Origin of the sequence: Catellatospora aurea, assembly GCF_042663325.1 — a bacterium.
GTDB classification, from domain to species: domain Bacteria; phylum Actinomycetota; class Actinomycetes; order Mycobacteriales; family Micromonosporaceae; genus Catellatospora; species Catellatospora aurea.
Genome location: NZ_JBHTAC010000056.1, coordinates 1 through 54,157, shown reverse-complemented (window position 1 = coordinate 54,157; position 54,157 = coordinate 1). Strand labels below are relative to the sequence as shown.

Sequence of the window (54,157 nt, the reverse complement as noted above, 5' to 3'; positions counted from 1 at the left end):
GGCCGTGAGCCCGGTGGGGCTCACGGCCGCTCCCCGCGTGCGGGTCGTGATGACCGCGATCGCCCGCATGTAGGCTTCCTGCAATTGTTCGGCTGGACCGGAAGAGGCGTCCATTGGCATACGACGACGGTGTCGACCTTCGCCCTTTCGAGGTGATCTCGGTAGACATGTATGTTCGGTGCGCCGACGTGAGGGCTCTCCGTGCGGGGTTCGCCGCCTGGGTGTCGTCGGTCACCGGGCTGGCTGTCGAACTCTTCGGCGGCGCGTTCGCGCATGAGTGGATGCTCGGGCGCACCGTGGCGGGCGGCGCACGTGACGCTTCCGCGGAGAATGCAAGTCCGGCGGCGGCCGTCGACATGCTCGACGAGAATGCCGAGTCGGTGTTCGCGTACCTCTGGCTCGACGAGCGCGACCCCGCGCTGCGCGACGTCCGCATCACGCTCCAGCGGTTCGCGGACGACGGCGGGCAGGCGCTTCTACAGGTGACGATCGGCTACTTCACCCAGCAGGTCGACGCGGCGCGGCTCGGTCAGGCGCTGGTCGAGCTGCTGCACGACAACGTGACGGCCGCGACCACGTATGGGCAGGTGGCGACGCTGCATCCGCAGTATCCGCCGCGGACCCGCCTGGACGTGCTGCTGCGCAGGGACGCCGCGGACTCGGCGGGTGAGGCCACCCGGCTTCTGCGGGGGTACGAGTGGGTGACACTGTGCCCTTCTGCGCTGATCGGCCGGCTGGGCGGCGTCGACGCCGTCCGGGAGTCCGGTGCCTTCGCCGCGGTCAGAATGGCCGGCCCGGCGCTGCTCCTGCAGGCTACGCACTCTCCGGTGGACTATGACGAGGGCGCGGCCCGGCGCGTGTGGCAGATGCTGCGGCCCGTGCTGCCGCCGGGCAGGCCCAAGCCGCTGCCGCTGCTGCCCTTCGCATCGATGGTGTTGGAAGACGCCCGCTCGTAGCCGGTTGGCGATCGCGGCAGAACTTGACACTGAGCGGCGTTGCCCTGGCGGGGCAAACCGTCGATCTTGAGCGAACATGCTGACCACGGAGACGGGTCAAGAGCTGCGCGGCAAAGAGCGATCGGATGGCACAGAGCCCTGGGGGCCAAGGGGTTGTCCGTGCGAATCCGGCCAGCCCGACGGTGCGCAATGCGACGTGCGGCCTTGCGCCATCCACGCTGTCGACCTGTAAAGAAGATCACATGTCGACGCGATCGCCGCTGTTTTGGCTGTCGCCAACGGGGTCACTCAGAGTGATCTGCCGAAGCCGGAAAGCATCCGTCATCGACTGAGTTGAGTGCAGGATCGCCGGGCGTCATGGTGGAGCGCCGCAGGGGTACCACGCGGCTCGCCCGTTCGGGTTAGTGTGCGGCTCCAAACGTTGCGGGGGGGGTGGGTCATGCGGGGTTCGTCCGTGTCCAGAAGTCGACCGACTCGCCGCACGCCCGGCGAGGCCTTGGAGTGCGTACGCGTTTCCGCGGTTGCTGAACCCTTCGCAACCTCCACGGTCCTGCAGTTCTGACAACTCTTTCGTAGTCGGTGGTGGCGATGATGTCTGCACGTCGTGCAGTGAGAACCCGCATGGCCCGGTCGTGGGCCGGGCGGCGGCTGTTGGTCGGGCTGGTCGCGGTGTTGGCGGTCGGCCTGGTGCAGGTGCCGGAGTCGGCCGCGGCACCGCCTGGCAGGCCGGACATCCCGGCGCAGCCGGCGCCGGCCAAGGGCACCGGGTGGAAGTCCGAGGCGCCGAAGGCCGATCCGTCGGCGGGCAAGACGATGAGGCGTGCCGACCAGGCCACCTGGCCCGCCGCCGGTGCGATTGAGGTGGCGGCGGACGGCAAGACGGTGGCCCTGAGCAGTATGCCGGTCACCGTGACTCCCGCCCCGACCGGCGCTCTGGCGCGCATTCGGCAGGCGGCTGACACAGTCGACCGGGTCAAGCTGCAGGTGCTCGACCGCGGCGCCTCCGTCAGGGCCGGGGTGAACGGGCCGATGTTCACCCTGCATCGCACCGACGGCGCCACCACCGCCGGCACCGTCAAGGTGCAGATCGGATACCAGGGTTTCGCCCACGCCCGCGGTGGTGACTTCGGCGCTCGGCTGCGTCTGGTCGCCTTGTCCGGGTGCGCGGCGAGCACGCCCGATCAGCCGCACTGCCAGGCGCAGCGGGTGCTGCGGACGGTCAACGACACGAAGACCCAGACGGTCAGCGCGGAATTCGACGTCAGCGGCGGCGACGCGGCGCCGGTGGTGTTCGCGATGACGGGCGGACAGTCGTCCGCGCAGGGTGACTTCAAGGCAACCGAGTTGGCCCCGTCGTCCACCTGGCAGACGCAGCTCTCCTCGGGCGGGTTCACGTGGAATTATCCGATCCGCACGCCTGCCACGCCGAGCGGCCTCGGGCCGCAGATCGCTCTCGCCTACTCGTCGCAGGCAGTGGACGGGCGCACCGCCGGTACGAACAATCAAAGCTCTTGGATCGGTGAGGGTTTCAGCTACCGGCCCGGGTTCATCGAACGGCGGTACAAGCCGTGCAAGGACGACGGGCATGACACCTCGGCGGATCAGTGCTGGGCGTTCCCGAACGGCACGATGGTCCTTGCGGGGCGGTCCGGTTCCCTGGTGAAGCTCGACGCGGGTGGCAACACCTGGAAGCTGTCCAATGACGATGGATCGAGGATCGAGCGGTTCACCGGCGCCGCCAACGGTGACAACGACGGTGAGTACTGGAAGGTGACCACCACCGACGGCACCCAGTACTTCTTCGGCAAGAACCGGCTGCCCGGCTGGAGTACGGGCAAGGAGGAGACCGAGTCGGCGTGGACGGTTCCGGTCTACGGCGATGACGCCAATGAGCCGTGCAACAAGTCCTCCGGTTTCGACGACTCGCACTGTGACCAGGCGTGGCGGTGGAACCTCGACTACGTCATCGACCCGCGTGGCAACGTCATCTCCTACTTCTACGACCGCGAGACCAACTACTTCGCCCGTGGCGGAAAGACCGATGTCGACGGCATTCCGTACCACCGCGGCGGTCACCTGGCCCGGATCGACTACGGTCAGCGCCACAACCAGGTCTACACCACCGACGCCCCGGCCAGGGTCGTGTTCTCCACCGTCGAGCGGTGCATCCCCGGCGACGGGGTCGACTGCGACCCGCAGGACCTCAGCGAAGAGACGGCGGCGTCGTGGCCCGACGTGCCCGAGGACCTGATCTGCCAGGCCGGCACCCACTGTGAGTTCACTCAGGCGGCACCGACGTTCTTCACCCGCAAGCGCCTCACCAAGATCGAAACGCAGGTGCGCGGCGCGACCAGTTGGCTCCCGGTCGAGTCGTGGGCCTTGGAGCACGATTTCAAGGCCAACGACGACGCATCTCGCACGCTGTGGTTGAAGAAGATCACCCACATCGGGCACTGGGGCGGCACCGACGTCACTCTGCCGGCCATCGAGCTCGATGGGGTGCAGTTGCCGAACCGGATCGTCAAGGACGGCGACAACATCGGACCGCTGATCCGCTACCGCCTGGCCACGGTCAAGACCGACAGCGGAGCGCAGATCACGATCAACTACAAGACGCCGGACTGCACCAAGAACAACCTGCCCACGCCTGGTGAGTCCACCATGCGATGCTTCCCGGTCATCTGGAACCAGCTGGGCGGCGAGGAAGAGGACAAGGTCACCGACTGGTTCCACAAGTACGTCGTGGACAACGTCGTCGAAGACGACCTGGTGACCAGTAACGACGACATGGTCACCGCGTACGAATACGTCGGCGCCCCGGCCTGGCGCAAGAAGGAGCCGGACGGCATCACCAAGACCGAGGACCTGACCTGGTCGGAGTGGCGCGGATACCAGCAGGTCACCGTCCGGACCGGCAACGGCCAGGCGATGCCCGGCCGCGTCGACAACTTCTTCCTGCGCGGCATGTCCGGCGCCAAGCAGCCGGACGGCACGAGACCGGCGGTCAACCGCACCGACTCCACCGGCACCAGCTACACCGACCACGACCAGTGGTCCGGGCACCTGCTGGAAACGATCGTCTACAACGGCGCGGATGTCGTGTCGAAGGCGATCAACCAGCCGTGGCGGCACGTCACCCACACTCAGACGGAGACGTGGGGTAGCAACACGGCCGCGTTAGTGCGCACTGACGTGGCGCGTAACCTGACGGCCCTTCCGGACAGCCCGTCCGGCACCCCGGTATGGCGCGAGACCAAATCCGTCACCGGCTACGACACGACGTGGGGCCGGGTAACCCAGGTCGACGACCTCGGCGAGGTCGGCGCCGGCAAGGACGGCGACGACAGATGCACCCGCACCGCGTATGTCGACAACACCGATCCTGCCAAGTACATGTACGCCTATGTGTCACGGACCTGGACCGTGTCGGTCAACTGCGGGGTGGCCAACCCGAATCTGGCCACCAAGCTGATCGCCGACACGCGCAAGAGCTACGACCTGCTGGCCTGGAACAGCGCGCCGACCGAGGGAACCGCTACCCGCAGTGAATCCCTCGACAGGTTCGACGGCACCGCCGTCCGCTATGTGATCGACTCCGAGACCACCGCCGTCGACGACTTCGGTCGCGCTCTGACCGTCAAAGACGCGCGCGCCATCGCTGAGTCACGGCCGTACGCGACCTCCACCGAGTACACCGACACCTACGGGCTCACCACGCAGGTCAAGGTGACCAACGCTCTCGGTCACCTCGCCACGACCGTTGTCGACCCTGCCTATGCCGTGCCGACCGCAGTCATCGACGCGAACCTCAAGCGCACCGACCTGGTCTACGACGCGTTCGGTCGCCTCACCGGCGTGTGGCTCGCCGACCGCGACAAAGCGCAGGGCGCCACCCCGAGCATCAAGTACACGTACGCGCTGCGTAACACCAAGACCACCGCGGTCACCACAGAAGAGATCAACAACGACGGCACCTACCGGGCCACCCACGAACTGTTCGACGGAATGATGCGCCCGCGTCAGACGCAGACCCCAGGCCCCGGTGGCTGGCTGCTGACCGACACGTTCCACAACGGCAGCGGGAAGGCCTACAAGATCAACGGCTCGTACCTCGCGTCGGGAGTCGCCGGGGACGCTCCGATCATCACGCCCGAAGGGGCGGTGAACGGTCAGAGCACCCTCACTTACGACCAGGCCGGACGAGCTGTCACGGAGACGTTCTCCGTCGCCGGCGACGCCCGCTGGGTGACCACGGCCACCCACGAAGGCGACCGGGTGCACATCGACCCGCCGGACGGGGGTGTGCCGACCACACGGGTCACCGACGCCCGGGGGCGGACCATCGAGCTGCACCAGTACGAAGGCAGCAGCCCCACCGGACCGGCCGATGTCACCCACTACACCTATACCCCGACCGGATCCCTGGACACGATCACCGACCCGGCGGGCAACATCTGGGACTACGACTACAACCAGCGCAACCACCAGACGCTCGCCAAGGACCCCGACGTCGGTGACACCCAGTACACCTACAACACGTCCGGGGATCTGACGTCGATCACCGACGCCCGCAACATCAAGATCTCGAACAAGTACGACGCTCTGGGCCGCAAGACCGAGACCTGGCAGGGTGACGTCGGCACGGGCACGAAACGAGCGGCGTGGGTCTACGACAACACCGGCAACAAGGGCCAGCTGCACTACAGCCAGCGCATCGTCGGTGGGCAGAGCTACTACACGATCAACCTGACCCGCGACAGCCAGTACCGGCCCACCAAGGTCCGCTACAGCTTCCCGTCGGGTGGCGTCGGCACGCAGCTCGGCTTGAACTACGAGTTCACCACCGGCTACAACACCGACGGCACGATTCAGTCGGTGGGCTTCCCGGCCGCCGGCGGCCTGGCGGCGGAAGCGGTCGCCGTCAGCTACGACAACCTGCTGCGCCCGACCGCGGTCACCGGCAGCTCGACCTACGTGACCGCCGCGGGCACCCGCTACGGCAACCTCGGTGAGCTGCTCGGCGTCGAGTTGTACACCGGAACCGGCACGAAGACCTGGCTCAGCTACGAGTACGAGCGTGGCACCAACCGGCTCACCCGATCCCGGCTGGACCGGCAGAACATCGCGTTCGTCGACCGAGACGCCCACTACGATTACGACGACGCCGGCAATGTCATGTCGATCGCGGACACCCCTTCGGGTGGTCAGACCGACATCCAGTGCTTCGGCTACGACCACCTGCGGCGGCTCACCGAGGCATGGGCGCACGACAACACCTCGGCCACGTGCCAGCAAGGTGTCTCGGCAACCGGCGTCAGCGGGCCCGCGCCCTACCACCACTCCTGGACGTTCGAGAAGACCGGCCTCCGTGACATCGAGACCGTCCACTCGACAACCGGCGGCCAGGACACCGTCCGTGACTACAGCAACCCGGCCGACGGCCAGGGCCAGAACCAACCCCACACCCTCACCCGGGTCGACGAAGCTGGCCCGAACGGCAACAAGACCTACACCTACCGGTACGACGAGGCCGGCAACACCATCTGCCGACCGAACGGCAGCACCAGCAACACGTGCACGCCGGGCAGTTCCGTCGCACATCAGAGCCTGACCTGGGATCCCGAAGGGCACCTGGACACCAGCACGCCCGACGGAGGGCAGGCCACCAGCTACATCTACGACGCCGACGGCAACCGCATCGTCCGTAAGCAACCGGGCGGCCTCACGACCCTGTACCTGCCCGGCATGGAACTGGCGCTGTCCGGCACCGCCGTCAGCGGCACGCGGTACTACACGTTCGCGGGTCAGACCGTCGCGACCAGGACCACCGGCGGGGTGTACTTCCACGCCGCGGACCACCACGGCACCGCCGGGAGCACCGTCAACGCAGCCACAGGTGCGATCACCTGGCGACGCACCACCCCCTACGGCACCGGGCGCGGCACTCCGCCTGCCACCTGGCCGAATCAGAAGGGCTTCATCGGCGGCACGCAGGATCCCACCACCGGCCTCACCCACCTGGGCGCCCGTGAATACGACGCCACCACCGGCCGATTCATCAGTGTCGACCCGATCATGGATCTGGGCGACCCGCAGCAGTGGAACGGCTACAGCTACAGCAACAACAACCCGACCACGTTCAGCGACCCGAGCGGGCTCACCTACTGCCTCGAACCGGGCGACTGCGTCAGCTACGCCGGAGTGATCGCGCTGCTGCAGACCGGCACTTGCCCCTGGACGGGGTGCGAGCCGGAGAACCCGAACCTCGTCGGTGAGATCATCATGGACTCCCTGCCGGGCTTCTCGCAGTTCAACGATGCCGTCGACGCCTACGAATGTGCTCAGAACCCGACGTGGGGCTGTGCGATCGCCAGTGTCGCCGGATTCATCCCGTGGGCAGGGCTGGCGGCCAAGAAGTGCGTCAAGAAGTGCGACGAGATCATCGATGGGATCACCGGGAACGGGAAGAAGAACCCGGATACCCCGAACACTCCCAACAAGCCGGACACCCCAGGAGGGACGCCGAAACCGGAGACGCCCAAGACCCCGGACGGCGGGGGGCCACCCTGCAAGAAGTGTAAGTGCAACAGCTTCGATCCGAACACCGAAGTGCTGCTCGCCGACGGCACCACCAAGAAGATCAAGGACGTCAACGTCGGGGACAAGGTGATCGCCACCGACCCGCTGACCGGCGTCACCGAGGCGAGAGAGGTGACTCAACTCCACCTCAACCAGGATCGGCAGCTGACCCTCGTCACGGTCGTCGACGGCACCGGTGCCCGGTACGTCATCGACACCACCTGGGAACACCCGTTCTGGTCGACGACCCGACGCGACTGGGTGCCGGCCGCAGAACTGCGGGCAGACGAGGACCTGCACGGCTACCTCGGAGGGTCCATCCGGGTCGTCGAGGTGAGGAACTACCTCGGCACCAAGGCGATGCACAACCTCACCGTCGCCGGCCTTCACACCTACTACGTACTCGCTGGTAAGACCGCAGTGCTGGTCCACAACGACGGCGAGTGGATCGATCCGAACGACATCAACTTCTCGCAGCGGACGATCTCATCCAACAACTACGCTGAGGCGATGAGCGCCGGAACGTGGGACTGGGCTCGTTCTCCGCTCAGGGTGATGGAAGTGGACGGCCAGCTGGTGAGTTATGACAATCGCAGACTGGACGCCGCGCGTGAGGCAGGCGCACAGGTGCTGGTCGAACGGGTCAATCCGTCCGATCCGCACCCTGACTCGACGACCGGCAAGACTTGGGCGCAGAAGTTCGCGGAGCGATTCAGGGACCCAAGGAACGTGCGGGCTGGTGGCGTGGTGCCGAGTCAGGGCCTGCCGGATCGCCCCGAGGCCTGCTGATGGGAGAGACAGTGTCGAACTTGATCGTTGATCTCTGGTTGGCGGGAACGCTGCCGATCCGCAACGCCCTCTACCGAGCCGACGGCGTCTCGATCACCGCTCGCATCGATCCGGGCGCGCCCGGCGGACTCACCCTGGGGGAGCCCTTCTCGCTGGAGACCGCCATGCGGGCCGATCCGGAGTACGTCACCAGTGTCGACATCACGGCCGAGCATGATCTCGGTGCAGGCGGAGGCTACCTCGTCTGCGGAGAAGGCTCGTACGGATCGGAAGGCTTCTTCGGTCGGCTCGACGCAGGCAAAGGCCTCGTCTGGGTCGTCTATCTCGAAAACAGCAATCCGTTCGTGAACATATCCGCTGAACCAGGTTCCGCGGTCTTCACCTCGACCTCCGGCGTCGTGATCACCGTGAACCTCGAAACCCCCGAGTTCGGCATCGGTAGGTAAGTCCCTTCGTGAGTCGTCTCCGGGCCGAGTGGGTGACGACTCAGACATGAAGCCCGGCTTGGAGAAGCGCGCGACAACGCGCTCTCCAAGCCGGGCGATTCCGACCGTCTGCGGACAGCCGCTGCCTCCGGCGGCGAGAGCGCGTCCGGTGACCCGAACCCGGCGGCGGTCGCGCTGCGGGTCGGCAACGACCCGGACTCGACCCACCAGTACCGCACGTTCCTGCGGTTCACCGTCAGCGAGGCCAAGGGCCGGCAGATCCTGTCGGCGAAGATCGCCGGGCGGGTCGATCACACCTGGAAGTGCGGCGACAACCGGTCGAACTACTTCTACCGCACCGACGGCATCTCGGCCACGCCGCGCCAGGCGTGGCCCGGTCCGGCGCTGCGGGTCAAGCTCGGCAGCAACAGCGTGCACGCCAACGAGGCCGACTGCGGCGAGCCCAACATGCCGTTCGAGGTCAGCAGCGGCACCCTGATCGGCGACCTGCAGGCGTTCGCCGACGGCGGCCAGGACTACTACTACGTCGGCGTGGCCGCGGCCGAGGACCTGCAGGGCACCAACGACCGGCACACCGAGCGCTACATGCGCTCCTTCCTCAACGACTTCAAGCTGCACGTCACCTACAACACCCGGCCCAGCAAGCCCGACAGCCTGACCGTGGACGGCAAGGCGTGCGCGACCGGTGCGAACCGGCCCTACGTCAAGACGCCGACGCCGACGCTGCGCGCCCGCGTCAGCGACAACGACCGCGACACCATGCAGGTCTGGTACGCCTACGCGAAGTGGAACGCCGCGTCGTTCACCGACGTAGGCGGCGGCTACCAGGACGGCGTGCCCAACGGCGGCACGCCGCTGCAGCACCACCTGTCGGCCGCCGACGCTGCGGCGCTGGCCGAACTCGCCGCACCCGACCGCACGTGACCGGCGGCGCTCAGCCGGTGATGCTGAACGCGTCGCCGTAAACCTTCCACCGCAGCGGCAGGGCGAGGTCGAAGTTGCCGGCCTTGAGGAACACCCGCTGCGCGGTGTCCACCCGGCTGGTGTCCTCGTGCGCGGACTCGGTCCGCATCGCGGCGACCCGGGCGTCGAGGAACGCGTTCAGGTACGCGGTCTCGTCGCCGCCCTGCGCCGGAGGCCGGGCACGTTTGAGCGCGGCGGCGCGGATGCCGCCGAAGCTGACCGGGTCGTTGCCCGGCCCGTGCATCACGATCGCGTCGTAGTAGATGAACTGCCCGAGCGCCCGCAGCCCGTCGGACTTGGCCCGCGCGACGGCCGGGTCGAAGTACATCGCATCGCGCACCTCGTTCTGCGCCTGCTGGAACACCTTGTCGCCGGCTGCGGCCGCCCACGCTGCGGGGAAACCCGGGTCGAGCCCGGCGTGCGACGGCGAACCGTTGACGCGGCGCAGCGCGCCAAGGTAGCCGGCCAGCGCGTTCGACGGCTTGCGCCGGCTGTACAGCTCGACAAGCTCCAGCATGTCGCCCGTGCCGGAGCAGAAACCGATGATGCCGCCGGTGTAGCCGCGGCCGTCGCCGATGTCCTCGAGGTAGCGGTACTGGGCCCGCCAGTTCAGCGACGAGTTCTCGGCACTGGACACCAGCTGCATCGCGACGTCCTTGAGCTTCGGGTCGTCGAGCCCGGCCCGGGCGACGGGCCGCCTGGAAGCCGCGGGCCGCGGGCTCGGCGTGCCCGACGGCCGTTGCGACGCGACAGCCGTGACGCTCGCCGAAGGCGTCTGCGTGGCCGGTGACGACGCCACGGTCGCCGTCGCGGCAAGCCCCGCCGGGGCGGTCGGCTGCTCCGCGTCCGGAATCACGAGCACGGCCAGCACGGCGATTCCCGCTACCGCGCCTGCCGCCGTGGCGACCGTCCAGACCCCGCGGGTGTTTCGCCTCATCGGGATCCCTCCGTCGACCGTCACCGGCGTGCCCGACAGAACGTAGTCCCTGCGCGGCGCACGCGCCACGGACACCACGCAGCCAGCGCCGAGCCGTGCGCCAAGCAGCCGCAGCAAGTCTGCGGGCACCGCCGCGCACGCCGGGCACCGCCACGAGGACCGCCCGCCGCAAGAACAAGGCCGACCACGGCAAGCGGCCCGCCCGACCACGGCCGACCCGCTCCGGCGTCAAGAAAACGTCGTATTCGCGTCCGCCGTCATCAGGAACGCGTCAAGGCACCTTCCGGGCCGGCCGGGCATGGCGCAGCGTCGTAGACATGGACATCCGTTACACCCGGCGGCACATCCTCGGCCGCGCAGCAGCCCCGGACGCGGCCCCGGCCGACCGGGCCGCCGCCCGCGCGATCCTCATCCTGCAACTCGCCGTGCTCGCCTGCACGGCACTGCTTGTCGCGCTGGCCGCCGACTGACCGCCCGTACCGGGCACATCTTCCCTGGAGGAACCATGCCCCACCCGACCAGGCCGGCCGCGCAGGAGCCCACGCCGTTCGGCATCAACCTCGGCGTCGGTGCGGCGGCCATGTCCGCGGCGACGATCGCGGCCGCTGTACTCGCCGACGACCCGACCGCCCGGATGATCATCGTCGCGGCCGTGATCGGCGTGTACGCCGCCACGGTCGCCGACACCCGCGCCAGCCTCGCCACCACCCTGATCGGCTTCGGCCTGTTCAACGGATTCCTGGTCAACGGCTACGGCGAGCTGTCCTTCCACGGCACGCAGACCCTGTGGAACCTGTCGGTGTTCGGGGTCGCGCTTGGCCTGGGACTGGGCCAACGGTGGCTGCGCCAGGTCCGTGACACGGCCGACGAGGCAGGAGCCGACGACCCGCCGCGCCGGCCCACGACCCACCCGCAGCACGCCCCGCGACCTTTCGCGACGTCGTACGCCAAGGACGCCTGATGGCCGAGCCCGCGTCCACGTGGCACGGCACCGCCGACGGCGCCCGCACCGCCGGCCTGCTGCTCATCGGGGCCCTGGCACTGGCCGCCACGGCCATGGTGCTCGTCGGCGCGGTGGTGCCCCGCGTCGGCGTGCCGACCAGCGCCTACGCGATCACCGTCGCGGTGCTGGCCCTGTACGCTGCGGCAACGCTCGCCTTGCGGACGTTGACCAGCTGGCGGGTCCTGGTCCGCATCGACGCGCACGCGGTGCGGGTGCGCAGCTGGCCTCTGCCGCTGTACACCCGCACGGTGCCCCGTGCCGCCGTCGACGCGGTCTCGACCGTCGACGCGGGCCCGGCGCCGGGCGATCCGCTGTGGTGGCTGCTGCCACCGCAGGAGACCCGACACGTCGTGCGCCGCGGGCCGGGTCTGCGCCTGCTGCTCGGCACCGGCCGCACCCTCACCGTGAGCGTCGACGGCCCGGAGCAGGCCGTGGCCGCGTTCGGCGAGCCGGGTACGGCTGCCGCACAGCGGTGAGGCAGGCCGCCTGGCCATGCTCCACCACGGACAGACAGCTCAGCCTGGTTCAGGGACGCGGCATCTGGCGGGCACGGCCGACCGGCGCTGTCGGCAGCCCGGCTGCGCGGTAGGGTCCGCAGGCCGCCGACACACGGAGGAACCGTGCTGCACCTTCGCCTGATCATCCCGCCCCACCTGTCCGACGCCGTCGTGCAGGCGCTGTCCGCCAACGGCGCGGTCGCGCACCTGGCAGTGCTGCCGGGTGCGGCCCGGCGGCCCGCCGGGGACGTGGTCCTGTGCGACGTCGCCCGGGAGGGCGCCAACGCGGTGCTGGAGCAGCTGCGCGAGCTGGGCGTCGACCACGAGGGCGCGATCACGATCGACGATGCGTCCGTGACCCTGTCCGACGCCGCGCACCGGGCGGCCGCGCGTACGCCGGGCACCGGTGTGGACGCGGTGGTCTGGGAGGAGATCGAGCACCGCACCGGTCAGGAGACCCGGCTGTCGGCGACCTACCTGGTGCTGCTGGCCGTGGCCACGGTCATCGCCGCGGTGGGGGTGCTGCTCGACCAGCCGATCCTCGTCGTCGGTGCGATGGTGGTCGGGCCGGAGTTCGGGCCGCTGGCCGGGCTGTGTGTCGCCCTGGTGCAGCGCCGGCCGGCGCTGCTGCGCCGCTCGGCGGTGGCGCTGGCGGTCGGGTTCCCGGTGGCGATGGCGGTCACCGCTGCGGCGACGTGGGCGATGACCGCGGCGGGCCTGGTGGACCGGTCGATGCTGCTGGCCGCCCGGCCGCTGACCGACTTCATCTGGCGGCCCGACGCGCTGTCGTGGATCGTGGGTTTCCTGGCCGGGATCGCCGGGATGGTGTCGGTGACCTCCGCCCGCTCGGGTGCGCTCATCGGCGTCCTGATCTCCGTCACGACCGTGCCCGCCGCGGCGAACGCCGCTGTCGCCGCCGCCTACGGCGTGGCCGACGAGGCGTGGGGCTCGGCGCTGCAACTGCTGATCAACCTGGCCGCGATCGTGGTCGCCGGTGTGCTGACACTGACCGTGCAGCGGCTGTGGTGGCAGCGGGTGCGTCCGCCCGCCCGGCTGCGGGCCTTCAGCGCCGTCCGCCGACGCGAGCAGCCTGTCGGCGCCGCGCGCTGACGCCACCGCGCGCCCGTTTTGGCCGTGCGGTCCGGCGCTGCCGTACGGTGGCGTGACGTGGCCGCCGGCCGGAGGCTGCGGCAGGTCACCCCGAGCTCGGTGTCCACAGGACGTCGGTGCTCAGGGCGAGCGTGCCGCCTACTCACCGGTCCGCAGCAGCCCTGGCCGCAAGCACGTCGGGTACGCCGTCGTCGCCGTCCTGCCCGCTGCCGGCGATGCGCCGGTAGGCGCGGTCACGCATCCGCAGCACCACCGCCGCCGGCACCGCCGCGGCCAGCGACCCGGCGAGCACCGCGATCGTCGCGTCGGTGGCCAGCGCGGTCGCGGGTCCGAACGACAGCTCGGTGATCAGCAGCGAGACCGTGAAACCCATGCCGGTGAGCATCGCCAGCCCGCAGACGTCCGCCCAGGACAGCCCGTCGTCTAGGCGGGCCGCGGTGAACCGGGCCACCAGCCAGGTCGCGGCCACCACGCCGACGAACTTGCCGACGACCAGCCCGGCGACGATGCCGACCGAGACCCGCTGCGTCAACGCCTCGGCCAGCCCGGCCGGGCCGCCGATCGCCACGCCCGCGCTCATCAGCGCGAACACCGGGACCGCGACCCCGGCCGACAGCGGCCGCAGCGCGTGCTCGAACCGCTCCGCCAGCCCGGTGCCGGCCTCGGCCCGCTCGCGGCGGCGCGGCAGCACCGGCACGGTGAACGCCAGCAGCACCCCGGCGACCGTGGCGTGCACCCCGGAGGCGTGCACCAGCGTCCAGGTCGCCGCTGCCAGCGGAACCAGCAGCCACGGCGAGCGGATCCGGCGCTGCACCGCCCACCCGAACCCGGCCAGCGGCACCAGCGCAGCGACCAGCGGCAGCGGGTGCAGTGTCTGCGTGTAGAACACGGCGATGATGACGATGGCGATCAGGTCGTCGACGACGGCCAGGGTGAGCAGGAACTTGCGCAGCGCGGTCGGCAGGTTGCGGCCCACGACCGCGAGCACGGCCAGCGCGAACGCGATGTCGGTGGCGGTCGGGATCGCCCAGCCCTGCGCGGCCGCGCCGTCGCCGTGGTTGATCGCCGCGTAGATCAGCGCGGGCACCAGCACGCCGCCGGCCGCCGCGGCCACCGGCACGGCGGCGCGGGCCGGCTCGCGCAGGTCGCCCGCCACGAACTCGCGTTTCAGTTCGAGCCCGGCGACGAAGAAGAAGACCGCCAGCAGCCCGTCGGCGGCCCAGATGCCCAACGGCAGCCGCAGGTGCAGCGCGGCGGGCCCGATCTCGAACTCCCGCAGCTGCTGGTATGCGGCTGCCCAGGGCGAGTTCGCCCAGACCAGAGCCACGACGGCCGCAACCAGCAGTAATGCGCCGCCGACGGTCTCCAGCCGCAGAATGTCGCCGAGACGCCGGTTCTCGGCCCGGGAGCCTCGCCCGAAGATCACTTTGTTGCGGGTGTGTCGCATCATCGGCCGGCTCCAGGGGTCGGTCGGACATCATCTGCCGACCAGACTTCCCGGCGCACCTGACACCAGCCTACCCGGTGGATCTTCACCCCGGCCAGGGAGTGAGCGGCAGCGGGCTGATCCGGCCGGCCGTCACGAGCCTGCGTGCCCTGTCGCAGGTGCGGGTGCTGTCGCGCCTGGGACCGTGCTCAGGGTCGCGGCGCCGCGTCAGCCGACGTCCTGCGGCCAGCCGATCAGCCGTGCGCCCAGCACAGCGGTGTGCAGGGTGAACCGCTGGGTGGGTTCGCCGGGGTGGTAGCCGGTCAGGGCGTGGACACGGTCGAGGCGGTAGGTGACGGCGCGCACGCTGATGTGCAGCTGCCGGGCGGTCGCGGTGTGGTTGCCCTCGTTGTCGAACAGCACGGCCAGGGTGTCCAGATACGGCTGGGCGCCGCCGCGGGCCGCGGTGAGCGGGCCGAGCACGGTGGCGACCAGGTCGGTGATCGCGTCGCGGTCGCGCAGCAGCACCGGGAAGACCAGCAGGTCGGCGGCGTGCAGGACCGGGGTCGTGAACCCGAGCCGGTCGGCCAGGTACAGGGCGTTGCGGGCCTCGTCCAGCGACGTGGCCAGCCCGGCCAGGCCGGGATGGGTGCGCCCGACGGCGATCTGCCAGGCGCCGGCGGGCAGGTGCGGATGCAGGTGCCGGGCCAGTTCGGCGGGCACGCCGCGCAGCCCGCCGGCGCAGACGCAGATCAGCTGCCCGTCACGGGAGCTGGTGAGGATGTTGGCGGCGCCGAACCGGGCGGCCAGCGCGTCGTCGACGGCGTGCACGGCCGACGGCGGAAGCCCCGGCGCGCGGGCGACGATGACCATGTGCTGCCCGGACAGGCGGATCCCGTAGCGCTGGGCGCGGGCGGCCAGGCTGCCCGGATCGGGGTGGGTCGCCAGCAGGTCGTCGACGAACGCGGCGCGTTCGGTCTCGCGGAGATCCGCTTCGTCGCGGGCGCTGCCGTGGTAGCCGTCCAGGACGCCCGCGACGGCCGTACGCAGCCGCGACAGCAGCGCGCCGGGTTCGCCGGGTGCGCTCGTCAGGCCACCGGCGGCCCATCGCTGCTCGGCGACGGCCAGCAGTGTGTCCAGGGCGGTGGCGATCGTGATCGACGCGGCCGCGGCGCGCGCGCCGAGCGCGGTGGCGGCGACGGCCGCGCGCCGGTCGGCGGATGCCTGCGGGGTGGCCGCGTCGTCGAGCAGCGCCGCGCAGGCGCCGGCCAGCCAGGTGCTTTCCTCGGTCATGTCCGGGTCCTCGGGGTGGGCGGACAGCGAACGGCGGGCGGGCCGTCCGCTGTCCGCGGCACGGGGTTCAGACGCCGACGTCGCGGCGGTCGAACGTGGCGATCCCCACGACCGCCCCGGCCGCGCCGACCGCGACGAGGACGAGCAGGTGGGTGGGGTGCCAGCCGGTGTGCAGGGGATCGGTTCCGATGAAGTAGTGAAACGGTGACAGCCACTTCAGCCATGCCCCGCCGTCGATCACGCCGGACATGCCGCGCAGGATGTAGGTGCCCACGGCCAGTGCGCCGGTGACCGACAGGGCCAGGCTGCGTCTGCCGGTGGCCGCGCCGACCGCGAACGCGATACCCAGGAAGCACCAGGCGAGCCCGATCAGCCCGGCCGAGGCGGCGGCGATGTTGGTCGCGGGCACGTCGATGCCGACACCGGGCGCGATGGCCAGCACCAGGACCAGCGGGATCGCGGCCAGCACCGTCACGGCCAGGAACGTGGCCAGCAGCCGCTGGGCGGCGAACGCCCGCCGCGACAGCGGGTTGACCATCAGCAGTTCGATGCCGCCGTCCTCCTCGGGACGGGGGATGGTGCGTACGGCGAGGATCAGCGCCGCCATCACGACCAGCAGCGGCCCGACGAGGCTGTAGACGGTGGCCTGCAGGTATCCGGCGCCGGAGGTCATGTCCTGGATGGACAGGAAATCCTTCATGCCAGGCGGGAGCGCGTCGTCCTTGAGTTCGGCGGCGCCCTGGAGGTTGGCATAGAACGAGGTGTAGATCACGGTGAACGCGGCGATGCCGAGCGCCCACCCGATGATGGCGCGGCGGTCATCGCGCCAGGTCTTACGCACCAGCGGTGACATCGCCGGCTCCTTCGGACTGGTAGTAGAAGCTGAGGAACGTCTCTTCGAGGTCCGGCTCGGCCGACAGCAGGTCGACGACCTCGTGCCGGGCGGCGGCTTTGACCAGCGGGTCGAGACGGCCGTCGACGGTGCAGCGCAGCACCGGCCCGGACACCGTCACGTCGCTGACGCCGGGCAGCGCCGCGAACTCCGCGGCGTCGACCGGCCCGTCGAAGTGGATCTCGACGGTGCGTACGGCCCGGCGGCCCAGGGACTCGACGCGTTCGACGGCGGCAAGCCGCCCGTCGCGGACGATCGCGACCCGGTCGGCGGTCTGCTGCACCTCGGCGAGCACGTGCGAGGACATGAACACCGTCTGCCCGGCCGCGCGCGCCTCCCGGACCAGGGCGAGGAACTCCTGCTGCATCAGGGGGTCCAGGCCGCTGGTGGGCTCGTCGAGGATCAGCAGCGCGGGGGAGTGCATGAACGCCTGCACCAGGCCGACCTTCTGCTTGTTGCCCTTGGACAGGGTGTGGATCGGCCGGGACAGGTCCAGTTCCAGGCGTTCGGCCAGCCCGGTCACTGTCTGCCAGGCCACGCCGCCGCGCGCGTCGGCGAAGAAGCGCAGCAGGTCGGCGGCCTTCTCCCGGCCGGGGAAGGCGAGCTCGCCAGGCAGGTAGCCGATGTGGCGGTGCAGGGTCGCCTTGTCCCGTCGGGGGTCCATGCCCAGGACGGCGGCGCGGCCTCGGGTGGGGCGCAGGAAGTCCAGCAGCAGCCGGATGGTGGTGGTCTTGCCGGCCCCGTTGGGGCCGAGGAAACCCATCACCTCCCCGGTGCGGACCTCCAGGTCGAGGCCCTCGATGCCGCGGCGGGAGCCGTAGAACTTGGTCAAGTCCTCGGCTCGAACGGCGATGTCGTCGGTCATGCTCCACAGCATCCGCTGTGTCCCCTCGCAGGTTCCAGGTCCGGACTCGGCCGACTTGGGCCCGCCCACATTGCCGGGACCCGGCAATGTGGGCAGATCCGCGCTGCTCAGCCGGCCAGCAGCAGCGGCAGCGTCAGGGCGTACGCGCCGAGCAGCACCGCGCCGTCGGCACGGGTCAGGCGCAGCCCGCGCCGCAGCAGCGCCCATGCCAGCAGCGCGGTGAACACCATCGCCGACAGCAGCGCGACCGTGGCGGTGCCCGGACGGTCCGCACCGGCCGCGAAGCCGATGAACGCGCCGCCGGCCAGGCTGTTGAACAGGTTGCTGCCGAACAGGTTCCCGACGACCAGGTCGGTCTCGCCGCGCCGTTGCGCCTGGATCGTGGTGACCAGCTCGGGCAGCGACGTGCCGAGCGCCACCAGCGTGAACCCGATGACGAGCTGCGGCACGCCCAACTGCGCGGCGATCACCGAGGCGTTGGCGACCAGCAGCTGCGCCCCGGCCAGGACACCGGCCAGCCCCAGCACGGTGCGCAGCGGCTCGAACCACGCCGCCGAGCGCTTGACCGGCGCGACGATCACGGCCTCGCCCTCGGCCTCGAACCCCGCGACCTCGGCGATCAGTTCTTGGTTGCCACCGCCCCTGGCCCATCGGACCAGCACGAACAACGCCGCCGCCGCGGCAGCCGACAGCAGCAGCGCCGTCAGCGGCGACAACCCGGCCAGTGCCGCCACCGCGAACACGGCCACCGACCCGACCGCCAGCGGCACCTCCCGGCGGATGACCGCCGAGTCGACCGCCAACGGCGCGATCAGCGCGGCGACGCCGAGGATCAGCGTCAGGTTCAAGATGTTGGACCCGACGATGTTGCCGACCGCGATACCGGTGTCGCCACGCGCGGCGGCCAGCGCCGACACCAGGAACTCGGGCGCGCTCGTGCCCAGCCCGATGACCACGACACCGACCACCACCGGGCTGATCCGCAGCCGAGCCGCCAGCCGCGACGCCCCGAGCACCAGATGGTCGGCGGCGAAGGTCAGCAGGACCAGGCCGGCGACGGCGAGCAGGATCTGCGTGATCACGGTGGCCTCCCAGGAAGGGGTCGGGTCTACGGGACTTGCTCGCCGACCAGACTTCCCGGCACACCGGCCCACACCGTGGCCCACCCGCGCTCGCACCCGCGACGCGCGGCCGGCGATCCGCCGCGGGCGCCCTCAGTGGTCCGCGCGGTGCCACCACCCGACCGTGCCCAGTGCTCCGGCGGCGCCGACGAGCACGACGCTCAGGTAGCCGATCGTCCCCACCGGGACGTGCTCGCTGCCGGCGACACCGCTGACCAGAGCCGGCACCGACCAGGCGAACAGGTGCCCGTACCCGAGCGCGGCGATGACCTGCGCGCAGAAGACCGCCAGGAACATCGCCCCGACCGCGGCGAGGTATCCGCGTCCGGCGCAGGCGGCCAGTGCCAGCGGGAACGTCAGCACCACACCCATCGCCGCCACGGCCAGCAGCCGCACCAGGCCCTCACCGGCGACCGCCGCCGACCAGCCGGGCAGGCCGAGACCCGCCCCGATGAGCAGTCCCAGCACGTACAGCTGCGCCGTCAGCGCCAGGCACCAGCCGGTGATCAGCACGAACTTCGCCGTGACGACCGCGGTGCGCGACGTCGGCAGGGCGAGCAGGTCCTTGGCCGTCCGGTCGCTGAACTCGCGGCCGAACACCCAGATCGTGACGACGCCGAAGATGACGAACCCGCCGACCGCCCGCGGCCGGTATCCGCCCGCGCGCAGCGCGGCAGCCGCCGCGGCGTTGTCACGGGCGGCGACGTGCAACGTCCGGCGCTGCTCGGCGGCGAGCTGCGCCGCGTCGAGTTCGCGCAGCAGGCGTCCGTGGTGGATGACGCCGACCCGGTCGGCCAGCCGCGCGACCTCTGCCAGCAGGTGGCTGGACAGCAGGACCGCGGTCCCGGTGTCGGCGAGCTCGCGCAGCAGGGCCCGGATCTCCACCACCCCGGCCGGGTCCAGGCCGTTGGCCGGCTCGTCGAGGACCAGCAGCCGGGGCCGGTGCAGCAGCGCCTTGGCCAGGCCCAGGCGCTGCAGGTTGCCCAGCGACAGCTTGCCGGCCTTGCGGCCGGCGTAGGCGGCCAGGCCGAGCCGGTCGATCGCCTCGTCGACGTGGCCCCGGCCGGGCAGGCCGTGCAGCCGCGCGGCGATGCGCAGGTTCTCCCGCACCGTCAGGTCCGGGTACGCCGACGGTGCCTCGACCAGGTAGCCGACCTGCGCCCAGACCGCGGTTCCGGTGCCGGGTCCCAGCCGCTGTCCGAGCACCGTGACGGTGCCGGCGCTCGGTCTGACCATGCCCAGCAGCATGCGGATGGTCGTGGTCGACGGGCGCAGCGGTGGCACCAGGCACCGGCGTGGGCACGCAGCCTGATCCTCAGCTCATCGGCCACGGCGACCGCCATGACAACGCCCAATGTGCGACATCGGCCCTCCTGATCGTCACGGAACCACACCGCCGACCAGGCTTCCCGGCACACCGGGATCCACGATAGGACCAGGCGTCCACGTCCACAATCCCGGTCCGGCAGGCCGCGGTTGCCGCCACCGGGAACGGGTGAGGCATGCTGTGTGGCGAATGTTGCGACCGGCGGCAAGAGGATGGGAACGACCATCGGGGAGCCACCGCGGAAGCCGACCGCCTGGGCGACCGCGTGAAGGAGCCGCATGTCCGCGACCACCACCACCGCCCGGCTGCTGCCCGGCAAACCCGTCGCCGACCAGGTCCTCGCCGACGTCGCCGCCCGCTCGGCCGCCCTGCGCGCCCGCGGCGTCACCGCGAGCCTGGCCACCCTGCTGGTCGGCGACGACGACGCCAGCGCCGGCTACATCCGCATCAAGCAGCAGCAGGCCGCCGCGCTGGGCTTCGCGTCCCCGCACGAGCACCTGCCCGCCACCGCGACCCAGGCCGACGTGCAGCGGGTCATCACCGCCTGGAACGACGACCCGGCCGTGCACGGCATGCTCGTGCAGTACCCGATCCCGGGGCACCTGGACTACAACGCCGCGCTGCAGGCCATGGACCCCGACAAGGACGTCGACGGCATGCACCCGGTCAACATGGGCCGGCTCGCCCTCGGCATCCCCGGCCCGCTGCCCTGCACTCCCGCCGGCATCGAGGCGCTGCTGGCCCACTACGACATCGGCGTCGCCGGCCGGGAGGTCGTCATCCTCGGCCGCGGCGCGACCCTGGGCCGGCCCCTGGCGATGCTGCTGGCGCAGAAGCGCCCCACCGCCGACGCCGCCGTGACCGTCGTGCACACCGGCGTCAAGGACTGGGCCCGCTACACCCGCCGCGCCGACATCCTCATCGCCGCCGCCGGTGTGCCCGGCATCATCCAGCCCGAGCACGTCAAGCCCGGTGCGGTCGTCGTCGGCGGCGGGGTGCGCTACGAAGGCCGCCGTATCCTGCCCGACGTCGACGAGTCGGTCGCCGGCGTCGCCGGGGCGATCACGCCTCGTGTCGGTGGCGTAGGCCCGACCACCGTGGCGATGCTGTTCCGCAACGTCGTCGCGGCCGCCGAGCGGGCCCACCCGTGACCGCGGCGAGGGCGCAGGTCGCCGCGCTGCACCGCTACCCGGTCAAGTCCCTGCTCGGCGAGCAGCTCGCCGTAGCCGACGTGACCGAGACCGGCGTGGCCGGCGACCGCGCCCTCGCCGTGATCGACACCGGCAGCGGCCGTGTCGCCAGCGCCAAACATCCCCGGCTCTGGCAGCGGCTGCTGACCCTCACCGCCGCGACCGACGCCGACGGTGTGCGGATCACCGGCCGCGGCCTCGACGTGCACAGCACCGACCCGGCCGCCGCCGAAACCATGTCGGCGCTGCTCGGACGCGACGTCGCCCTCACCGCGACCCCGCCGGAGCAGGCCCAGCTCGACCGCGCCGACCCCGACGCCGTCCTGCGCGACGGCGTCGGCGCGGCCGTGCCGCTGGTCACCAGCACCCTGGGCGGCGCGGCCCCGGGCACCTTCTTCGACTTCGCGCCCGTTCACCTGCTGACCACGGCGACCGTGCGCGCCGTCGCCGCGCTGCATCCGGCCCGCCGCGCCGACGCGCGCCGCTACCGGCCGAACATCGTCGTCGACCTGCCCGGCGACGGCTTCGCCGAGGACGACTGGGTCGGCCGCGACCTGCGCATCGGCGACGACCTGGTGCTGCGGGTCATCGTCGCGACGCCCCGCTGCGCGGTGCCGTCCCTGGCCCACGGCGACCTGCCCCACGACCCCGACGCGCTGCGGGTGCTGGCCCGACACCACCGGGTCGTGCCGCTGCCCGCCCTCGGCCCGCAGCCCTGCGCCGGCGTCTACGCACAGGTCCTGCAGCCTGGCCGCGTCCGACCCGGCGACACCGTCGAGGTCTAGGACGTCACCTGCTGCAGCAGCCCGTGCACGAACAGCAGCCGGTGCACGATGTCGCCGTCGGTCACGTCGACACCCCACCGGGCCGGCACCTCCGGGTCGCGTTGACGTGCCTGCGGGAACCGGGCCAGCACGTCGTCGACGACACAGGACCACGGGGCCAGCCCGGCGACCGGACCCAGCGCCGGCACCGGTGCCCCCGCCGCCCGCACCAGCCACCCGTGCAGCACGAAGTCCTCCGTGCCCACGAGCGCCTCCCAGCGCAGCTCCGGCCACAGGCCGGCCAGCCGCCAGCGGTGCGCCGTCAGCACCGCATCGCCGTAGGGCACCTGCCGCCGCTCGTCGGCCGGGCCCAGCACCGCCTCGTACAGCAGCAGCCCTTTGGGCGCCGACCGCGACCGCAGCATCGTCTGCCACCGGTTGTGCGCTGTCATGTACTCGGTGTGCGAAGCCGACAGCTCGGCGCACGCGGCCTCCACCAGTTCCGGCTGGAAGTCGGACATCCGCCGCAGCAGCATCAGCTGGAACTCCCGCCGAGCGAACCCCTTCACGCCGCGAGCGTAGGGGAGGGGCGCATCCCACCAGCCCGATATGACGAAACACGCCTCAGGACGGGGATCGGGCACAGTGCAAGGCCCCTGAGCCGGCACAGGGGTGGTGCTCACGCTGCTCGCGATGCCACGGGACGACCGCGACTCAGGCCTGGCCGACACGGCTTACGAAGCCGTCAGGCGCGCCATCGTCAGCGACCCACCCGACGCGCGCGGCGGGGACTGAGGGAGCCGCAGGAGTTCAGCCGAGTGCGGCGCGGATCCGCGCCGCCATGTCGGAGATCTGCTCCGGGCCGTGGTTCAGGATGCCGTTCTCGGCCATCAGCGCGTGATATTGCTGCTTCTCGTATGGCACACCGGGCGGCAGCGGCACGACATGCCAGTGGACGTGCGCGTTTCCCTGCATGCTCCCCAGCGACAGCAGATAGGTGCGCTCCGGCCGCGTCACCTCGCCCACCGCGCGAGCGATCCGATGCACCACGGCCTGCAGCGCCAGGTACTCGTCCGCCGTGAGGTCGCGGACCACGTCCTCGACGTGACGACGTGGAACGACCAGCGTGTAGCCGGGCTGTGTCGGGTAGCGGCTGAGGAACGCGACGTGAGTGTCATCGTCGTAGACCAGTTCGTGCTCGTAGCCGGGCTCGCCGGCGAGGAACGCGCAGATGAAGCACTTTCCCGAGCGGGTCCGGCGCTCGTAGGCCGCGAGGTCCATCGGTATCCGATCGGAATGATCGCTCACGCGCGCATCGTAACGATGAGTCGCGTCGTCCACTGTCCTGCGACGCCCGCCGCCAGGCCGCCCTGGCCGGGGCGGTGATCCAAGGTTCGTCCAAGGGACCGTGTCCGCGAAACGGGCCGTGCATGCGGCGTTGCGCGCACACCGACCCCGGGCTGAGCCGACCTCGATCACCACGCCCACCCGGCACACCACGTCGGCGCATGAGTCGGCCCCGGCACGTCCGGCGCGAACGACATCGTGGTGTGTCAGGTCAGGCCGAGCAGCCCCGCGACGATCCCGAGCAGGGTGCAGGCACCGAGCACCCGCAGCACCGACCACTTCGCCCAGAAGATCATCAACGTGGCGGCCGCTGCGATGACCGCCGCTGCCGGGCGCAGGCTGGCGACATCGGGCAGCAGCAGGCGCAGGGGGCCGGCGGTCAGCGTGCGGGTGTCGGTGAACAGGGTGTGCATGGCGAAGTAGAGGCCGAGGTTGGCGATGACGCCGACGACCGCGGCGGTGATGCCGGTCAGCGCCGCCGACAGGCTGTGGCTGGTGCGCAGCCGCTCGACGTACGGCGCGCCGAGCAGGACGAACAGGAAGCACGGCACGAACGTGACCCAGGTGGTCAGGGCTGAGGCGATGATCCCGGCTGCCCAGGGGTCGAGGTCGCCGGGATGGTGGTATCCGCCGAGGAATGCCACGAACTGCACCACCATGATCAGCGGTCCGGGGGTGGACTCGGCCAGGGCCAGGCCGCGGACCATGTCACCGGCGGACAGCCAGGCGTAACGTTCGACGGCCTGCTGGGCGACGTAGGCCAGCACGGCGTACGCGCCGCCGAACGTGACGACCGCCGTGCCGGAGAAGAACAAGCCCTGCTGGGTGTACACGCTGCCGGTGCCGGTCGTGGCCGCGACCAGCGCGACGGGAGCGAACCAGGCCACGAGGCCGACGGCGAGGATCGTCGCCGCGCGCCGGGCTGAGGGACGGTCGTGGTGCAGCGCATCGTCGGAGATCAGCGGAGCCGGGCCTGGAGTGCCGCCGCCGTGGCTCGTCTTCGCGGTCATCGAGCCCGGTCGGATGCGGTGCAGCACCCAGCCGCTCAGCCCTGCGGCGGCGACGACGACCGGGAACGGCACCGCGAACAACGCCAGGGCTGCGAACGCGACCGCGGCGAAGCCGACCAGCGCGGTGCTGTGCAGTGCACGGGTGCCTACCCGCCACACGGCCTGCGCGACGACGGCGACGACGGCCGGTGCCAGGCCGGTGAAGACCGCGGTGACGGCGGCGCTGTCGTCGTAGGCGACGTACAGCCCCGACAGGACCAGCAGGGCCAGCGCTCCCGGCAGGACGAACAGGGTGCCGGCGAGCAGGCCGCCGCGCACGCCGTTGAGCAGCCATCCGACGTAGATCGCCAGCTGCTGCGCCTCCGGGCCGGGTAGCAGCATGCAGTAGTTGAGCGCGTGCAGGAACCGCTGCTGGCCGATCCAGCGCCGCTCGTCGACCAGGTGGCGCTGCATGACCGCGACCTGCCCGGCTGGGCCACCGAACGTCTGCAGCGAGATCACGGACCAGGCCTTGACCGCGTGCCGCAGCGGCACGACGTCGCGTGCTGGGGTGCCGGTGGCAGTGGTGGTGTCGCTGGTGTGTGCTGACCGGGTGGTGGTCACTGCGGCTCCGGTGGGATGGTCAGGCGGGGGTGCGGTCCAGTAGCAGGCTGCGGCGGAAGTACTCGTACAGTCCGTCGAAGATCGGCGCGGTGACGGCGAGGATCTGCTCGTCGTCGGCGATCATCGACAGTCCGCGCAGGACGGTGTCGAGGCCGGGGGCCTCGGGGGGCGTGGAAGCGGCCGTCGTCGAGGTCGGCCTCGTGCACGATCTGCGCGATCTTCCACAGCACCGGGTCGGTGATCTCGTAGTGGCGCAGGATCGTCTCGAAGCTGCAGTCCGGGCCGTGGTGGCCCAGCCGCACGCCGCGCATGTCGAACGGCGTCGCCGCGTCGGGCACGTCGGCGGGGTCGCTGACGAACACGAACACCGCGTCGGGATCGACGGACCGCCGGATCAGCCACGCGCACGCCGCACGGTCGATGTGGATCGCCGCGCGGGTCGCCCACACGCTCATCGGACCCGCCCCGCAGCCGCGGCGTCAGCCGGGTTCGGCTCGGCCAGCGCCTGAACGGCAGCGTGGGCGGTGTCGCGCTGGAGTGGTGGGAAGAAGTCGCGCCGACCGATGCGGCGCAGCTGCTCACGCAGCCGCCGCAGCACCCGTGCCCGCTCGGCCGGATCGGCCGTGAGGACGGCCTGTGCTTCGGCGGTGACCTGGTCGTATTCGGCGGCGCGGGCCTGGCGCATCCCGGCGGCGATCGTGCGCTGCTGGGTACGGCTGCCCGGCTTGGCCAGCCACACGGTGGCCGTGCCACCGGCGGTGATCACCTCGTCGGCGATCCACTCGATGTGCTCACGGGTGCGCGCGTCGGCGGGCAGCGCGACCAGGCCGTCGCCGAGCCTGGCCACGCCGAGCGATTCGAGCCTGCGCCACACCGCGATCCGGGGCCGGGACGGCTCCCGCGGGATGCGGTATGCCAGCAGCACCCACGTGTCGAGGTCTTCCCCTGCCGTCATCCGAATATTGTAACCACGGTTACGGCACACCGATCCGCGCTGCGATCGATTTGCTCATCGGATGCTCATTCGTCCGCGGCAACCTCATCACCGACCGCTGCCGGACCGTCCGGCAGGGGGCGAGGCCCCGGCCCCGGCCGGGGGAACGCATGAGGAGGACGAATGGACCTGCAGCTCACCGGCAAGACCGCGGTTATCAGCGGATCGACCCGAGGCATCGGTTACGCGACCGCGAAGGCCCTGGCCGCCGAAGGCGCCGCCGTGATCCTCAACGGCCGTGATCCGCAGAAGCTGACCGGGGCCGTCGACGCGCTGCGGCGCGAGGTGCCGGGTGCCTCGGTCAGCGGCCTGCCCGCCGACTTCGCGGTCACCGAGGACGTCGACCGGCTGTGCGACCAGCTCCCGAGCGTGGACATCCTGGTCAACAACGTGGGGCTGTTCGAGCTCAAGCCGTTCGAGCAGATCTCCGACGACGACTGGCGGCTCTACTTCGAGGTCAACGTGCTCAGCGGCGTCCGGCTGGCGCGCCGGCTCATGCCGGCGATGCTCGATCGGGGGTGGGGCCGCATCGTGTTCGTCAGCAGCGAGTCGGGCGTCGACATCCCGGCCGACATGATCCACTACGGCGCGTCCAAGACGGCGATGCTGTCGGTGGGCAACGGCCTGGCGAAGCTCACGAAGGGCACCGCGGTGACCGTCAACTCGGTGCTGGGCGGCCCGACGTACTCCGACGGCGTCGCCACGACGGTCAGAATGCTGGCCGACGCGCAGTCTCTGCCCGAGGAGCAGTTGAAGGCGGCGATCATCGGCGCCAACCGGACGAGCCTGCTGGGCCGCTTCATCGAACCCGGCGAGATCGCCGACGCGGTCACCTTCATCGCCAGCCCGCTCGCGTCGGCCATCAACGGAACAGCGGTACGCGTCGACGGTGGTGTGCTGACCACGGTGCTGTGAACCGGCCCGGACGGACGCCGGCAGGACGCCGCTGACCGGCTGAGCGGGGGGATCCGCGATAGCGTGGCGGGATGCACGGCGGGCGGATCACTTTCGGCGTTCTCGGGCCGGTGACCGCCGAGGACGCGCAGCGTCGGCCGGTCGCGCTGAGAGGTCCGATGCATCGTGCGGTGCTGGGCCGGCTCCTGGTGGCGCGCGGCCGGACCGTACCCGTGAATGATCTTGTCGATGACCTGTGGGTCGCGCCGCCCGAGGGCGCGGTGGCCGCGGTGCGGACGTTCGTGGCGGCGCTGCGCAAGGCCGTCGAGCCCGACCGCCCGCCGCGGGCACCGGCCACGTTGCTGGTCACCCAAGGCCTGGGGTACGCGCTGAGGTGCGCACCCGATCAGGTGGACGCCTGGCGGTTCGAGCAGGCCGTGGCCGAGGCCGCGACGGCGGACCCGGTCACGGCGCTGGCACTGCTGGACGAGGCGCTGTCCTGGTGGCGCGGTCCCGCGTACGCGGACTTCCCGGACGCCGCCTGGCCGCGCGCCGATCGGTCCAGGCTTTCCGAGTTGCGCCTGCAGGCCGTCGAACGACGGGCGCAAGCCCAACTCGACCTCGGACAGGCCGACCGGGCCGTTGCGGACCTGGACGGGCACGTCACCGCACATCCGTGGCGCGAGCACGGGTGGGGGCTGCTGGCCCTGGCCCTGTACCGGTCGGGTCGCCAGGGTGACGCCCTCGCGGTGCTGCGCCGGGCCCGTGAGCTGCTCGCCGGTCACCTCGGCGTGGAGCCCGGCCCGGCGCTGCGCACCCTGGAGACCGACATCCTGCGGCAGGAGCCGAGCCTGGACGCCCCCGGCCGGCCGGATCCGGCCGCCGAGGTGCTGACCCGGGTCACCTCCGCCTACGAACGGGTCGGCGGCGGAGCCCGGATGCGGCTGGAGTCGGCGGTCGGCATGCTGCGCAACCTCGCGGTCACCGGCGCCGGCGGTCTTGAAGTGGCCCGTGAGCAGCGGGCCGCGGCGGTCGCGGCCGCCGAGCAGCTCGGCGACCCGGAACTGACCGCGCGGGTGATCGGCGCCTATGACGTACCGGCGATCTGGCCGCGTGTCGATGACGCGCAGCAGGCGGCCGGCATCGTCGCCGCGGCGGAACGGGCCCTGGCGATGCTCCCGCCGACCCGGCCGGACCCGGTCCGGGCCCGGCTGCTGGCCACCATCGCGATCGAGTCGCGAGGCACCCGCGATCCACGGCCGGCGCAGTGCGCCCGGCAGGCCGAGACGATCGCCCGCGCCAGCAACGACCCCGTGCTGCTGGCGTTCGCGTTGAACGGCGTGTTCATGCAGAGCTTCGCCGGCACCGGCGGATCGGCGGCCCGGGACCGGATCGGCGCCGAGCTGGTCTGCCTGGCGGGTCGGCACGACCTGGCCAGCGTCGAGGTGCTCGGTCACCTGATCAGGCTGCAGTCGAGTTGCGCGGTGGCCGCGTTCGACCGGGCCGACCAGCACGCGCACGCCGCCGACGACTTGGCCGCCCGGCACGAGCGGCCGCTGGTCGCCGTGTTCACCCGGTGGTACCGGGCGCTGCGGGCCGACCTGGCCGGTGACGACCGGGCCGAGCTGCTCTACCGGGAGGCGGGTGCTCGGCTGGACGATGCGGGGATGCCGGGTATGCGCGACGGGCTGCTGCCGCTGGCACTGCTCGGGATGCGGCTGCGCCGGGGACTGCCGGCGGAGGCCGGCGATGAGGACTGGGGGCCGTACGAGCCGTGGGTGCGTCCCCCGGTCCGGCTCGCCGACGTGCCGGATCCGCCCGCGGATCTGCTCGCTGAGGCAATGTGGTGCCTGCTGGGCCGCGCCGCCATCGCCGCCGGCGATCGGGAGACCATGAGGCGGGTCAGGCGTGCGCTGCTCCCGGCGGCTGCGGAGTGGGCCGGCGCGGCCAGCGGAGCACTGACGGTCGGCCGGGTCGCAGACCATCTGGCAGCGCTGGACGCCGCGCTGCGCACAGCTCGCGCACGCCCCTGATGCTCGCCAGGCCAGACTCCAGCCGGCTGGGGTGCCTATTCGCGGTGGATGTTATGTATCGCGGCATCGTCCGGCATTATTGCGAAATCGCGGAACGGCTCGGCCGGGGCAACCCCAGGGCACGGACGAATGCGCAGGTCGGCCCTGGCCTAGACAGCTGGAAAGATCCATATCACAATCACGGCGTGACTCTCGCACGGGGCTGTCGGCTATTCCGGATCGGATGTTGTGCACAGGCGCGAAATCGGCGACGCCAGTGCCGCTAGACCCTTCCTGGGCTTCATCCCAGATCTGAGACGCCCCCCGACGAAGGCATCCACAAGCCACCGGTCCGCCTGACCGGTGGCTCGACGGGTCGTCGCATCTCATGCGAGCAACCGGTCGGGTGACCTGCCGATCGTGACCGCTGAAGGCTCCGTCAACGGGCAGACCACGATCACCTACGACGACGCGGGCAGGCCGATCGCGGAGGTCTACTCCGTGGCAGGTGACGCGCGCTGGATCACCACCACCTCGTACGACGGCAACCGTACCCACGTGGATCCGCCCGCGGGTGGCGTGCCGACGACGACGGTGGTAGACGCGCGGGGACACACGACCGAACTCCACCAGTATCACGGCAGCGGCCCGGCGGGCGCTGCGGACGTCACCAGCTACACCTACACCTCCGGCGGCGACCTCAAGACGGTGACCGATCCGCTCGGCACCCTATGGACCTACCACTACAACCAGCGTGGAATGAAGGAGCTCGTCGAGGACCCGGACTCCGGGGACACCCGGTACACCTATGACGCGGCCGGACAGACCACGTCGGTGACCGACAGCCGTGGTGTGAAGGTGTCGTACCGCTACGACAAGCTCGGCCGCAAAACGGAGACCTGGCGTGGCGAACTCGACACCGGCACCCGGATGGCGGCCTGGGTGTACGACGCCGCAGGCAACAAGGGTCAGCTCCACTACAGCCAGCGGATCGTCGACGGTCAGAACTACTTCACCGTCAACGCCTTGCGGGATCAGCTCTACCGGCCGCTCAAGGTGCGCTACACCTTCCCCGCCAACGGCACCGGCGGCGTCGGCTCGCAGCTCGGCAAGAGCTACGAGTTCACCACCGCGTACAACACCGATGGCTCTGTACAGTCGATCGGCCTCCCTGAAGCGGGTGGGCTGCCGGCTGAAGCCGTCGCTACGACCTATGACTCGCTGCAGCGTCCGATCACGATGACCGGGTTGACAGCTACGTCACGACGGCGACCTACGGCAATCTCAGCGAGTTGCTGCAAGTGGAGCTGTCCACCGGAGGCACCGGGAAGAAGGCGTGGCTGAGCTGGGAGTACGAGCGGGGCACCGGTCGCTTGACCCGGGCCAGGGTGGATCGCCAGAGCGTGACGACCATCGACATGGACGCACGGTACGGATACGACGACGTCGGCAACGTGCTGACGATCGCGGACAGCCCGACGACCGGCGCCCGCGACACCCAGTGCTTCACGTATGACCACCTGCGCCGGCTCACCGAGGCGTGGTCGACGGCGAGCACGACCAAGACGTGCGCCGACGGGGTGGCGCAGACCGGGGTGAGCGGCGCCGCGCCGTATCACCACAGCTGGTCCTTCGACAAGGTCGGCAACCGGCAGACGGAGACGATCCATTCGCTCACCGGCGGGGTCGACACGGAACGCGATTACGTCTACCCGGATCAGGGCGAGGGGCAGAACCAGCCGCACACCCTGACCAGGATCGACGAGACCGGGCCCGCAGGCGACCGCACCTATCGCTACCGCTACGACAGTGCCGGCAACACCGTGTGCCGGCCGAACAGCGACGCCGCCAACGAATGTGCTTCCGGCACCGAGGCGGGACACCAGGCACTCACCTGGGACGCCGAAGGCCGGCTCGCGACGAGCACCCCGGTCGGCGGTCAGGCGACGACGTACGTCTACGACGCCGACGGCAACCGCATCGCCCGCAAGGCACCCGGTGGCGCAACCACCCTCTACCTGCCCGGCATGGATCTGGCGCGGGAGGGAACAGTCGTCTCCGGCACCAGGTTCTACTCCATCGGTGAGCAGACGATCGCGGTACGCAAGACCACCGGGGTGTTCTTCCAAGCCGCCGACCATCACGACACCGCGACCAGCAGCATCGACGCGGCCACCGGCGCCATCTACTGGCGGCGGACGACGCCTTACGGCACGACTCGCGACTTGTCGGCACCGGCCTTCTGGCCCGATGAGAAGGGCTTCGTCGGTGGCACGATCGACCCGATGACCGGCCTGACCCATCTCGGGGCGAGAGAGTACGACCCTCGTGTCGGCAGGTTCGTCAGCGTCGACCCGATCATGGATCTGGGTGATCCTCAGCAGTGGAGCGCCTACGGGTACGCCAACGGCAACCCGCTGGCGATCACCGACCCCACCGGAATGTTGGGTTCGGCGAGCTGCGCTCCCGGATACGTCGGCGGCCCAGGCGCCTGCACCGGCTCCGAGAACGGCAACGGACCCGACTACGGGACCACGCCGACGACCATGACGACGACCACCACCACGGAGTGCAAGGTGCCGATCTCTGTCGATCCCACCTGCAAGGACGGCGACAACATCCTCGCCTACAACTTCGTGCACGAGATCACTACGTGTGAGGAGATGTACGGCCCGGGTACGCACGACATCTGCGCGGCCGCGCTGGCGGAGCGGGCGTACCGGGACTGGATCAAGGGCCAGGAGATCCTCCTGTACATCGAGCTGGGGTTGACCATCTGCGGCTTCGCCCCGCTGTACGGAGCGGGCTGTGACGCGCTGGACGTCGCGATCTCGTATGTCACCGGGGACAAGGAGGGCGCGGCGCTGTCGGGCGCGGCGATGATCCCCGGACTCGACGGCGCCGGCGCGGCGAAGGTCGCCGAACTCATCGGCAACTACCGCACGTTCCGCAAGCTCACCAAGTGCATGAAGAACAGCTTCGACGGCGAGACGCTGGTGCTGATGGCCGATGGTTCGACGAAGCGGATCAGCGAAGTCGAGGTCGGTGACCTCGTCATGGCCGGGGATCCGGTGACGGGGGCGGTAGAGGCACAGCCGGTGACGCAGGTGCATGTCAATACCGACGCGGAGCTGACCGATGTCGACCTCGTCCGATCGGGTTCGGGGCCGGTGTTCTTCCTCGATCGCGGGCAGGCCGACGTCCTGCACACCACGGCCGGCCACCCGGTCTGGGAGGAGTCGGGCGACCGCTGGGTCGAGGCGGCCGATCTCGTGGCGGGTGAATCACTGCTGCGGGGCCCGGACGGCACTCGCTACCAGGTGGCCGCGGTGCGGAACTTCACCGGCTCGCAGCAGATGTACAACCTCAGCGTCGCCGTGCTGCACACGTACTTCGTGCGGGCGACGGAGATGCCGGTCCTCGTCCACAACTCCGGCTGCATCGATCCGCTGCCGATCAAGGGAGGGCAGCAGGCGCCCGGCAAGCCGTACAAGATGAGCCCGGACGAACTCAAGTTCGTCAAAGAACTGTTGAAAATGAAGCCCAACTTCAAGGTGTTCCGGACGAACGGCACGATGTCGCAGGGCGACTTCGTCGTCATCGACTACTCGAACCCGAAGAAGCCGGTCGGCTGGGTGGTCGAGTTGAAGAGTTCGAGCGGTGGCTTCCCCGGTGAGCAGTTCCGCAACGCGGGCAACCTCAAGGCGCAGTTCGGGCTCGATAAGATCGAATTCCAGGCGGGTACGCCCGCAGAAATGCTGCAGGCGCTGAACCGGGGTAGGGGCTCATGGAATTGATAGTGGTTCCGCGGCTGCTGGCCGATCTGCTCGGCCGCATCGACGACCGGCTGCGCTCCGAACTGGCGTTTGCATACGCCGAGCACGTCCTCGGCGTATGCGGCGAGGCGATGCGCGAAGCGGAGCGCGCCGCCGCGTCGGAGTACCTGGGTACGGCGCACGACCTGCTCACCGGGGGCGGCTCGATCGAACGGCTGGCTGAGGCGCACCACGTCTTCTTCGCCACGCGTGGCGACGGCTCGAGCCAGGCGGACCGGGTCATGTGGATCGCCAAGCTCGCGGTCGACGCGACCTGCCAGCGCGCGCTGGAGGAGCACGGTGTCCGGGCCAGGCAGCACTACCAGCCTGGAGTGCTCGACGTGGCCCGGGAGGGCCAGCAGCTGGTCGCGGCCTGGGCGGCGCGAAGCGCGGACTCCGGCGATGCCGCGAGCCTGCGGCGGACAGCCTCCTGGGAAGAAGCGCGCTGGCAGCTGATACGGCTGGTGGCGGCGATTCCTGTCCCGGGCGCTGCAGCGGCGGGGCAGGACCCCGAGTAGCGGAGCCAGTGAACCGACCGAGGCTCTGCCCACGCCGAATCCACGGCGTGGGCAGAGCCTCGTGGTGTGCCGTGAGGAGTACGCAAGCCCTCGGCACGCAATGCACGCCCCATCCGGCGGCGGCCGTCGGGAATGAACTCACAGCGCCGGCTTCACCTGGTCTCCGCAATGTTGTGAGATAACTCATAGTCCACCGAGGACGGTGGTCCGAGTCTCGCCGGCAGCGATTCACTCTCCGTGATCGCGCTTCGTCAGACGGTCGCGGAGATCGACTGTGTTGACTCGGCGGCGGGTGCACCGGACGGCCCGTCCGCGGTGCCGTGGGACAACGCGATCGCAGACTTTGGCCTAGCGTGCCACTCCAAGTGTTCTTGGAGGTTGAGTCATGCGGGGTCTTCTCACCGTCAGTCGACGGAGTGGAGGTAGGTCGTTCGGTGCCGATCTCGCGGCAGCCGTGACGACCGTCGACCTGTTGGTGGTGCCGGCTCCGGCCGGGGAGACGCCAGCGATCCGTGCTGGCACCGTGACGACCTCTCGGCCGCGACCGGGCTTAACCCATCCGGCCGCTTCGCCATCGCCGACCATCGGTATCGACCAGTGAGCGAGCACTCCATGCCATCACGCCCTGCCCGACGTCAGGCGGTCCGCCTGCTGACCGCGACCTTTTCGACCCTGCTGCTGGTGACGCTGGCACATGTGCCGGCCCAAGCGGTGGGAGAGGCAAGCGCACCGGAGATCACGGCTCAGCGACCCGCCGCCCGCGGCACCGGCCTGGTGCCCGACAGAGCCAAGCCGGATCCCACCGCGGACAAGGCGATGCGCAAGCCCGATGCGGTGACCTGGCCCGGCGGTGGCACCGCGGACATCGACGCGGCCTGGACCTCGACTGGTCTGCAGGAGGTGGGCGGCCTGCCGCTCGACGTGACCCGCAGCGTCGCGCGCGGCGGACCCAGCGCGGCTGACGCACCACAGCAGGTTCGGGTCCAGGTGCTCGACCGTGTGACGACGCAGCGGCTGGGTGCCGAGGCACCGGCGTTCCGCCTGTCTCGTGCCGACGGCGGCAAGGCCGCGCAGAAGGTGTCCATACGAGTCGGCTACAGCACGTTCGCGCACGCCCGCGGCGGTGACTGGGGCGCGCGGCTGCGCCTCGTCGCCATGCCGGTCTGCGCGCTGACCGAGCCCGGCAGACCAGAGTGCCGGACGCGGACACCGCTCCCGACCGTCAACGACCACGGCCGGCAGGTCCTGTCCGCCGACATCGACGCCGTCGCCGGCGATGCGGCGTCGATGGTGTTCACCATGGCCGCCGCCGACGCGTCCGCTCAGGGCGATTACAAGGCCACGCCGCTGTCCCCGTCCTCGTCGTGGTCGGTCGCGCCGGCCTCTGGCGGTTTCTCCTGGTCCTACCCGATCCGCTTGCCCGGCACCCCGGGCGGATTCAGCCCGACTGCCGGCCTGGGCTACGCCTCGCAGGCGGTCGACGGTCGCACCACGGCGACGAACAACCAGGGCTCTTGGATCGGCGAGGGCTTCAGTTACGAGCCTGGCTACATCGAGCGCCGCTACAAACCGTGCAAGGACGACGGTCATGACGGCTCGGCTGAGCAGTGCTGGGCCTTCCACAACGGCACCGTGATGATGGCCGGTCGGTCCGGCGGCCTGGTCAAGGTCACCGATGACCTGTGGCGGATGTCCGAGGACGACGGTTCGAAGATCGAGCGACTTACCGGCGCGAACAACGGCGACGATGACGGCGAGTACTGGAAGATCACCACGACCGACGGCACCCAGTATTTCTTCGGTAAGAACCGGTTGCCCGGCTGGACCGCCGCCAAGCAGGAGACCGAGTCCGTCTGGACGGTCCCGGTCTTCGGCGATGACGCGAACGAGCCGTGCCACAAGACCTCCGGGTTCGACGACTCCTGGTGTAACCAGGCGTGGCGGTGGAATCTCGACTACGCGATCGACCCGCGCGGCAACGTGATCTCCTACTTCTACGACGCGGAGATCAACCACTACGCGCGCAGCGGCAAGACCGACGTGAACGGCACGCGGTACGAGCGTGGGGGCTATCTCACGCGCATCGACTATGGTCAGCGCGACCAGCAGGTCTACAGCACCGACGCCCCGGCACGGATCGTGTTCAAGACCACCGAACGGTGCCTTCCCGCCGGAGCGGTCGACTGCGACCCGGACGACCTGACGGAGGCCACGGCCGCGTCCTGGCCGGACGTGCCCGAAGACCTGATCTGCAAGGCGGGCACCCACTGCGAGTGGACGCAGAGCTCGCCCACGTTCTTCACCCGCAAGCGCCTGACCGGCATCGAGACCCAGATCCGGCAGGGCGCCGGCTGGTCCCCGGTCGAGTCGTGGGCCCTGGAGCACGAGTTCAAGGTCAACGACGACAACTCGCGGACCCTCTGGCTGAAGAAGATCACACACACGGGCCACTGGGGTGACCCGGACATCACCCTGCCGTCCACCGAGCTCGACGGCATCCAGCTGCCGAACCGCATCGTCAGGACCGGCGACAACCTCGGCCCGCTGATCCGCTACCGGCTGTCGAGCGTCAAGACCGGCACCGGCGCCCAGGTCACGGTCAATTACGCACCGACCGACTGTTCGAAGGACAGCATCCCCGCTGCCGGCACATCCGACCGTCGCTGCTTCCCGGTGATCTGGAACCCGCTGGGCGGCGACGACGAAGACGAGGTCACCGACTGGTTCCACAAGTACGTCGTCGCCAATGTCGTCGCAGATGACCTCGTCGGGGGGAACCCCGACATGGTGACCGCGTACGAGTACACCGGCGGCGCGGGCTGGCGCAAGACGGAGCCGGACGGCATCACCAAGACCGATCAGCTCACCTGGTCGGACTGGCGCGGTTACCCGCAGGTGACCGTCCGGACCGGGGACGGCCAGCAGATGCCGACAAGGGTCGACTACACCTTCCTGCGCGGCATGAGCGGAGGCAAGCAGCCCGACGGCACCTCCCCGGCCGTGACCCGCACCGACTCGACGGGGACCAGCTACACCGACCACAACGAGTTTTCCGGGCACCAGCTGGAGACCGTCGTCTACAACGGGTCCGAGATCGTCTCCAAGTCCATCGAGCAGCCGTGGCGGCGGGTGACCTACACGAGGGACAGCACCTGGGGCGATGACGAAGCGGTCATGGTGCGCACCAACGTCATTCGCAATCTCGTCGCCATGCCGGACGACGAGGACGGGAATCCGACCTGGCGCGAGACCAAGACCGTCACCTCGTACGACGACACCTGGGGCCGGGTGACCAAGGTCGACGACCTCGGCGAGGTCGGTGCGGGCAAGCACGGCGACGACACATGCGCCCGCACCTGGTATGCCGACAACGACCGCACGTACATGTACACGTTCGTCTCCCGCATCCAGACGGTCGCGGTCAATTGCTCCACCACCGCCGACCTGAGCACCGACCTGATCTCCGACTCGCGTACCAGCTATGACTTCCACGCCTGGGGCCAAGGTCCGGACAAGGGAACACCGACGCTGACGGAGAAGCTGGACCGCTACGACGGCAGCGACATCCTCTACCACCCCACGTCGGAGATCGTCTCTGTCGACGGCTACGGCCGGCCGACGGCGACGAAGAACGCGCTCGGCCGGGTGAGCACGTCGCAGTTCACGGAGGTCGACGGACTCACGGTAGAGGTCAAGGCCACCAGCCCGACCCCGTTCAGCTTCCAGACCGTCACCACGATGGATCCCGCCTTCGGGGCGAACACGGCCGTCGTCGACATGAACGACAACCGCACGGACCTCGCCTACGACTCGCTCGGCCGCCTTACCTCGGTGTGGCTGGCGGATCGAAGCAAAGCGCAGGGCGCGTCCCCGACCATGAAGTTCGGCTACGACATCCGCGCGGACCGGACCACGGTCGTCACCACCGAGCGCATCAACAACGACGGCAGCTATCGGCCGAGCTACCAGCTGCTCGACGGCATGTTCCGGCAGCGCCAGGCGCAGGACCTGGGGCCGGGCGGAACGTGGCTGCTGGCGGACACCTTCCACATCGGCACCGGTCAGGCGGCGAAGACCTATGATTCTTACGCCGCCCTCGGAACACCGGGCGGCACGCCGATCGTCACCCCCGAAGGCGCCACCAACGGCCGGACCACGATCGTCTTCGACGGGGCGGGCCGGCCGATCGCCGGCACGTTCGCGGTGGCGGGCGATGCGCGCTGGACGACGACGACCGCCTACGAGGGCGATCGCACGCACGTCGACCCGCCGGAGGGCGGCATCCCGACGACCGTGGTCACCGACGCCCGCGGGCACACCACGGAGCTGCGCCAGTACCACGGCGACAGCCCGACGGGCGACGCGGACGTGACCAGCTACACCTACGCCCCGGACGGGGCGCTGGTGACCGTCACCCAGCAGGGCGGCGCCCGCTGGGTGAACCACTACGACCAGCGGGGTCAGAAGGTGTGGGTCGAGGACCCGGACGCCGGCGACACCCGCTACACCTACGACGACGAGGGCAAGCTGCTCTCCTCGACCGACGAGCTCGGCAACGTGTTGTCGTACAAGTACGACGAGCTCGGGCGGAAGACCGAGATGTGGCAGGGTCCGGTCGGCGGCGGCACGAAGCTCGCCGCCTGGGTGTTCGACTCGCTCGCCGGCAACAAGGGTCAGCTGCACTACTCGCAGCGCATCACCGCCGGCGGCAACTACAACACCGTCTACGCGATGCGCGACAAGCTTTACCGACCGATGAAGGTCAATTACACGTTCCCGTCGGGTGACGTCGGCAGCCTGCTCGGCAAGACCTACCAGCTGACGTCGGCCTTCAACACGGACGGTTCAGCTCAGTCCATCGGATACCCGGCAGCGGGTGGACTGCCGGCCGAGTCGATCGTCACCACCTACGACAACCTGCTACGGCCGACGGCACTGACCGGCGCGACCAGCTACGTCACCGCGGCCACGTACGACGATCTCGGGCAGCTGACCCGGGCCGAGTTGCACACCGGCGGGACCGGCAAGAAGGCCTGGCTGTCCTACGAGTACGAGCGGGGAACCCACCGGCTCACCCGATCCAGGCTGGACCGGCAGGGCGTGGCGACCATCGACATGGACGCGCGCTACGGATTCGACCCGGCCGGCAATGTGCTCTCGATCGCGGACCTGTCGACCACCGCGGGCGGCACCGACATCCAGTGCTTCGCCTACGACCACGTCAAGCGGCTGACCGAGGCGTGGTCACACGGGGATGCCACCAAGCAGTGCGACGGCGGAGTCGCGGCGACGGGAGTCGGCGGTCCCGCCCCGTACCACCACTCGTGGTCGTTCGACGAAGCGGGCAATCGTGAGGTCGAGACGCAGCACTCGGTGACCGGCGGCGTCGACACCCGGCGTGAGTACGGCTACCCGGATCCGGGGCAACCCCAGCCGCACACGCTGCGGACCGTCACCGAAACCGGTCCCGCCGGTCAGAAGAACCTCGCCTACACCTACGACGCGGCCGGCAACACGAGGTGCAGGCCGAACGTGCCGACGGGCAACGACTGCCTCAGCGGGACCGGGTCGCAGGCGCTCAGCTGGAACGCCGAGGGCCAGCTGGCGTCGACGACCCCGCCAGGCGGCCTGGCGACCACCTACGTCTACGACGCCGACGGTACCCGGATCGCGCGGAAGGACCCGGGTGGGAACACCACCATCTTCCTGCCCGGGATGGAACTGGCCACCAACGGCGCCACGGTGACGGGAACGAGGTTCTACAACTTCGTCGGCAGGTCCGTGGCCGTTCGCAACAACGCCGGGGTGAGTTTCCAGGCGGCTGACCACCACGGCACCGCAAGTTGCACGGTCGACGCCGCGACGGGCGCCATCACGTGGCGGCGGACGACCCCTTACGGCAAGGTGCGGGGGAACCTCCCCACGAGCTGGCCGGACCGGAGAGGCTTCCTCGGCGCCACCGAGGACCCCACGGGTCTGACGCACCTGGGAGCCCGCGAATACGACGCCACCGTCGGGCGGTTCATCAGCGTCGACCCGCTGATCGACCCCAACTCCCCGGGGGAGCTGGGCGGGTATGCGTACGCGGGCAACAACCCCGTCGTCAACGCCGACCGGACAGGCGAGAAGCAGGTCGCCGGCGGGGGTGTTTCCTACATCGCGTTGACCTGGGTCGGTGCGGACACGATCGTCGACCAGAACAGGATTCCGCACGTCCTGCGCACCACCGGCGACAACGACGCCGCGAACGCCGGCCTGGACTTCGCCAATGATCAACTTAAGAAGTCGGGACAGTACCTCGACCCGGCGACCGGCAACGGCTCGATCTTCGTCCACCAGGACGACACGTCGAACGTCATCAAGCACCCGAAGGGCGTCATCACCGGTGCGGACGGTCAGACGACCGTGACGGGAACGACGGCCGACGCGGTTAAGATCACCTACGTGAACGGCCAGGTCGTCAGCGTGGACAGCTACGACTTCACCCAGGCGCAGGATGTGAACCGGGCCGAGAACGACATCAAGAACAAGTTGCGCACCGACACGAACAAGGGCGCGAAGAAACAGACGCAGAATGTCATCTATGTGGCGCCGGACGATGTGCAAGCCGAAGAACTGAGAAAGCGATTCGCCGGAAACCCGAACGTCCGGATCATCAACCCGGCGACGGGATACGACACCGGGGAGTTGAACAGTCCCACCGAGCTCAGGGCGCGGGTGACCACGCCCCGGCTTCCCCGATTCGTCGCGAAGATACCGGCGACCATCTCCGCGTTCGGCCAGCTCAGCGTCGTCGGTGACCTTTACCAGATGTGGCAGGTCGGTGACGCGCTGGGTACGAAGGATCCGGTGGAACGCGCGATCAAGATGAACATGATCGCCTGCGCAAGTTTCTCACCGTCCTGCCAGCCGATGGCCATGGCCGATGGCTTCATCTACAACTGGGACGGTTCCACCTGGGTCAACTCCGGAGCGCTGGTGGGCTACGACGAGAACGGAAACATCGTGCCCAGCCTGTGAGGCACGGCGGCTGGTGCGGGCAGTGCCTGCTGATGACACTCCCGCACCAGCCGCCCCGGCGACCTCGACTAAGGTGACCACGCCGCCGAAAGGAGATCAGATGGGCTCCACCCGCGTCACGGTGTGCCTGCCCGCGCACCGGCGAAACGAGGTCGACGCCGCCATCGCGGACGCGCTCGCACCGTTCGAGGCGATGCAGGGTCACCCGGACGAACGAGATATCTGGGACTCGTGGACGATCCGCGGCGGCAGTGACGGCAGCGGATTCTGGATCCGCCCCGGCGCCGAGGACGACCCGTGGCTGGTGCACGATGCGGCGCGGTACGACGGCGTGCCACTCCCGAGCAGGGCGGGCCTGTGCGCCGGCGGCCCGGTCGGGTCGCTCGAACTGGCCGGGGCACGTGACCACATGGTCGGTCTGGCGGCCGACATGTGTGACCTCTGGCAGCAGCTGTCGGCACGGTACGCCCCGCCGCGGCCCCTGGAGACCTTCGGTGAGATCAGTCTGATCAACCTGTTCGACGACATCGCGGCGCGGCGGCACGGCTATGAGGTCCAGCCGCTGGTCAAGGAGTTCCTGGCCGTCCACCCGTGGGATCAGCTGGAAACGGTGCTCGGCTACAGGGAGGACCTGACCCGGCTGTTCGCCGCCGGTCGCGACGAGCTCCTGGCCACCGCAGCCCGGCTCGCGGCGCATCGGACCGATCTGCTCACCCTGGACGGCTGGTGGGTGCAGCAGGACGGCCAGGCGACACACGGCAGCTGCGACACCTGGGAGAGTTGCCCGCATCGAGCCGACATGCCCGCCCATCCGGGCGACCTGCTGCCGATGCTGGCCGAACTCCCCGACGACGTGATCGTCGTCTGCGTGAAGTGCCACACCTGACAGCCGCGGCTCACCCGTCACGGGCCAAGGCGGCGGGAGCCGGTCCGGCCGTCGAGGTTCCAGCGCAGGTCGAGGCGGCAGCCCGGGGCCGCCTGGAACTGCGCCACGCCCTGCAGATGCGCCCCGGCGAACCGCTCCTGCTCCGGGGTCAGGTCCACCTGCGGCGGTTTCAGGTCGTCGCCGACCCGGGTGCGGCCCAGCGGCACCGGCAGATGCGTGGACAGGAACAGCGCGACCAGGTCCGCCATCGCCCCGCCGACCAGCGGACACGGGCCGCGAAGAGCCGAGCCCGTGTCGGCGGCGCGCAGGTAGTCGAAGTGCTCGCCCTGGTACACGGCCGCGTAGCGGGGCTGGGGCAGGCCGTCCCAGACCTTCGTCGGCCGGTCCAGGTCCTCGAAGGCCAGGCCGAGACCGTCGCCGTCGGCCCAGGCGAAGAACGTTGGTCGGCCGATCGCGGTGAGCACCGCCTGCCGGTCGTTCAGTTCCGCGTACGGCGCGCCGAGGCTGGCGAACGCGGCGAACGCCGGGTTGGCCGCCACCACCCGCGAGCCCAGCACCCCGCCGTAGGAGTGTCCGACCACGGCGGTCGACTCGGGTCGTGTGTCGACCCAGCGCCGGTGCTCCCACTGGTTGCGCACCCAGGCCAGGTCCGCGGCCGCCGCGGCGATGGCGGGGTCGTCGGCGCCCTGCGACAGCACCGCGGTGTGGCTGGGCACCACCACCACGTACCCGCACCGGGCCAGCACCGCCGCGAACCGCTCCCAGCGCACGTGGTAGCCGGTGTTCGACACGCCCTGCGGCGGCTGCCCGTGCAGGAACAGCACCACCGGCCACTTCGTCAGGCACAGCTTGAGCATGGGGGCGCTCGCGGTCGCGCCGTCGTAGCTCGGGTAGTACACGCGCACGTCGCGCGGCGTGCCGTGGACGGCCGCGGTCAGGTCCTGCACGCCCCAGAACACGGGGCGGCCGATGTCGGGGTTGCTAACTGCTCCGGTATTCGTCGACGGACGTAGTCAATTGTCGTCATGTGTGGCGACCGTCTGAGGTCGAAGTGGGGTTGGTGACCGCTGCGGGGTCGGCTGGCGAATGCGGCGATGTAGCGACATGTATTGTCGGTATGTGGTACTTCGCGTGTTGCCTGCCTGCCTTGGGCGGTCTTCGCGCCGCGGGCGGGTTGTCGGGTGCGAGGGCTGGTGGGCGTGAAACGGTTCGAGCCGCGGGCCGGTTTCGTGGTGCAGGCGTACCGGTTCGCCCTGGACCCGAATGTGGGTCAGGAGCCGGCCGACAGCAGGTACGTGGTAACGGCCACCGCGGCGAAGCCGAGGCCCCACGCGACGTCGACGCCCCGGTGACGGCCCAGCACCACCCCGAAAGCGAACGCCACCAGCACCACCGCCAGCGCCGCGCAGGCGCTGACCGCCAGGTTCACCGCGAGCGGGCTCATCGGGCCGCCGAGGGCGTCTGCGGGCCGACGTGCGGCCCCTCATCACTGGGACGTACCGCCCGGACCTGGTCCACGTCCATCCTCCGCTCCTCGAACGCCGGCGCCCCGCCGACCGGGCTGAGCCGCCGCACCCGCGCGGTCGGCTCCCCGTGCCCCCATTGTTCCCGGCGCCCTCCTGCGCGGCATGAGCCGGTGGCGTCACCGTACGGCGGCGCCACCGGCAGGAGGGTCAGCGTGCGGTGACGGTTTTGAAGCCGCGCAGCCGCAGGCTGTTGGACACGACGAACACCGACGACAGCGCCATCGCCGCACCGGCGATCATCGGGTTGAGCAGCCCCAGCGCCGCCAGCGGCAGCGCCGCGACGTTGTAGGCGAACGCCCAGAACAGGTTCGTCCTGATCGTCGCCAGGGTGCGGCGCGACAGCCGGATCGCGTCGACGGAGGCCATCAGGTCACCGCGGACCAGGGTCAGGTCCGCCGCCTCGATCGCGGCGTCGGTGCCGGTGCCCATCGCCAGACCGAGGTCGGCCTGGGCGAGGGCGGCCGCGTCGTTGACGCCGTCACCGACCATCGCCACGACCTTGCCCTGTGCCTGCAGCCGTTTGACGACGTCGACCTTCTCCGCCGGCAGGACCTCGGCGATCACCTCGTCGATACCGACTTCGGCGGCGATCGCCGTGGCGACGGTGGTGTTGTCGCCGGTCAGCAGCACCGGGGTCAGTCCCAGCGCGCGCAGCCCGGCCACCGCCTGCGCGCTGGTCGGCTTGACCACGTCGGCGACGGCGAACACCGCCCGCGCCGTGCCGTCCCAGCCGGTCAGCACCGCTGTGCGCCCGTCGCGTTCGGCGGTCTGCCGCGCCGCTTCGAGCTCGGCGGGCACGGCCAGGCCGTGTTCGGCCAGCAGCGTTGCCCGGCCCACGACCACGGCGACACCGTCGACGGTTCCCGTCACCCCCAGGCCCTGCCTGTTGGCGAACCCCGACACCGCCGGCAGGTCGCCTGCCTGCGCCGCGGCCGCGGCGACGGCCTGCGCGATCGGATGCTCGGAGGCGGCCTCGGCGGCCCCGGCCAGACGTAGCGCCGTCGCACGGTCGGTGCCTTCGGTGGTGACGACGTCGACGAGTGTCATCCGGCCCGTGGTCACGGTGCCGGTCTTGTCGAGGACCACCGTGTCGACGCGGCGGGTGGACTCCAAGACCTCCGGGCCCTTGATGAGGATGCCGAGCTGTGCGCCGCGGCCGGTGCCGACCAGCAGCGCGGTCGGGGTGGCCAGGCCCAGTGCGCACGGGCACGCGATGATCAGCACGGCTACCGCGGCGGTGAACGCCGCCGCGACGCCGTTGCCCGTGCCGAGCCAGAATCCGAGCGTCGCCACCGCGAGGGCGATGACGATCGGGACGAACACCGCCGAGATCCGGTCGGCCAGCCGCTGCACGGCCGCCTTGCCGGTCTGGGCCTGCTCGACCAGCCGCGCCATCTGCGCCAGCTGCGTGTCGGCCCCGACCCGGCCCGCCTGCACGACCAACCGCCCGCCGACGTTGACGGTCGCGCCGACCACCTGGTCACCGGGGCCGACCTCGACCGGCACCGACTCGCCGGTCAGCATCGACGCGTCGACGGCCGAGCTGCCGTCGGTGACGACACCGTCGGTGGCGATCTTCTCCCCGGGCCGGACCACGAACAGGTCCCCGACGGCCAGCTGAGCGACCGGGATGCGCTGCTCGCGGCCGTCGCGCAGCACGGTGACGTCCTTTGCGCCCAGTTCCAGCAGCGCCCGCAGGGCCGCACCCGCGCGGCGCTTGGACCGGGCCTCGAAGAACCGCCCGGCCAGGATGAACACCGTGACCGCGGCGGCGACCTCCAGGTAGACGTTGCCACCGCCGTCGCCGCGCGAGATCGACAGGCTGAACGGATGCGTCATACCCGGCTGGCCGGCGGTGCCGAAGAACAGCGCCCACAGCGACCACCCGAACGCGGCCAGGGTCCCGACCGAGATCAGGGTGTCCATGGTCGCAGCGCCGTGACGCAGGTTGACCCACGCGGCACGGTGGAAAGGCGCTCCGCCGTACACCACGACCGGTGCGGCCACGGTCAGCGACAGCCACTGCCAGTTCGTGAACTGCCACGCCGGGACCATCGCCAGCAGCACGACCGGCACCGCGAGCACTGCCGAGACCCACAGCCGCTGCCGCAGCCCCGCCAGCTCGTCGACCGGCTCGCCCGCCTCCCCGGGTTCGGGTTCGGTGGCCGGGACGGCGGCGGTGTAGCCGGTCGCCTCGACCGTGGCGATCAGGTCGTCGGCCGACACCGTGTCGGGGAAGGTGACCGACGCCTTCTCGGTGGCGTAGTTGACGGTCGCGGTCACCCCGTCCATGCGGTTGAGCTTCTTCTCGATCCGTGCGGCACACGAGGCGCAGGTCATTCCACCGATGGACAGCTCGATCCGCTGGGTGGCGTAGGTGAGCTGCGTGCTGTCGGTGCCCATCAGTGCCCTCCTTCGTGTCCATGCGATGCGCTGGGTGCGGGAGCCGGGCCGCTCGGCGCCGGCGAGGCTGCTGGTGCGCCCTGCCCGGCCACCGCCGTGAACGCCGCGGTCCGTACGGCACCCGCGTGCTGGAAGTCCAGGAACAGCCGGTAGGCCCCGTCGGAGGGGACCTCGGCGTGGAAGACGATCTGTGGCCCGGCCGTGGTGCGGCCATCGCCGGGCGCACCGTCGGGGTGCACATGCAGGTAGGCCAGGTCACCATCGCGCAGCACGACCAGGTGGCCGTACGCGGCAAGGTAGGGCTGCAGGTCGGTGACGGGTTTGCCGTCCCTGGCCACGGTCAGGGTCAGCTTCGACGACGTCCCGGCGACGAGGTCGCCGTCGAGGGTCACGGTGTAGCCGTCGACGGTCGTCGTGCGGCCGGGTGCCGGCAGCGGCTGCGGCTGGTAGTCGCCTGCGGCGGGCAGGTCCACGCCCAGGGTCAGCGGCCGGTCGCGGCCTGCGGGCTGGAAGTCGGCGAACAGGCGGTACTGCCCGGCCGCTGGTGCCTTCAGGTCGATCTGCCATACGCCGTCGGCGCCCAGTGTCGGATGGACGTGCTGGAAACCGGTCAGGTCCCGGCGGACGGCGATCAGGTGCAGGTCCTTGTCGTGCGTCGGCGTGTAGGCGGTCACCGGTCTGCCGTCCGGGCCCAGCACCGCCAGCCGCAGCGGGGTGGGCGAGCCGGTGGACAGGGCGGGGGTCAGCGGCTGCAACCGGTAGCCGTCCTGCGTGGTCTGCAGCCCGCCGGGAACCGCGGGTGCCGTGGTGGCGGCCGGTCCCGGGTTGTGGCCGCTGTGTGCGGTGGGTGAGACGTGAGTGTTGTCCGCAGCGGCGGGGGAGGGGCCGGCCAGGTGGCCGGCCCCGTACGACGCTGCGAACACCGCGGCCAGGCCGAGCCCGAACAGGCTCAGCTTGAGCGGGGTGTTCATGACTGTGCTCCGATCAGTTCGTAGCCGGCCTCGTCGACCGCGGCGGCGACCGCGGCCTGGGCGAGAGGTTCGGTGCTGGTCACGGCGACCGCACCGGTCGCCAGGTCGATCCGCACACCGGTCACGCCGTTGATCCTGCCGATCTCGGCGCTGACCGAGCTGACGCAGTGTCCGCAGGTCATGCCCTTGACGGTGTATACGGTCTCCATCGCCTCTCCCTTCGACTGCATACCCCAGGGGGGTATGTCGAGGTCAACTTAGCATACCCCCGGGGGGTGTCTACGGGCGATAAGCATGACGGCCGTCACATCGGCCCCACCGACCTCGGTGGTAACCGCCGACTCCGGCGGCATTCGACTGCGACGCCAGGCACACCACCTGGGCCGGGCGATCCACGGCGCGGCTGTGGCGTGCGGGCACGAGTGGTCGCGGTGGCCGGAGCCGCGCTGGCGGGTGAGCGCGGATACCCCCGACGGGTATCTCCCGGCCGCGATGCCCGGCCAGTGGTTCCGGTAAGCGGCCCGCGGCGGGCGCCCGTGACCGGGCGCCCGCCGCGCGACGACGCGATGGCCGGCTCAGCCGCGCTTCATCAGCCGTCCGACCGCGGCCATCATCTCGGTGGCCATCTCGTCGGCGCGTCCCTGCTCGGCGCCTTCGTGCATGCAGTGGCGGGCGTGTCCGTCGAGCAGGCCGAGCCCGACCTTGTCCAACGCGGCCTGGATCGCCGAGATCTGGGTGAGCACGTCGATGCAGTACCGGTCCTCTTCGACCATCTTCTCGATGCCGCGGACCTGGCCCTCGATCCGGCGGATGCGGGTCAGCAGCTGGTCCTTGCTGGCGGTGTAGCCGCGGGTGGGCCTCGGGGCGGCAGGCTCGGCGGGGTGCGTCTGCGTCGTCATGGCACCACTATAGCGAAACCCCCGGGGGGTATGTTAGCGTTCGGGCACGGGTCGTATACCCCCTCGGGGTATCGCGCCGCGGCTATCGAACGATCAGAACCACGGGCGGACCCTTACCCCCACGGGGTATGTTCCGAAGTGGATCCAGAGAAGACGGTATTGGGGACCGACATGAACGACCACACCGGCCACCACGACCGCGGCCCCGAACAGGGCACCCGGGTCGCCGAGGTCGCGCTGGACTTCTGTTTCTGCGCCACCGAACTGGCCGCCCTCGAGCGGTTCCTCACCGCGCAACCGGCGATCATCGCGGCCCATGCCGACCGCACCCGTGCCGTCGTGCACGTGACCTACCACCCACACCGCACCGACCCGGCCGCGATCCGGCAGCTACTGAGCAGCCACGGGTACGGCTGCCAGTGCGTCGACTGCGACGCCTCCTGCTGCCAGCCGGGCCACCCCGCCGCCGGAACGCCTGACGAGCCGCACGCCCACAGCCGCCACCCCAGCCACACCGCCGCAGCAGCCGCCGAGTCCCACACCGCACACCACGACGTCGGGCACAGCGCCGATCCCGGCACCATGACCGCCGCGCGTGCCGACACCCGCCACGGCGAACACGCCATGGACCACGACGACGCCCAGCACGGCGGCCATGCCCAGCACGGCGGACACGACGAGCACGCCGGTCACGGCGCCGACATGGTCAACTCGATGCTGCGCCGCTTCGTCATCAGCGCCATCCTCACCATCCCGATCGTCGCGTTCTCGCCGATCGGCGAGGCGGTCGGCCTGCCGTCGCAGCCACCGTTCGGGCTGTCGATGGGCTGGTTCGGGCTGATCCTGGCCACCCCGGTCGTGTGGTGGGGCGGCTGGCCGTTCATCTCCTCGGCCGCCCGCTCGCTGCGCTACGGCGAGGTCACCATGATGACCCTGATCGCCGTCGGCATCCTCGTCGCCTACCTGTACTCGGTCGGCGCGACCCTCACCGGCGGGCACGAGGTGTTCTTCGAGGCCGCCGCGATGCTGACCACCCTGAGCCTGCTCGGACACTGGCTGGAGATGCGCTCACGCTTCGCCACCGGCCGCGCCGTCGAAGCGCTGCTGTCGCTGGCGCCGCCGACGGCGATCGTGCGCCGCGACGGCCACGAGACCGAGATCCCGCTCGACCAGGTTGTCACCGGTGACGTCATCGTCGTCAAGCCCGGTGCGAAGATCCCCGTCGACGGCGCCGTCGCCGACGGCACGTCCTACGTGGACGAAGCGATGATCACCGGCGAGCCGGTGCCGGTCGCCAAGCAGAAAGGCGACACCGTCGTCGGCGGCACCATCAACACCACCGGCGCGTTCACGTTCACCGCCACCGCCGTCGGCGCCGACACCGCCCTGGCCCGCATCGTCGCCATGGTCCAGAACGCGCAGGCGTCCAAAGCCCCCGCCCAGCGCCTGGCCGACACGGCCGGCAAGTACCTGGTCTACGTCGCGCTCGGCGCCGGTGCGCTGACCTTCGCCGCCTGGATGCTGTGGGGCGCCCACGGTGTCGGGTTCGCGCTCACCGCAGCGGTGTCGGCGATCGTCATCGCCTGCCCCGACGCCCTTGCCCTGGCCACCCCGACCGCGATCACCGTCGGCGTAGGGCAGGGCGCCCGCGGCGGGGTGCTGTTCAAGAACGCCACCGCCCTGGAGGCCACCGCCGGCATCGACACCGTCGTGTTCGACAAGACCGGCACCCTCACCCAGGGCAAACCGGCCGTCACCGACCTGGTGCCCGCGGCGGGGTTCACCGACGAGGACCTGCTGCGCCTGGCCGCCGGCGCCGACCAGCCCTCACAGCACCCCCTCGCCGCGGCGATCGTCGACGCGGCCGGGCAGCGCGGCTTCGACGTCACCCCGCCGGAGGCGTTCGACTCGATCCCCGGCCACGGCGTCGCGGCCACCGTCACCGGACGCCAGGTCCTGATCGGCAACGCCCGGCTCATGCGGCGCGACGGCGTCGACGTCTCCCGGCTGCAGCCGCAGGCCGCCGCGCTGGCAGCCGACGGCAAGACCGCGATGTACGTCGCCGCCGACGGCCGGCCGGCCGGCGTCGTCGCCGTCGCCGACCCCATCCGCGACCAGGCCCGCACCGCGATCACCGAACTGCACCGGACCGGGGTCCGCACCGTGATGCTCACCGGCGACCAGCGCTCCACCGCCGAAGCCGTCGCCCGCCGGCTGGGCATCGACACCGTCATCGCCGAGGTCCTGCCCGCCGACAAGGCCGGCCACATCACCGCCCTGCAGCGGTCCGGGGCGAAGGTCGCCATGGTCGGCGACGGCGTCAACGACGCCCCCGCCCTCGCCCAGGCCGACATCGGCGTCGCGATCGGCGCCGGCACCGACGTCGCGGTGGAGACCGCCGACGTCGTGCTCATCCGTGACAACCCGGCCGACGTCGGCTACGCCCTGTCCACCGCCCGCGCGGTCCGCAAGAAGATCAAGCAGAACCTGTTCTGGGCCGCGATCTACAACCTGCTCGCGATCCCGGTCGCCGCCGGCGTGCTGTACCCGAGCCTGGGCATCCTGCTGCAACCGCAGTGGGCGGCCCTGCTGATGAGCGCCTCCACCATCATCGTCACCTTCAACGCCCTGCTGCTGCGCCGCCGCAGGCCACCGGCCCGGCAGGCCAGGCCCGCCACGGGCGGCTGAACGCACCGCGTCGCGAGGGCGCCCGGCGGCGCCCCCGCAACCGGTCACGGTGCGCTGTAGGCGAAGGTGTACGAACCGGAGCCCGACACCGACTGCAGCAGGTACGTGTAGTACCCGGCGGTGCCGCTGTAGGTCAGCACCTCGTCGGAGCCGCCGGTCGCGGCACTGGCCACGACGGTCCACGCGGAGCCGTTCCACTTCTGCAACTGCAGGTTGAACTCGGCTCCGGTGGGACCGTCCAGGCAGGCACGGTGCGTGCCCGACGCCGCGGTGTAGTAGTAGGTGCCGTCGGGCTGGTACGCCGAACCGCCGCCGGACAGGCTGCCGGTCCGGGTGTTCTGATATCCGGTGCACCCGCCGCCGCCGCCGATCTTCGCGCGGATGGCCCGGTCCATCGCATCCAGGCCGACCAGGTTGAACGGCTTGCCCAGCGTACGCATCAGCGAGTCCTGCGAGGGCCGGTAGATCCCGTTGGCGAACTGGTGCCCGCCCTGGTGGCAGCCGATGACCCCGCCGTCCGGGGTGGCCCGGCCGAGGTATGAGGACCACTTTGCGCAGCCCGACGACTTGGTGACATTGGGTTCGCGCGGCTCGGCGCCGGTGTAGGTGGTGCCCGCGGTCCAGTACTCGTCGGCGAGCCCGCCCACCGAATGGCCCAGCTCGTGGATCGCGATCTGCCCCGACCGCGCGTTGCCACCGGACACCGTCGCCAGACTCGGATACCCCGCGCCGCCGTACTTGGTGGTGTTGCCGACCGCGACGATCGCGTCGACGGCGGGAGCCTGGGCGGCGTACTGCTTGGCCTTGGTCTCGTTGAGGCACAGCAGCCGCTCGATGCCGCCGCACCAGAAGTACATGTCCAGCGCGGTGTTGCGGCTGATCCCCTGGGTCGGGTCATTGTCCACACCGGACTGCGCCGAGACGACCTCGACGAGCCACACGTTGACCGACGCCCGGTGCGTGCTCCACGGCGCGGTCGCGGCGATCTCGTCCCACTTGGCCTGCGCGTGCTGGCGCAGCAGACCCATCTCCGACGAGGTGTACCCGTCGCCGACGATGACCAGGTCGAAGCGCTCGCTCGGCGGCCCGGTGTCCTGGATCGCCACCGTGGCGGCAGCGGCCGCCGCGGCGCGGCTGTCGGGGCTGGTCGTGGTGGTGCGTTCGGCGGGCAGCAGCATGGTGGCGATGGTGCCGTCGGGGGAGAACACCTCCCGCCACTGCCGGTCCTGCGGCGCGGCGGCGGCGGGCGCGGCGGTGAGGGTCAGGATCGCCGACAGCAGCGCGGTCGCGGCGAGGGGCAGGGGACTTCGGCGCATCGGCGCCTCCTTCGAGGGCTGGTACGGAAACGCCCGCCGTCGCCGAACCAGAGACATCGATGACGGTGCGTGGATGGCGTCTCACTGTGCCGCCCGGCAGCCCCGCACCGGCAATCCCGAGGTGCCATAACCGCCACGTGATGGCTGCACCCCGCGCAGCCTTCCCCGCAGGCCCGGGTTGGCATAACGTGCCGCTGGTGGAGCTCGAATTGCGCCATTTGCATTCGCTGTGTGTGATCGCCGACTCCGGCAGCCTGACCAAGGCCGCGGCCCAGCTCGGCGTCTCGCAGCCCGCGCTCACCGCGCAGCTGCAGCGGGTGGAGCGCGAACTCGGCGCGCAGATCTTCCTGCGCGGCCGCCGCGGGGTGACCCCGACTCCGCTGGGCCAGTACCTGCTCACCCGCGCCCGCGGGGTCCTGCTGGCCATGGACGAGCTACGCAGTGGCGTCCGCCGGCACCCGTCGACGCAGCGGCCGGTCGTGCGGCTCGGCGGAATCGCCGGCGCGGTGTCGGTCGGCCTGGCCGACCGCCTCAGCGACCTGCTGCCCGAAGCCGAGGTCCGGCTGACCACCGAATACTCGCCCCGCCTGCTGTGGGAGCTGCTGCTGGCCGGCCGGCTGGACGCCGTCGCCACGGTCGACTACCCGGGGTTTCCGCTGCGCCAGCCGGTCTCGGTGCTGGCGGAGGTCGTCGCGGTGGAACCGGTGTTCGTCGCGATGTCGCACCAGCACCGCCTGGCCGGCCTTGACCGGGTGGACCTGGCCGAGCTGGCAGACGAACCCTGGGCGCTGAGCCCGCCGGACGGCTCCGGCTGGCCCGACTGCTTCCTCGTGGCCTGCGAGCAGGCTGGGTTCAGGCCGCGCGTGCTGTACACCGTCGCCGACGCGCAGCCGCTGCGCGAGCTGATCGCCACGCGGCGTGCGATCGCCGCCTGCCAGGCGGTCTTCGACAGCACCGACGGTGTCGTGGTCAGGCCGCTGGCGGGTGATCCCGTCAAGATGCGGCACCTGCTGGTCTGCCGCGACGAGGGCCCGCTGGCGCACATGTTCGACGGGCTGGTGCGCCTGGCCCGCGAGGCGTACTGGGCCTACGCGGGCCGCCGCCCGCACTACCAGGCCTGGCTGCACGGGCAGTCCGGCGGGTAGTTCCGCGAGCCGACCGGGCCGGCGACGGCACCGTCGGGTGGACGGACCGAAGCCCAGCCACCCGACGGCCACGATCCGCGCGGGAACCTCAGAGGGTCAGCACCACCGTGGAGATGCTGCGCGCGCCGACGGTCACGGTGACCCGACCCCCGTTCACGGTCACCGGCTGGCCGGCCGCATTGGCGTTCTGGGATGTCAGGTAGTGCGCCGCTGCCGCGACCTGCGCAGGCGCCTGGATCACCGCGTTGCTGACGGTGCTGGACGACCGGTTGAGGATCACCAGTGTGATCTTCCCGTCGCCCTGGTAGGCGGTCACCTCCAGCGGCGCGGCCTTGGCGCTCTTGGTCAGACCGATGCGCTGGTAGCCGGGCCGGACATACTTGGCGTACTGGGAGAACGCGTAACCGCGCTTGAGCGGAGCCCCGGCCGTGGTGCCGTACGCGGACTCGCCGTCGCCGATGAACGAGTAGTAGCGCTTGCCGTACCACCAGATGTAGGCGCTCCAGTTCGACTCCATCGACTTGTGCACCGTGCGCATGATGTCGTCGAGCGTCTCGTTCCAGACCGCCAGGTTGGCCGGGTTGCCCCAGATGTTCGAGCCGCTGCCGTCGGCCTCGTGGAAGTTCCACTCGGTCATCCACACCGGCTTGCCGTACTGGGCGGCCCGCGCGTACGGGGCCAGCCGCCCCGAGGACTCGGTCCCGTACAGGTGGCCGCCGATGTAGCCGATGTTGTTGCGGGCGCACGAGTCGTTCAGGGTCGGATCGGTGTAGCCGTAGTTGAGGTTCACCGCCTCGGCGACCATCAGCCTGGTGTTCTGCACTCTCGCGCCCTGGGTGCAGACGAAGGTCTGCAGTTCCGTGCCGCTCCAGTCCATGGAGTCGTAGTCGGGGTGCCAGTCCGGTTCGTTCTGTACGGAGGTGACGTCGATCGGCACACCCTGGCCGCGCATGTACTGGACGTAGCTGTTCAGGTGGTTGGCGTAGTCGTCGTAGTAGTCGGTCCTCAGCTTGCCGCCGTTGACCCGGCTGTTGTTGGTCTTCCACGCCGCGGGCGCGGTCCACGGCGATGCGAGGATCTTCAGCCCCGACCCGTACGACTTCGCGGTCTTCAGGGCGTTCACGTGCGTCGACCACTCACTGGAGACCGGGGAGACGCCGGTCCGCACGATCGACAGGCCGAGCTGGTTCTGGCCCAGGCCGACCAGCGTCTGCGTCTCGGCGGTAGACCAGGCTCCGCCCCAGATCGACGTCGCGGCCCCGAACCCGTCGATAGTCTGGTACCGGCCGGCGGTGTCCACCGTGATGTCCGGGGCGACATTCGGTGAGCTGCTCGGGACGGCGCTGGGTGAGGCGCTGGGCGACGCGCTCGCGCTCGCCGTCGGCGAGGTGGTCGGCACCACGCCGCCGGTGCAGGCCGTCCCGTTGAGCACGAACCCCGTAGGAGCGGGATTGCTGCCGGACCAGGAGCCGTTGAAGCCGAACGACACGGTGCCGTTGGTCGCGACGGAGCCGTTGTAGTCGACGTTTCTGGCCGTGACCGCGGCACCGCTCTGGGTCAATGTCGTGTTCCATGCCTGCGTGACCGTCTGGCCGGCGCCGAACGACCAGGTCAGCGTCCAACCGGCAACCGGGTCCCCGAGGTTGGTGACGGTGACGGCGGCGCCGAACCCGCCCGCCCACTGCGACGACACGGCGTAGCTCACCGCGCAGCCCGCCGCGGCCGACACCGGCACTGCCACGGCGACCGCGGCTGACGCCAGCAGCACCGCGCCGACCGTGACGAGCCCGGTATGGCTGATTCTGCGTCTGATCATGGGGTCCCTCCTCGGACATGATTGGCCGGTGTGCTGATCGGGTGCCCTGCCGGTCCGGTCCGGCAGGGCACGACTCGCGATGTCAGCGCTGCAGGGTGAGCAGGCCTGGCCGGTAGGGCAGCAGCCCGTAGTCGCC

General features: G+C 70.6%; 39 protein-coding genes and 1 riboswitch. Of the genes, 19 read left to right on the top strand and 20 right to left on the bottom strand.

Translation table 11 applies throughout. From position 1 onward, the window contains the following. Positions 1 to 113 precede the first annotated feature (113 nt). The 4 genes from ACFQO7_RS33745 (at position 114) to ACFQO7_RS33730 (ending at position 9,694) form a co-directional block, all read left to right on the top strand. Positions 114 to 956 (top strand): hypothetical protein, encoded by an 843-nt coding sequence (locus tag ACFQO7_RS33745; protein ID WP_376810184.1) that lies wholly within the window; start codon positions 114 to 116, stop codon positions 954 to 956. A gap of 621 nt (positions 957 to 1,577) precedes the next feature. Then, the gene (locus ACFQO7_RS33740) at positions 1,578 to 8,324 is read left to right on the top strand and encodes a polymorphic toxin-type HINT domain-containing protein (RefSeq protein WP_376810183.1); all 6,747 of its coding nucleotides are present in this window, start codon (positions 1,578 to 1,580) and stop codon (positions 8,322 to 8,324) included. Positions 8,325 to 8,335: 11 nt separating this feature from the next. Continuing rightward, positions 8,336 to 8,770, top strand: a complete 435-nt coding sequence (locus ACFQO7_RS33735) for a hypothetical protein (RefSeq protein WP_376810182.1) — start codon at positions 8,336 to 8,338, stop codon at positions 8,768 to 8,770. 411 nt (positions 8,771 to 9,181) lie between these two features. Beyond that, on the top strand, positions 9,182 to 9,694 hold the full coding sequence (locus ACFQO7_RS33730) for a hypothetical protein (protein ID WP_376810181.1): 513 nt from the start codon (positions 9,182 to 9,184) through the stop codon (positions 9,692 to 9,694). A gap of 10 nt (positions 9,695 to 9,704) precedes the next feature. Here ACFQO7_RS33730 and ACFQO7_RS33725 read toward each other — a convergent pair whose 3' ends face one another. Beyond that, on the bottom strand, positions 9,705 to 10,670 hold the full coding sequence (locus ACFQO7_RS33725) for a chitosanase (RefSeq protein WP_376810180.1): 966 nt from the start codon (positions 10,668 to 10,670) through the stop codon (positions 9,705 to 9,707). 317 nt (positions 10,671 to 10,987) lie between these two features. Between ACFQO7_RS33725 and ACFQO7_RS33720 the strand changes: the two genes are divergently transcribed. The 4 genes from ACFQO7_RS33720 (at position 10,988) to ACFQO7_RS33705 (ending at position 13,280) form a co-directional block, all read left to right on the top strand. Beyond that, entirely contained in the window at positions 10,988 to 11,140 is a 153-nt protein-coding gene (locus ACFQO7_RS33720; protein WP_376810179.1) for a hypothetical protein, read from the top strand. Between the two features lie 35 nt (positions 11,141 to 11,175). Next, positions 11,176 to 11,631 carry a DUF4118 domain-containing protein gene (locus ACFQO7_RS33715; protein ID WP_376810178.1) on the top strand — a complete coding sequence of 152 codons (456 nt, stop codon included), beginning with the start codon at positions 11,176 to 11,178 and terminating at the stop codon, positions 11,629 to 11,631. Beyond that, positions 11,631 to 12,149 (top strand): hypothetical protein, encoded by a 519-nt coding sequence (locus ACFQO7_RS33710; protein WP_376810177.1) that lies wholly within the window; start codon positions 11,631 to 11,633, stop codon positions 12,147 to 12,149. Before ACFQO7_RS33715 ends, ACFQO7_RS33710 begins: the two co-directional genes overlap by 1 nt. 144 nt (positions 12,150 to 12,293) lie before the next feature. Next, positions 12,294 to 13,280 carry a DUF389 domain-containing protein gene (locus ACFQO7_RS33705; protein ID WP_376810176.1) on the top strand — a complete coding sequence of 329 codons (987 nt, stop codon included), beginning with the start codon at positions 12,294 to 12,296 and terminating at the stop codon, positions 13,278 to 13,280. A gap of 142 nt (positions 13,281 to 13,422) precedes the next feature. Here the strand turns inward: ACFQO7_RS33705 and nhaA are convergent, their stop codons facing one another. The 6 genes from nhaA to ACFQO7_RS33675 all read right to left on the bottom strand — a co-directional run bounded on the left by nhaA (position 13,423) and on the right by ACFQO7_RS33675 (position 20,161). Next, positions 13,423 to 14,727, bottom strand: coding sequence for a Na+/H+ antiporter NhaA (nhaA, locus tag ACFQO7_RS33700; protein WP_376810185.1), 1,305 nt, complete (start codon positions 14,725 to 14,727; stop codon positions 13,423 to 13,425). 207 nt (positions 14,728 to 14,934) lie between these two features. Next, positions 14,935 to 15,999 carry a PucR family transcriptional regulator gene (locus tag ACFQO7_RS33695; RefSeq protein WP_376810175.1) on the bottom strand — a complete coding sequence of 355 codons (1,065 nt, stop codon included), beginning with the start codon at positions 15,997 to 15,999 and terminating at the stop codon, positions 14,935 to 14,937. A 67-nt stretch (positions 16,000 to 16,066) separates the two neighbouring features. Further along, positions 16,067 to 16,852, bottom strand: coding sequence for an ABC transporter permease subunit (locus tag ACFQO7_RS33690; RefSeq protein WP_376810174.1), 786 nt, complete (start codon positions 16,850 to 16,852; stop codon positions 16,067 to 16,069). After that, a complete protein-coding gene (locus ACFQO7_RS33685) occupies positions 16,833 to 17,756 on the bottom strand; it encodes an ABC transporter ATP-binding protein (RefSeq protein ID WP_376810173.1) in 924 nt (307 codons plus the stop codon). Before ACFQO7_RS33685 ends, ACFQO7_RS33690 begins: the two co-directional genes overlap by 20 nt. A gap of 107 nt (positions 17,757 to 17,863) precedes the next feature. Continuing rightward, positions 17,864 to 18,838, bottom strand: a complete 975-nt coding sequence (locus tag ACFQO7_RS33680) for a calcium/sodium antiporter (protein ID WP_376810172.1) — start codon at positions 18,836 to 18,838, stop codon at positions 17,864 to 17,866. Positions 18,839 to 18,970: 132 nt separating this feature from the next. Beyond that, positions 18,971 to 20,161 carry an ATP-binding cassette domain-containing protein gene (locus ACFQO7_RS33675; RefSeq protein WP_376810171.1) on the bottom strand — a complete coding sequence of 397 codons (1,191 nt, stop codon included), beginning with the start codon at positions 20,159 to 20,161 and terminating at the stop codon, positions 18,971 to 18,973. A gap of 227 nt (positions 20,162 to 20,388) precedes the next feature. Continuing rightward, positions 20,389 to 20,470: riboswitch (ZMP/ZTP riboswitch) on the top strand. A gap of 12 nt (positions 20,471 to 20,482) precedes the next feature. Between ACFQO7_RS33675 and ACFQO7_RS33670 the strand changes: the two genes are divergently transcribed. Both ACFQO7_RS33670 and ACFQO7_RS33665 read left to right on the top strand, forming a co-directional pair. Next, positions 20,483 to 21,355 (top strand): bifunctional 5,10-methylenetetrahydrofolate dehydrogenase/5,10-methenyltetrahydrofolate cyclohydrolase, encoded by an 873-nt coding sequence (locus ACFQO7_RS33670; protein ID WP_376810170.1) that lies wholly within the window; start codon positions 20,483 to 20,485, stop codon positions 21,353 to 21,355. Then, the gene (locus ACFQO7_RS33665) at positions 21,352 to 22,179 is read left to right on the top strand and encodes an MOSC domain-containing protein (RefSeq protein ID WP_376810169.1); all 828 of its coding nucleotides are present in this window, start codon (positions 21,352 to 21,354) and stop codon (positions 22,177 to 22,179) included. The genes ACFQO7_RS33670 and ACFQO7_RS33665 overlap by 4 nt, the downstream gene beginning before the upstream one ends. Here the strand turns inward: ACFQO7_RS33665 and ACFQO7_RS33660 are convergent. The 5 genes from ACFQO7_RS33660 to ACFQO7_RS33640 form a co-directional block, all read right to left on the bottom strand. Beyond that, positions 22,176 to 22,727 carry a hypothetical protein gene (locus tag ACFQO7_RS33660; RefSeq protein ID WP_376810168.1) on the bottom strand — a complete coding sequence of 184 codons (552 nt, stop codon included), beginning with the start codon at positions 22,725 to 22,727 and terminating at the stop codon, positions 22,176 to 22,178. The genes ACFQO7_RS33665 and ACFQO7_RS33660 overlap by 4 nt on opposite strands. 241 nt (positions 22,728 to 22,968) lie before the next feature. Then, the gene (locus tag ACFQO7_RS33655) at positions 22,969 to 23,466 is read right to left on the bottom strand and encodes an HIT family protein (protein ID WP_376810167.1); all 498 of its coding nucleotides are present in this window, start codon (positions 23,464 to 23,466) and stop codon (positions 22,969 to 22,971) included. Positions 23,467 to 23,711: 245 nt separating this feature from the next. Further along, positions 23,712 to 25,118, bottom strand: a complete 1,407-nt coding sequence (gene chrA / locus ACFQO7_RS33650; RefSeq protein ID WP_376810166.1) for a chromate efflux transporter — start codon at positions 25,116 to 25,118, stop codon at positions 23,712 to 23,714. Next, positions 25,115 to 25,573, bottom strand: coding sequence for a chromate resistance protein ChrB domain-containing protein (locus ACFQO7_RS33645; RefSeq protein ID WP_376810165.1), 459 nt, complete (start codon positions 25,571 to 25,573; stop codon positions 25,115 to 25,117). Before ACFQO7_RS33645 ends, chrA begins: the two co-directional genes overlap by 4 nt. Next, positions 25,570 to 26,073 (bottom strand): Chromate resistance protein ChrB, encoded by a 504-nt coding sequence (locus ACFQO7_RS33640; protein ID WP_376810164.1) that lies wholly within the window; start codon positions 26,071 to 26,073, stop codon positions 25,570 to 25,572. The genes ACFQO7_RS33645 and ACFQO7_RS33640 overlap by 4 nt, the downstream gene beginning before the upstream one ends. A gap of 162 nt (positions 26,074 to 26,235) precedes the next feature. Here ACFQO7_RS33640 and ACFQO7_RS33635 point away from each other — a divergent pair, with 162 nt between their 5' ends. From ACFQO7_RS33635 to ACFQO7_RS33605, 7 genes are all read left to right on the top strand, one after another. Beyond that, complete coding sequence (locus ACFQO7_RS33635; protein WP_376810163.1) at positions 26,236 to 27,027, top strand: SDR family NAD(P)-dependent oxidoreductase; 792 nt, start codon at positions 26,236 to 26,238, stop codon at positions 27,025 to 27,027. Between the two features lie 71 nt (positions 27,028 to 27,098). Next, positions 27,099 to 29,039 carry an AfsR/SARP family transcriptional regulator gene (locus tag ACFQO7_RS33630; RefSeq protein WP_376810162.1) on the top strand — a complete coding sequence of 647 codons (1,941 nt, stop codon included), beginning with the start codon at positions 27,099 to 27,101 and terminating at the stop codon, positions 29,037 to 29,039. A 480-nt stretch (positions 29,040 to 29,519) separates the two neighbouring features. Beyond that, positions 29,520 to 30,362 carry a hypothetical protein gene (locus tag ACFQO7_RS33625; RefSeq protein ID WP_376810161.1) on the top strand — a complete coding sequence of 281 codons (843 nt, stop codon included), beginning with the start codon at positions 29,520 to 29,522 and terminating at the stop codon, positions 30,360 to 30,362. Positions 30,363 to 30,421: 59 nt separating this feature from the next. Continuing rightward, positions 30,422 to 32,815, top strand: a complete 2,394-nt coding sequence (locus ACFQO7_RS33620; RefSeq protein ID WP_376810160.1) for an RHS repeat-associated core domain-containing protein — start codon at positions 30,422 to 30,424, stop codon at positions 32,813 to 32,815. Continuing rightward, a complete protein-coding gene (locus ACFQO7_RS33615; protein WP_376810159.1) occupies positions 32,806 to 33,351 on the top strand; it encodes a hypothetical protein in 546 nt (181 codons plus the stop codon). The genes ACFQO7_RS33620 and ACFQO7_RS33615 overlap by 10 nt, the downstream gene beginning before the upstream one ends. Positions 33,352 to 34,032: 681 nt before the next feature. Beyond that, positions 34,033 to 40,371, top strand: a complete 6,339-nt coding sequence (locus ACFQO7_RS33610) for an RHS repeat-associated core domain-containing protein (protein ID WP_376810158.1) — start codon at positions 34,033 to 34,035, stop codon at positions 40,369 to 40,371. Between the two features lie 100 nt (positions 40,372 to 40,471). Continuing rightward, positions 40,472 to 41,257, top strand: a complete 786-nt coding sequence (locus ACFQO7_RS33605) for a hypothetical protein (RefSeq protein ID WP_376810157.1) — start codon at positions 40,472 to 40,474, stop codon at positions 41,255 to 41,257. A gap of 17 nt (positions 41,258 to 41,274) precedes the next feature. Here ACFQO7_RS33605 and ACFQO7_RS33600 read toward each other — a convergent pair whose 3' ends face one another. From ACFQO7_RS33600 to ACFQO7_RS33575, 6 genes are all read right to left on the bottom strand, one after another. Then, positions 41,275 to 42,216 (bottom strand): alpha/beta hydrolase, encoded by a 942-nt coding sequence (locus tag ACFQO7_RS33600; protein ID WP_376810156.1) that lies wholly within the window; start codon positions 42,214 to 42,216, stop codon positions 41,275 to 41,277. 311 nt (positions 42,217 to 42,527) lie between these two features. Next, entirely contained in the window at positions 42,528 to 42,701 is a 174-nt protein-coding gene (locus ACFQO7_RS33595; RefSeq protein ID WP_376810155.1) for a DUF1295 domain-containing protein, read from the bottom strand. A gap of 229 nt (positions 42,702 to 42,930) precedes the next feature. Beyond that, entirely contained in the window at positions 42,931 to 45,186 is a 2,256-nt protein-coding gene (locus ACFQO7_RS33590) for a heavy metal translocating P-type ATPase (protein WP_376810154.1), read from the bottom strand. After that, positions 45,186 to 46,157 carry a hypothetical protein gene (locus ACFQO7_RS33585; protein ID WP_376810153.1) on the bottom strand — a complete coding sequence of 324 codons (972 nt, stop codon included), beginning with the start codon at positions 46,155 to 46,157 and terminating at the stop codon, positions 45,186 to 45,188. The genes ACFQO7_RS33590 and ACFQO7_RS33585 overlap by 1 nt, the downstream gene beginning before the upstream one ends. Continuing rightward, a complete protein-coding gene (locus ACFQO7_RS33580; RefSeq protein WP_376810152.1) occupies positions 46,154 to 46,366 on the bottom strand; it encodes a heavy-metal-associated domain-containing protein in 213 nt (70 codons plus the stop codon). Before ACFQO7_RS33580 ends, ACFQO7_RS33585 begins: the two co-directional genes overlap by 4 nt. 366 nt (positions 46,367 to 46,732) lie before the next feature. Further along, positions 46,733 to 47,056, bottom strand: coding sequence for a metal-sensitive transcriptional regulator (locus tag ACFQO7_RS33575; protein ID WP_360531923.1), 324 nt, complete (start codon positions 47,054 to 47,056; stop codon positions 46,733 to 46,735). Between the two features lie 171 nt (positions 47,057 to 47,227). Between ACFQO7_RS33575 and ACFQO7_RS33570 the strand changes: the two genes are divergently transcribed. Then, positions 47,228 to 49,744, top strand: a complete 2,517-nt coding sequence (locus ACFQO7_RS33570) for a copper-translocating P-type ATPase (RefSeq protein ID WP_376810151.1) — start codon at positions 47,228 to 47,230, stop codon at positions 49,742 to 49,744. Between the two features lie 44 nt (positions 49,745 to 49,788). Here ACFQO7_RS33570 and ACFQO7_RS33565 read toward each other — a convergent pair whose 3' ends face one another. Then, positions 49,789 to 51,060 (bottom strand): M64 family metallopeptidase, encoded by a 1,272-nt coding sequence (locus ACFQO7_RS33565; protein ID WP_376810150.1) that lies wholly within the window; start codon positions 51,058 to 51,060, stop codon positions 49,789 to 49,791. 197 nt (positions 51,061 to 51,257) lie between these two features. Between ACFQO7_RS33565 and ACFQO7_RS33560 the strand changes: the two genes are divergently transcribed. Continuing rightward, complete coding sequence (locus tag ACFQO7_RS33560; protein ID WP_376810149.1) at positions 51,258 to 52,205, top strand: LysR family transcriptional regulator; 948 nt, start codon at positions 51,258 to 51,260, stop codon at positions 52,203 to 52,205. A gap of 88 nt (positions 52,206 to 52,293) precedes the next feature. Here the strand turns inward: ACFQO7_RS33560 and ACFQO7_RS33555 are convergent, their stop codons facing one another. Next, positions 52,294 to 54,021 (bottom strand): cellulose binding domain-containing protein, encoded by a 1,728-nt coding sequence (locus ACFQO7_RS33555; RefSeq protein WP_376810148.1) that lies wholly within the window; start codon positions 54,019 to 54,021, stop codon positions 52,294 to 52,296. Between the last annotated feature and the right edge of the window lie 136 nt (positions 54,022 to 54,157).

Excerpts from the sequence above, each read along its gene's own strand:
- ACFQO7_RS33710 (WP_376810177.1), top strand. The coding sequence starts at position 11,631 with ATGGCCGAGCCCGCGTCCACGTGGCACGGCACCGCCGACGGCGCCCGC.
- ACFQO7_RS33635 (WP_376810163.1), top strand. The coding sequence starts at position 26,236 with ATGGACCTGCAGCTCACCGGCAAGACCGCGGTTATCAGCGGATCGACC.
- ACFQO7_RS33595 (WP_376810155.1), bottom strand. The coding sequence starts at position 42,701 with ATGAGCCCGCTCGCGGTGAACCTGGCGGTCAGCGCCTGCGCGGCGCTG.
- ACFQO7_RS33570 (WP_376810151.1), top strand. The coding sequence starts at position 47,228 with ATGAACGACCACACCGGCCACCACGACCGCGGCCCCGAACAGGGCACC.
- ACFQO7_RS33690 (WP_376810174.1), bottom strand. The coding sequence starts at position 16,852 with ATGTCACCGCTGGTGCGTAAGACCTGGCGCGATGACCGCCGCGCCATC.
- ACFQO7_RS33555 (WP_376810148.1), bottom strand. The coding sequence starts at position 54,021 with ATGATCAGACGCAGAATCAGCCATACCGGGCTCGTCACGGTCGGCGCG.
- ACFQO7_RS33640 (WP_376810164.1), bottom strand. The coding sequence starts at position 26,073 with ATGACGGCAGGGGAAGACCTCGACACGTGGGTGCTGCTGGCATACCGC.
- ACFQO7_RS33590 (WP_376810154.1), bottom strand. The coding sequence starts at position 45,186 with ATGGGCACCGACAGCACGCAGCTCACCTACGCCACCCAGCGGATCGAG.
- ACFQO7_RS33715 (WP_376810178.1), top strand. The coding sequence starts at position 11,176 with ATGCCCCACCCGACCAGGCCGGCCGCGCAGGAGCCCACGCCGTTCGGC.
- ACFQO7_RS33670 (WP_376810170.1), top strand. The coding sequence starts at position 20,483 with ATGTCCGCGACCACCACCACCGCCCGGCTGCTGCCCGGCAAACCCGTC.
- ACFQO7_RS33580 (WP_376810152.1), bottom strand. The coding sequence starts at position 46,366 with ATGGAGACCGTATACACCGTCAAGGGCATGACCTGCGGACACTGCGTC.
- ACFQO7_RS33615 (WP_376810159.1), top strand. The coding sequence starts at position 32,806 with ATGGAATTGATAGTGGTTCCGCGGCTGCTGGCCGATCTGCTCGGCCGC.
- ACFQO7_RS33720 (WP_376810179.1), top strand. The coding sequence starts at position 10,988 with ATGGACATCCGTTACACCCGGCGGCACATCCTCGGCCGCGCAGCAGCC.
- ACFQO7_RS33575 (WP_360531923.1), bottom strand. The coding sequence starts at position 47,056 with ATGACGACGCAGACGCACCCCGCCGAGCCTGCCGCCCCGAGGCCCACC.
- ACFQO7_RS33565 (WP_376810150.1), bottom strand. The coding sequence starts at position 51,060 with ATGCGCCGAAGTCCCCTGCCCCTCGCCGCGACCGCGCTGCTGTCGGCG.
- ACFQO7_RS33695 (WP_376810175.1), bottom strand. The coding sequence starts at position 15,999 with ATGACCGAGGAAAGCACCTGGCTGGCCGGCGCCTGCGCGGCGCTGCTC.
- nhaA (WP_376810185.1), bottom strand. The coding sequence starts at position 14,727 with ATGCGACACACCCGCAACAAAGTGATCTTCGGGCGAGGCTCCCGGGCC.
- ACFQO7_RS33630 (WP_376810162.1), top strand. The coding sequence starts at position 27,099 with ATGCACGGCGGGCGGATCACTTTCGGCGTTCTCGGGCCGGTGACCGCC.
- ACFQO7_RS33605 (WP_376810157.1), top strand. The coding sequence starts at position 40,472 with ATGGGCTCCACCCGCGTCACGGTGTGCCTGCCCGCGCACCGGCGAAAC.
- ACFQO7_RS33685 (WP_376810173.1), bottom strand. The coding sequence starts at position 17,756 with ATGACCGACGACATCGCCGTTCGAGCCGAGGACTTGACCAAGTTCTAC.
- ACFQO7_RS33740 (WP_376810183.1), top strand. The coding sequence starts at position 1,578 with ATGGCCCGGTCGTGGGCCGGGCGGCGGCTGTTGGTCGGGCTGGTCGCG.
- ACFQO7_RS33585 (WP_376810153.1), bottom strand. The coding sequence starts at position 46,157 with ATGAACACCCCGCTCAAGCTGAGCCTGTTCGGGCTCGGCCTGGCCGCG.
- ACFQO7_RS33725 (WP_376810180.1), bottom strand. The coding sequence starts at position 10,670 with ATGAGGCGAAACACCCGCGGGGTCTGGACGGTCGCCACGGCGGCAGGC.
- ACFQO7_RS33645 (WP_376810165.1), bottom strand. The coding sequence starts at position 25,573 with ATGAGCGTGTGGGCGACCCGCGCGGCGATCCACATCGACCGTGCGGCG.